General features: G+C 65.9%; 48 protein-coding genes and 1 pseudogene. 22 read left to right on the top strand and 27 right to left on the bottom strand.

The features are described from left to right. The 7 genes and pseudogenes from V2B31_RS14310 to V2B31_RS14280 form a co-directional block, all read right to left on the bottom strand. A pseudogene (locus V2B31_RS14310) lies at positions 1-368 on the bottom strand (tRNA (N6-isopentenyl adenosine(37)-C2)-methylthiotransferase MiaB); the annotation flags it as partial. Between the two features lie 9 nt (positions 369-377). After that, positions 378-1,136 (bottom strand): lysophospholipid acyltransferase family protein, encoded by a 759-nt coding sequence (locus V2B31_RS14305; protein ID WP_328279646.1) that lies wholly within the window; start codon positions 1,134-1,136, stop codon positions 378-380. Positions 1,137-1,143: 7 nt separating this feature from the next. After that, positions 1,144-1,566 carry a Fur family transcriptional regulator gene (locus V2B31_RS14300; protein ID WP_328279644.1) on the bottom strand — a complete coding sequence of 141 codons (423 nt, stop codon included), beginning with the start codon at positions 1,564-1,566 and terminating at the stop codon, positions 1,144-1,146. 115 nt (positions 1,567-1,681) lie between these two features. After that, a complete protein-coding gene (locus V2B31_RS14295; RefSeq protein ID WP_328279643.1) occupies positions 1,682-2,107 on the bottom strand; it encodes a MucR family transcriptional regulator in 426 nt (141 codons plus the stop codon). A 113-nt stretch (positions 2,108-2,220) separates the two neighbouring features. Next, positions 2,221-2,700, bottom strand: coding sequence for a GNAT family N-acetyltransferase (locus V2B31_RS14290; RefSeq protein WP_328279641.1), 480 nt, complete (start codon positions 2,698-2,700; stop codon positions 2,221-2,223). Then, positions 2,697-3,323, bottom strand: coding sequence for a tRNA (adenosine(37)-N6)-threonylcarbamoyltransferase complex dimerization subunit type 1 TsaB (tsaB, locus tag V2B31_RS14285; protein WP_328279639.1), 627 nt, complete (start codon positions 3,321-3,323; stop codon positions 2,697-2,699). Before tsaB ends, V2B31_RS14290 begins: the two co-directional genes overlap by 4 nt. A 203-nt stretch (positions 3,324-3,526) precedes the next feature. Further along, complete coding sequence (locus tag V2B31_RS14280; protein ID WP_328279653.1) at positions 3,527-4,102, bottom strand: NifU family protein; 576 nt, start codon at positions 4,100-4,102, stop codon at positions 3,527-3,529. Between the two features lie 96 nt (positions 4,103-4,198). Between V2B31_RS14280 and V2B31_RS14275 the strand changes: the two genes are divergently transcribed. The 4 genes from V2B31_RS14275 (at position 4,199) to V2B31_RS14260 (ending at position 10,098) form a co-directional block, all read left to right on the top strand. Further along, positions 4,199-4,669: a pyridoxamine 5'-phosphate oxidase family protein gene (locus V2B31_RS14275; protein WP_328279651.1), complete on the top strand. Its 471-nt coding sequence runs from the start codon at positions 4,199-4,201 to the stop codon at positions 4,667-4,669. 281 nt (positions 4,670-4,950) lie between these two features. Continuing rightward, the gene (locus V2B31_RS14270; RefSeq protein ID WP_328279635.1) at positions 4,951-6,333 is read left to right on the top strand and encodes a DEAD/DEAH box helicase; all 1,383 of its coding nucleotides are present in this window, start codon (positions 4,951-4,953) and stop codon (positions 6,331-6,333) included. 169 nt (positions 6,334-6,502) lie between these two features. Next, positions 6,503-7,075, top strand: a complete 573-nt coding sequence (locus V2B31_RS14265) for a hypothetical protein (RefSeq protein ID WP_328279633.1) — start codon at positions 6,503-6,505, stop codon at positions 7,073-7,075. A gap of 140 nt (positions 7,076-7,215) precedes the next feature. Then, positions 7,216-10,098 (top strand): M16 family metallopeptidase, encoded by a 2,883-nt coding sequence (locus tag V2B31_RS14260; RefSeq protein ID WP_328279631.1) that lies wholly within the window; start codon positions 7,216-7,218, stop codon positions 10,096-10,098. Between the two features lie 13 nt (positions 10,099-10,111). Here V2B31_RS14260 and V2B31_RS14255 read toward each other — a convergent pair whose 3' ends face one another. Further along, the gene (locus V2B31_RS14255; RefSeq protein WP_328279629.1) at positions 10,112-10,270 is read right to left on the bottom strand and encodes a hypothetical protein; all 159 of its coding nucleotides are present in this window, start codon (positions 10,268-10,270) and stop codon (positions 10,112-10,114) included. Between the two features lie 123 nt (positions 10,271-10,393). Beyond that, positions 10,394-10,978: a TetR/AcrR family transcriptional regulator gene (locus V2B31_RS14250; RefSeq protein ID WP_328279628.1), complete on the bottom strand. Its 585-nt coding sequence runs from the start codon at positions 10,976-10,978 to the stop codon at positions 10,394-10,396. A 118-nt stretch (positions 10,979-11,096) separates the two neighbouring features. Here V2B31_RS14250 and V2B31_RS14245 point away from each other — a divergent pair, with 118 nt between their 5' ends. The 5 genes from V2B31_RS14245 (at position 11,097) to V2B31_RS14225 (ending at position 19,333) form a co-directional block, all read left to right on the top strand. Then, positions 11,097-12,257 carry an efflux RND transporter periplasmic adaptor subunit gene (locus V2B31_RS14245; protein WP_328279626.1) on the top strand — a complete coding sequence of 387 codons (1,161 nt, stop codon included), beginning with the start codon at positions 11,097-11,099 and terminating at the stop codon, positions 12,255-12,257. Positions 12,258-12,260: 3 nt separating this feature from the next. Further along, entirely contained in the window at positions 12,261-15,434 is a 3,174-nt protein-coding gene (locus V2B31_RS14240; RefSeq protein WP_328279624.1) for an efflux RND transporter permease subunit, read from the top strand. 5 nt (positions 15,435-15,439) lie between these two features. Further along, a complete protein-coding gene (locus tag V2B31_RS14235; protein ID WP_328279622.1) occupies positions 15,440-16,852 on the top strand; it encodes an efflux transporter outer membrane subunit in 1,413 nt (470 codons plus the stop codon). Positions 16,853-16,964: 112 nt separating this feature from the next. Continuing rightward, a complete protein-coding gene (locus tag V2B31_RS14230; protein ID WP_328279649.1) occupies positions 16,965-18,272 on the top strand; it encodes an MFS transporter in 1,308 nt (435 codons plus the stop codon). A gap of 47 nt (positions 18,273-18,319) precedes the next feature. Then, positions 18,320-19,333, top strand: a complete 1,014-nt coding sequence (locus V2B31_RS14225) for a LacI family DNA-binding transcriptional regulator (protein ID WP_328279620.1) — start codon at positions 18,320-18,322, stop codon at positions 19,331-19,333. 81 nt (positions 19,334-19,414) lie between these two features. Here the strand turns inward: V2B31_RS14225 and V2B31_RS14220 are convergent, their stop codons facing one another. Next, a complete protein-coding gene (locus tag V2B31_RS14220; protein ID WP_328279618.1) occupies positions 19,415-21,925 on the bottom strand; it encodes a TonB-dependent receptor domain-containing protein in 2,511 nt (836 codons plus the stop codon). Between the two features lie 160 nt (positions 21,926-22,085). Here V2B31_RS14220 and V2B31_RS14215 point away from each other — a divergent pair, with 160 nt between their 5' ends. Next, on the top strand, positions 22,086-23,615 hold the full coding sequence (locus tag V2B31_RS14215) for a putative 2OG-Fe(II) oxygenase (RefSeq protein ID WP_328279616.1): 1,530 nt from the start codon (positions 22,086-22,088) through the stop codon (positions 23,613-23,615). Here V2B31_RS14215 and V2B31_RS14210 read toward each other — a convergent pair. The 3 genes from V2B31_RS14210 to V2B31_RS14200 are packed head-to-tail and all read right to left on the bottom strand — an operon-like array spanning position 23,609 to position 27,104. Beyond that, the gene (locus V2B31_RS14210) at positions 23,609-25,111 is read right to left on the bottom strand and encodes a tryptophan halogenase family protein (protein WP_328279614.1); all 1,503 of its coding nucleotides are present in this window, start codon (positions 25,109-25,111) and stop codon (positions 23,609-23,611) included. The genes V2B31_RS14215 and V2B31_RS14210 overlap by 7 nt on opposite strands. Then, positions 25,108-26,013, bottom strand: coding sequence for an ROK family protein (locus tag V2B31_RS14205; protein WP_328279612.1), 906 nt, complete (start codon positions 26,011-26,013; stop codon positions 25,108-25,110). Before V2B31_RS14205 ends, V2B31_RS14210 begins: the two co-directional genes overlap by 4 nt. Beyond that, positions 26,010-27,104 (bottom strand): glycoside hydrolase family 68 protein, encoded by a 1,095-nt coding sequence (locus V2B31_RS14200; RefSeq protein ID WP_328279610.1) that lies wholly within the window; start codon positions 27,102-27,104, stop codon positions 26,010-26,012. The genes V2B31_RS14205 and V2B31_RS14200 overlap by 4 nt, the downstream gene beginning before the upstream one ends. 226 nt (positions 27,105-27,330) lie before the next feature. Between V2B31_RS14200 and V2B31_RS14195 the strand changes: the two genes are divergently transcribed. Continuing rightward, complete coding sequence (locus tag V2B31_RS14195; RefSeq protein ID WP_328279608.1) at positions 27,331-27,651, top strand: DUF485 domain-containing protein; 321 nt, start codon at positions 27,331-27,333, stop codon at positions 27,649-27,651. After that, positions 27,648-29,345, top strand: coding sequence for a cation acetate symporter (locus V2B31_RS14190; RefSeq protein ID WP_328279606.1), 1,698 nt, complete (start codon positions 27,648-27,650; stop codon positions 29,343-29,345). Before V2B31_RS14195 ends, V2B31_RS14190 begins: the two co-directional genes overlap by 4 nt. Positions 29,346-29,351: 6 nt before the next feature. Here the strand turns inward: V2B31_RS14190 and V2B31_RS14185 are convergent, their stop codons facing one another. Genes V2B31_RS14185 through V2B31_RS14175 form a run of 3 tightly spaced genes read right to left on the bottom strand, consistent with a single transcriptional unit; the run spans position 29,352 to position 32,286 of the window. After that, a complete protein-coding gene (locus V2B31_RS14185) occupies positions 29,352-31,628 on the bottom strand; it encodes a putative bifunctional diguanylate cyclase/phosphodiesterase (RefSeq protein ID WP_328279604.1) in 2,277 nt (758 codons plus the stop codon). Between the two features lie 38 nt (positions 31,629-31,666). Beyond that, complete coding sequence (locus tag V2B31_RS14180; RefSeq protein ID WP_328279602.1) at positions 31,667-31,885, bottom strand: hypothetical protein; 219 nt, start codon at positions 31,883-31,885, stop codon at positions 31,667-31,669. After that, the gene (locus V2B31_RS14175) at positions 31,882-32,286 is read right to left on the bottom strand and encodes a hypothetical protein (protein WP_328279600.1); all 405 of its coding nucleotides are present in this window, start codon (positions 32,284-32,286) and stop codon (positions 31,882-31,884) included. Before V2B31_RS14175 ends, V2B31_RS14180 begins: the two co-directional genes overlap by 4 nt. 122 nt (positions 32,287-32,408) lie before the next feature. On the opposite strand from V2B31_RS14175, the gene V2B31_RS14170 reads away from it, so the two are divergent. The 5 genes from V2B31_RS14170 to V2B31_RS14150 all read left to right on the top strand — a co-directional run bounded on the left by V2B31_RS14170 (position 32,409) and on the right by V2B31_RS14150 (position 38,223). Continuing rightward, the gene (locus V2B31_RS14170) at positions 32,409-33,281 is read left to right on the top strand and encodes a DUF3034 family protein (protein WP_328279598.1); all 873 of its coding nucleotides are present in this window, start codon (positions 32,409-32,411) and stop codon (positions 33,279-33,281) included. Positions 33,282-33,302: 21 nt separating this feature from the next. Continuing rightward, positions 33,303-33,776 (top strand): group I truncated hemoglobin, encoded by a 474-nt coding sequence (locus tag V2B31_RS14165; RefSeq protein ID WP_328279596.1) that lies wholly within the window; start codon positions 33,303-33,305, stop codon positions 33,774-33,776. Positions 33,777-34,060: 284 nt separating this feature from the next. Continuing rightward, positions 34,061-36,154 (top strand): transketolase C-terminal domain-containing protein, encoded by a 2,094-nt coding sequence (locus V2B31_RS14160; RefSeq protein ID WP_328279594.1) that lies wholly within the window; start codon positions 34,061-34,063, stop codon positions 36,152-36,154. A gap of 3 nt (positions 36,155-36,157) precedes the next feature. Next, positions 36,158-37,375: a dihydrolipoamide acetyltransferase family protein gene (locus tag V2B31_RS14155; protein WP_328279592.1), complete on the top strand. Its 1,218-nt coding sequence runs from the start codon at positions 36,158-36,160 to the stop codon at positions 37,373-37,375. A 254-nt stretch (positions 37,376-37,629) separates the two neighbouring features. After that, the gene (locus V2B31_RS14150; protein WP_328279590.1) at positions 37,630-38,223 is read left to right on the top strand and encodes a TetR/AcrR family transcriptional regulator; all 594 of its coding nucleotides are present in this window, start codon (positions 37,630-37,632) and stop codon (positions 38,221-38,223) included. Here the strand turns inward: V2B31_RS14150 and V2B31_RS14145 are convergent. The 9 genes from V2B31_RS14145 to V2B31_RS14105 form a co-directional block, all read right to left on the bottom strand. Continuing rightward, a complete protein-coding gene (locus tag V2B31_RS14145; RefSeq protein ID WP_328279588.1) occupies positions 38,220-38,993 on the bottom strand; it encodes an enoyl-CoA hydratase-related protein in 774 nt (257 codons plus the stop codon). The two genes, V2B31_RS14150 and V2B31_RS14145, sit on opposite strands and share 4 nt — an antisense overlap. Then, positions 38,983-40,062, bottom strand: coding sequence for a 2Fe-2S iron-sulfur cluster-binding protein (locus tag V2B31_RS14140; protein WP_328279586.1), 1,080 nt, complete (start codon positions 40,060-40,062; stop codon positions 38,983-38,985). Before V2B31_RS14140 ends, V2B31_RS14145 begins: the two co-directional genes overlap by 11 nt. Positions 40,063-40,073: 11 nt before the next feature. Beyond that, positions 40,074-40,577, bottom strand: coding sequence for a 1,2-phenylacetyl-CoA epoxidase subunit PaaD (gene paaD / locus V2B31_RS14135; protein WP_328279584.1), 504 nt, complete (start codon positions 40,575-40,577; stop codon positions 40,074-40,076). Continuing rightward, entirely contained in the window at positions 40,574-41,419 is an 846-nt protein-coding gene (gene paaC / locus V2B31_RS14130) for a 1,2-phenylacetyl-CoA epoxidase subunit PaaC (RefSeq protein WP_328279582.1), read from the bottom strand. The genes paaD and paaC overlap by 4 nt, the downstream gene beginning before the upstream one ends. Beyond that, on the bottom strand, positions 41,419-41,703 hold the full coding sequence (gene paaB / locus V2B31_RS14125) for a 1,2-phenylacetyl-CoA epoxidase subunit PaaB (RefSeq protein WP_328279580.1): 285 nt from the start codon (positions 41,701-41,703) through the stop codon (positions 41,419-41,421). Before paaB ends, paaC begins: the two co-directional genes overlap by 1 nt. Before the next feature lie 35 nt (positions 41,704-41,738). Continuing rightward, on the bottom strand, positions 41,739-42,731 hold the full coding sequence (gene paaA / locus V2B31_RS14120) for a 1,2-phenylacetyl-CoA epoxidase subunit PaaA (RefSeq protein ID WP_328279578.1): 993 nt from the start codon (positions 42,729-42,731) through the stop codon (positions 41,739-41,741). A 71-nt stretch (positions 42,732-42,802) separates the two neighbouring features. Further along, complete coding sequence (gene pcaF, locus V2B31_RS14115) at positions 42,803-44,005, bottom strand: 3-oxoadipyl-CoA thiolase (RefSeq protein ID WP_328279576.1); 1,203 nt, start codon at positions 44,003-44,005, stop codon at positions 42,803-42,805. Next, on the bottom strand, positions 44,002-44,448 hold the full coding sequence (gene paaI / locus V2B31_RS14110; protein ID WP_328279574.1) for a hydroxyphenylacetyl-CoA thioesterase PaaI: 447 nt from the start codon (positions 44,446-44,448) through the stop codon (positions 44,002-44,004). Before paaI ends, pcaF begins: the two co-directional genes overlap by 4 nt. Next, positions 44,438-45,898, bottom strand: a complete 1,461-nt coding sequence (locus V2B31_RS14105; RefSeq protein WP_328279572.1) for a 3-hydroxyacyl-CoA dehydrogenase NAD-binding domain-containing protein — start codon at positions 45,896-45,898, stop codon at positions 44,438-44,440. Before V2B31_RS14105 ends, paaI begins: the two co-directional genes overlap by 11 nt. Positions 45,899-45,987: 89 nt before the next feature. Between V2B31_RS14105 and paaG the strand changes: the two genes are divergently transcribed. The 3 genes from paaG (at position 45,988) to V2B31_RS14090 (ending at position 50,606) form a co-directional block, all read left to right on the top strand. Then, positions 45,988-46,779 (top strand): 2-(1,2-epoxy-1,2-dihydrophenyl)acetyl-CoA isomerase PaaG, encoded by a 792-nt coding sequence (gene paaG / locus V2B31_RS14100; protein WP_328279570.1) that lies wholly within the window; start codon positions 45,988-45,990, stop codon positions 46,777-46,779. A 34-nt stretch (positions 46,780-46,813) separates the two neighbouring features. Continuing rightward, complete coding sequence (paaZ, locus tag V2B31_RS14095) at positions 46,814-48,841, top strand: phenylacetic acid degradation bifunctional protein PaaZ (protein WP_328279568.1); 2,028 nt, start codon at positions 46,814-46,816, stop codon at positions 48,839-48,841. A gap of 436 nt (positions 48,842-49,277) precedes the next feature. Continuing rightward, on the top strand, positions 49,278-50,606 hold the full coding sequence (locus tag V2B31_RS14090; RefSeq protein WP_328279566.1) for a tyrosine-type recombinase/integrase: 1,329 nt from the start codon (positions 49,278-49,280) through the stop codon (positions 50,604-50,606). Positions 50,607-50,631: 25 nt separating this feature from the next. Here the strand turns inward: V2B31_RS14090 and V2B31_RS14085 are convergent, their stop codons facing one another. Together V2B31_RS14085 and V2B31_RS14080 are read right to left on the bottom strand one after the other, a co-directional pair. Next, positions 50,632-50,880, bottom strand: coding sequence for a DUF5818 domain-containing protein (locus tag V2B31_RS14085; protein ID WP_328279564.1), 249 nt, complete (start codon positions 50,878-50,880; stop codon positions 50,632-50,634). Continuing rightward, a complete protein-coding gene (locus tag V2B31_RS14080; RefSeq protein ID WP_443022094.1) occupies positions 50,855-51,514 on the bottom strand; it encodes a lytic transglycosylase domain-containing protein in 660 nt (219 codons plus the stop codon). The genes V2B31_RS14085 and V2B31_RS14080 overlap by 26 nt, the downstream gene beginning before the upstream one ends. Positions 51,515-51,641: 127 nt before the next feature. Between V2B31_RS14080 and V2B31_RS14075 the strand changes: the two genes are divergently transcribed. Together V2B31_RS14075 and V2B31_RS14070 are read left to right on the top strand one after the other, a co-directional pair. Next, positions 51,642-52,538 (top strand): DUF7146 domain-containing protein, encoded by an 897-nt coding sequence (locus V2B31_RS14075; protein ID WP_328279562.1) that lies wholly within the window; start codon positions 51,642-51,644, stop codon positions 52,536-52,538. A 76-nt stretch (positions 52,539-52,614) separates the two neighbouring features. Next, entirely contained in the window at positions 52,615-54,828 is a 2,214-nt protein-coding gene (locus V2B31_RS14070) for a strawberry notch-like NTP hydrolase domain-containing protein (protein WP_328279560.1), read from the top strand. Positions 54,829-54,837 lie beyond the last annotated feature (9 nt).

The raw sequence follows: 54,837 nt of genomic DNA, 5'->3' as shown, positions 1-54,837 counted from the left end.
TCGGGCAGGCGGTGATAGGCCTGCGGGCCGACGACGATGTCGACATTGCGGGCGCGGCGCTGGATTTCGCCGCCTTCGGCCTGGGCGACGCAGCCGGCCACCGCGATCATCGGGCGGCTGCCGTCCTCGCGCGTCAGGCGGCCGATGTCGGAAAAGACCTTGTCCACCGCCTTTTCCCGGATGTGGCAGGTATTGAGGATTACGAGGTCGGCTTGCCCCCCGTCCGCCGCCGCCGTCATGCCCTGCGTGCCCAGCATTTCGGCCATGCGCTCGCCATCATAGACGTTCATCTGGCAGCCGAAGCTCTTGACGTGGAAGGTCGTAGGGCTGGTCTTGGCGGGAGTCCGGGAGGCGTCGTGACGATTCATATGGGTCCGCTATACAGAGGGCGGACGATCAGCGGAAGGGCGCTGATGCGCGGCGATGCTGGCGGCGATGCTTGTCCGCGCGAGAGCGGCGATCGCCTTGCGGTCGGGGCAGGTCGCCGGATCGAAGGGTTCTAGGAAGCGGATCGTGACGCGGAGCGGTCCCTTCCGCGAGAGCAGCCGCGCGGCGTTCGCCCCGGCGGCTTCCTCGCCTGCCCAGGCGATCTCGGCGGCGGCTTCGCCATAGTCGATATGGACGGGCTGGATCAGCACCGGGCGGGGCGGGGGCAGGAGGACGGCGAGCAAAGCGGGCTTGAAGGGGAGGAGCGTGCGGCCGTCGCCGGTGGTGCCTTCGGGGAAGAGCGCGACCGGTTGATGCCCGAGCATGGCGGCGCGCAATGCGTCTATCTGTCCCGATAGGGCGCCACGCCGCTCCCGCGAGACGAAGAGCGTGTTGTTCTGCGCCGCGAGCCAGCCGATCGCGGGCCAGGCGGCGACATCATCCTTCGACACGAAGGCCGCGCCGGTCGCGCCGCCGAGCGCCAATATGTCGATCCAGCTGACATGGTTGGCGAGGAGGAACATATCGCCGCTGGTCGGCCGGCCCTCGACCCGCACGCGCGCGCCGACCGATCGCGCCGCCATGGCGAGAAAGCGGCGGGGCCAGGGGGAGGGGCGGCGGGCGAGACGCCAGAGCAGATGGAGCGGCAGGCAGAGCACCAGGCTGGCGACCAGCGCGCCGATGCGCAGGATGCGACGCAGCGCGCCCAAGGCGGGATCAGTTCTTGCGGTCGAGCGCGACGCCGTACAATTCCATGCGGTGATCGACCAGGCGGAAGCCCAATTTTTCGGCAATCTGCTTTTGCAGCTGTTCGAGTTCGGGATCGACAAATTCGATGACGTTGCCGGTTTCGACGTCGATCAGATGGTCGTGATGCGCTTCGGGCGCGGCTTCGTAACGGGCGCGGCCGTCGCCGAAATCATGACGCTCCAGGATGCCCGCTTCCTCGAACAGGCGCACGGTGCGATAGACGGTGGCGATCGAGATGCCGGGATCGACCGCGGCGGAGCGGCGATGCAGTTCTTCCACATCCGGGTGATCGGTCGCGTCGCTCAAGACCTGCGCGATGACCCGGCGCTGCTCGGTGATGCGCAGCCCTTTTTCATGGCAGAGAGCTTCGACGTCGATTTTGCGGTTCATGCAGGCTCGCTTGCTGGCGGTGCGAAGGAAGGAGAAGCCTAGCGGCTTTTACGCATACAGGAAAGGGGCGCGTCGGCGACGCGCCCCTTGTCATGCTCGTCTGGCGCGGTAGCGCTTATTTTGCGCCGCGGGTGCGGCGGCGCTTGGTACCGAGGCCGATTTTCTTGGCGAGAGTGCGGCGCTGCTCGGCATAGTTGGGGGCGACCATCGGATAGTCGGCGGGCAGGCCCCACTTCGCGCGATAATCTTCCGGCGTCATCTGATAATGGGTCATCAAATGGCGCTTGAGCATCTTGAGCTTCTTGCCGTCTTCCAGGCAGATGATGTAGTCCGGCTTGATCGAGGAGCGGACCGAAACCGCCGGCTCCGGCTTCACTTCGGGCGCAGGCGCGGGCTGGCTGAGGCCCGACAGCGCCGCATGGACATTCTGGATCAGCGTGGACACGTCGCCAACAGCGACGCTGTTGTTCGAGACGTGAGCGGCGACGATGTCCGACGTCAAAGTAATGAGCAGTTCGCTCTGGGCTGATTCGTTTTCCATTTTCTGGTTTCCTGCGAAGGCTGTATGTAGTGCGACCCGCCCGAGGAAAATCATTTCAGGAGCGGTACGGGATCGCTAGACCCTCACAGCGCGATGTGCAAGGGCTTGCTGAGCTACATATGCATATCCTTGCGGAAGCTGAGCGCATCATGAAGTTGGCCATCATTACCGCGATAGTAACCGGGCCGGCGATGTACATATTCAAAACCGACTTTCTCGTATAAACCTATGGCGTTGTTCGTGGAACGTACTTCCAGGTTCATCGAAATTATGCCGCGTCGGCGGGCGGTGCGCAGACTGTCGCGCAGCAGCGTTTCGCCCACGCCCCGGCCGCGCCAGAGCGGATCGACCGCGAGCAGCAGAAGTTCGCATTCGTCGAGCACGGAGCGGACGAGCGCGAAGCCCAAGGGAGCGGCGTCGGTGCGCGCGATGGTGAGCCAGGTGCCGGGCATCAGCATGACGCCCGAGAGCTGCGGCAGCGTCCACGCCTCGCCATAAGCGGGGTCGAAGGCGCGGGCCATGACCGCCATCGCATCCGCCATGGCGTTGCGATCGGCCTCCTCATAGGTGTCGAGCGCGATGTCGGGCATCATGAGCCGGCACGCTCCGCCAGCGTCATCGCGTCGGCGCCCCGGCCGTAAATGGGGCTGGGGGGCAGAGGGGGAAGGCCGGCGATCAGCGCATAGTCGGCGGCGTCCGGATAAAGGGCGACCGCCGCGCCTGCGCCGCGCGCGGTGACGAGCGCTTCGGCCCCGGTGCCGTAGAAGCTGTCGGCCTCTATGTCCTGCGCCAGATCGGCAATCGGGGTGGAGGCGATGGCGGTGCGGGGGGTCAGCCCGTCGCTTTCAAAACATTGCCAGAAGAGTTCGCCATGGCCGCCGGTGATGGTGACGGCGATCGGGCCGCCGGGATGGTGCGCCGCCGCCGTCGCCGCGATCAGCGACGGGCTGCTATAGCCATGGACGGGGATCGCCCAGGCGAGAGCGAGGGCGCGCGCGGCGGCGATGCCGATGCGCACGCCGGTGAAGCTGCCGGGGCCGACATCGACCGCGATGCCGTCGGCGCGGCCGCCGTCGGGCAGGGCGGCGATGGCGGGCAGCAGCGCTTCGGCATGGCCGCGCCCGACAATCTTATGGAACCGGCCGATCGGCGCGCCATCCTCCAGCAGGGCAACGGACAATGCCTGGGTCGCGGTGTCGATCACCAGAAGGCGCAAGCGATACTCCCGTCAAGATTCGCCTTGCGGTTAATCGATCGGGCGGATTTTGCCAAATGGCTTGGGGGTGGCTCCATCTTCCCATGGAAGGGGAGGTGTCGCGCGCGAAGCGCGTGACGGCGGGTCGTCGCGCTATCGAGAGGCTGACACCCCCCCACCACACGCTTCGCGAGCGGTCCCCCTCCCCTTGCAGGGGAGGATGATTAAACGGCGCGGACTTCGGTTACTTCGGGGACATAATGTTTGAGCAGTTGCTCGATCCCGTTCTTGAGCGTCGCGGTGGAGGAGGGGCAGCCCGAGCAGGCGCCCTGCATCTTGAGGTACACGGTGCCCTTGTCGAAGCCGCGATAGATGATGTCGCCGCCGTCATTGGCGACGGCGGGGCGCACGCGGGTGTCGATGAGATCGCGGATCTGCTCCACGATCTCGGCGTCTTCCGGGTCGTCGGAAAAGGAGTCTTCGTCGGCCGGGACGCTGATGCCGGCGGCGGAGCCGGGCGCGAACAGCGGCATGTCGGCGGAAAAATGGTCGAGCAGGATGGCGAGGATGTCGGGCTTCACGTCCGACCATTGCGCCCCCGGCGCGATCGTGACCGAGATGAAGTCGCTGCCGAAGAAGACGCCGGTGACGTCGCCCAGGCCGAACAATGCGTCGGCGAGCGGCGAGGCTTCGGCTTCCTCGGGAGATGCGAAATCGCGCGTGCCCGACCCCATGACGATGCGGCCGGGGAGGAATTTGACGGTCGCCGGGTTCGGCGTGGCTTCGGTCTCGATCAGCATGATGCGCATGTGGCTACGAACGCGGTGAAGATCAAGCATAAGGGAACTTCGCGGGCGGCGGGCGATTGGGGGAAGGTGCAGCAAGGAGACAGGATGATGACCGACCAAGCCGAAATTCGCGATCGTTTCTGGAAGGAGCTGTCCGAAAGCCCGTTCCTGATGGTGGGGCTGATCGGCAGCACCGAGCATAGCCTGCCGATGACGGCGCAGCTCGACCCCGCCGCCAATCACTGCTTCTGGTTCTACACCTCCAAGGACAATCGGCTGGCCCCCGGCGGCCCCGCAATGGCGCAATTTTCGGCGAAGGATCACGACCTGTTCGCCTGCATCGAAGGGACGCTGACGCCGGAAACCGATCCGGCGGTGATTGACCGCTACTGGTCGAAGCAGGTCGAGGCCTGGTATCCCGGAGGGCGCAGCGATCCCAATCTGCTGATGCTCCGTTACGATCTGGGCACGGCGGAAATCTGGCTGGCGGACTTGTCCTTGAAGGGCGTGTTCAAGATGATGTTCGGCGGCGACGTGCGCGCGGAGATGAAGGGCAAGCATGCCGAAGTGGCGCTCTAATCTTCGCTGAATGACCGATGCGGCGGCCCGGCATGTCCGGGCCGCTTGCTTTTTGCCTGCCGCTGCGCCATATGCGCCGCAGCGCAGCGGATGGCCGTCATGGCCCCCTAGCGATTGGCAGCGTGATCGTCCGCACCTCCGAAGGGTGGCTGGACCGGCCAATGACAGTCTGCGCTAAGCTTTGAGGCTTCCCTTTTCACGCGGGTCGTTTCGTAACCCGCCTCGCGCCCTTGGCTGCCTTTCGCACCAGGCCGGCGCCCGGCCGACTTGTGAGCATATCCATGGAATTTACCGAACTTGGCCTTTCCGAGCCGATCCTGAAGGCGCTCGCCGCCAAGAATTACGCCACCCCCACCCCGATCCAGCAGAAGGCGATCCCTGTCCTGCTCGAAGGACGCGACCTGTGCGGCATCGCGCAGACCGGCACCGGCAAGACGGCGGCTTTCGCGCTGCCCAGCCTCGACTATTTCGCCTGCAACCCCAAGCCGACGCCCAAGCTCGGCTGCCGGATGCTGGTGCTGTCGCCCACCCGCGAACTCGCCGCGCAGATCGCGCAGAGCTTTCGCGACTATGGCCGCTTCCTGAAGCTGTCGGTGGAGACGGTGTTCGGCGGCGTGCCGATCAACAAGCAGATCCGTGCGCTCTCGCAAGGCGTCGACATCGTCGTCGCGACGCCCGGCCGCCTGCTCGACCTGATCGACCAGCGCTGCTTCACCATCAAGGACACGGAAATCTTCGTCCTCGACGAGGCCGACCAGATGATGGACATGGGCTTCATCCATCCGTTGAAGCGCGTCGCCAAGATGCTGCCGCAGGGCCGGCAGAATCTCTTCTTCTCGGCGACCATGCCCAAGGAGATCGAGGCGCTGGCCGCCCAGTTCCTGAACGATCCGGTCAAGGTCAGCGTAGCCCCGCAATCGACCACGGCGGAGCGGGTGCGCCAGCAGGCGACCTTCGTCAACCAGGCGGAGAAGCAGGCGCTGCTGCATATCGTGCTCAAGACCGAGGAGATCGACCGCGCGCTGATCTTCACCCGCACCAAGCATGGCGCGGACCGGGTCGTGCGTTTCCTCGAAGGCGCGGGCATCGACGCTTTCGCGATCCACGGCAACAAGAGCCAGGGCCAGCGCACCACTGCGCTCCAGGCGTTCCGCCAGGGCAAGGTGAAGCTGCTGGTCGCGACCGACATCGCCGCGCGCGGCATCGACGTGTCGGGCGTGAGCCACGTCATCAACTTCGAGATTCCCAACGTGCCGGAGCAATATGTCCACCGCATCGGCCGCACCGCGCGCGCCGGGGCGGAGGGCGTGGCGATCAGCTTCGTGGCGGACGACGAGCGGCCTTATCTCAAGGCCATCGAGAAGGCGACGCGGGTGAAGCTCGACATCGCGCCGCTGCCGGAGAATTTCATGGAGGCGGTGCGAAATCTGCCCAAGCCGGCCGCGCCGAAGAAGGGGCCAAGCCAGTCGCCCGCTCAGCAGGCGAAGAGGGCCGAGGGGCAGCGCCGCTATCAGGATGGGCAGAAGGCCGCGCGCGGTGCGCCCGGCAATGCGCGGCGGAGCGAAGGCGAGGGCGCTAACGGCGCGCCGCGTCGGCGTCGTCGCGGGGGCGGTGGTGTCGGCGCGCACAAGGGCGCGGTGCAGCGGACCGGCGCGCCACGCTGAGGCGGAGCGCATGGCGGCCGTGATTTTGGGAAGGCGGATGTGCGAGTGCATGTCCGCCTTTTCCTTTTATGGGTCGGCGTTCGACCATTTATGGACGCGGGGTCAGGGCCGAAAAGCGGCAAAGCCGACATTAACCGGTTGGCCGCATTTTGGATGATAGTATCGGGAAATGCTGACGCGCACGTCCATTATCTTACTGTGCCTAGCCTGTGCGGCCTGCGAGAGAAGTCCGGTGCCGGAGCAGGTGCAAAAAATGGCGAGCACTGAGTTCCCTGACGATAACCGGCTTCACGTCCAGCAACGGGGTAAGCTTGCAATCAAGCCATCAACGCAGTTTTGCAAGTTCCGTAAGAGTTGGGGTCTTGATGGAATCGTTCTTCGGAACGCACTCGAACATCACAGACAATTCGTATCGTCTCAGCGCACCAACGGCATTGCTGGCGAAACGCCGGGATGCGACCAACCGGACGTCATCATCATCTACGGCTATGAAGCCGCCAATCGGTATGGTCGCCCTTACAAACTGATCTTGGCCGCCTGGCAAGGCAACGCAGCATGGGTTGGCACCTTGTCGAGAAGTAAAGGCTCGCGCCCAGGTGTGACGGTCACGCCAGTTGGCGCGACGCCCGCGATGATATTTAGGGATTTCAATGGTGAACGTCTTCAGCAGGAATCCATTGAATTGGATTGGCAGGATTTGTCAGCAATCCTTCTGAAGAGCAGCGAGTGGAGAGGCAAATAGGTCACGGCGAAATTCACGCTTGCGGTTGGAACAGACAGCAGACCGTATGAAATCCACCCTCTTAGTCACACCTGGTCGCCACCCCCACCTGCCCCACTTGTCAGTGGTCATTCAGGAAAAGGGCGCTAGGCTTGCCGTCTATGCGCTTATCCCCACGCCGTTCGGCCGCTTCGCTCAGCATCATCGCTCTTCTGCTCTCCGGCGCGCCGCTGGTCGCCGCGCCAGCCGATGCTCCCCAGGCCGCGCAGGGCGCTTCTCAGGCGCAGGTTCGGCCGTGGCTTTATGAGAATAGCGATGTGCCGATCGATCCGGCGTGGCGGTTCGGCACCTTGTCCAACGGGTTGCGCTATGCGGTGCGGCGCAACGGGGTGCCGCCGGGGCAGGTGTCCGTGCGGCTGCGGATCGATGCCGGGTCGCTGATGGAGCGGCCGGACGAGCTTGGCTATGCCCATTATATCGAGCATCTCTCGATGCGCGGGTCGCGCCATGTGCCCGATGGCGAATCCAAGCGCATCTGGCAGCGGCTGGGGGTGACCTTCGGCAGCGACAGCAATGCGCAGACGACGCCGACCGGGACCACCTATGCGCTCGACCTGCCGCAGGCGACGCAGGCGAGCCTTGGCGAAAGCATGAAGATCTTGGCCGGGATGATGACCGACCCCAATATCGTCGACAGCGCGGTGGCGGCCGAGCGCGCGGTGGTGCTGGCGGAGAAGCGCGAGAGCGACGGGCCGCAATCGCGCCTGTCCGAAGCGAGCCGGCTGCATTTCTTTTCCGGCCAGCCGCTCGCCGACCATGCGCCGATCGGCACGGTCGCGACGCTGAACGCGGCGACGGCGGCGAAGGTCGAGGCGTTCCACAATCGTTGGTATCGTCCCGAAAACGCGGTGATCGCGATCGCGGGCGACATCGATCCGGCGCTGGCCGAGCAGGTCATCAAGGATAATTTTTCGAGCTGGCAGGGGGTCGGACCGGGCGCGGAACTGCCCGATTTCGGCGCGCCCGATGCCAAGCAGCCGGCGACGCGGATTTTCGTGGAGCCGGGCGTGCCGCTGGGCCTCACCATGGCGTGGCTGCGGCCCTGGAAGCCGCACGCCGACACCATCGTCTATAATCAGGACAAGCTGACCGACATGCTGGCGCTCCAGATCGTCAGCCGGCGGCTGGAGCGGGCGGCGCGGGCCGGCGGCAGCTTCCTGCAATCGAGCGTCGACCAGCAGGATGTCGCGCGGTCGGTGGACGGCACGTTCCTGACGATCGTGCCGACCGGCGACGATTGGGAAAAGGCGCTGCGCGACGTGCGCGGGATCATCGAGGATGCGAAGGCCGCGCCGCCGAGCCAGGCGGAGATCGACCGCGAATATGCGCAGCTCGACACCGCGCTCGCGATCGGTGTGGAGAATGCCGATACCGAGCCGGGCTCCAAGCAGGCGAGCGATCTGGTGAGCGCGGTCGACATTCGCGAGACGACGGTGAGCCCGCAGGCGGCGGTCGACATCTTCCGCGCCGGGCGGCCGGCGATGACGCCGCAGAAGATCCTGGATTCGACGCGCCGACTGTTCACCGCCGGCGTGTTCCGCGCTCTGCTGGTCAGCGGCAAGACGCTGCCGGGGGCCGAGGCGAAGCTCGCCGCTGCGGTCGCCGCGCCGGTCAAAGCGGCGGCCAATGTGCGCTTGGCCGACAAGGCGGTGACGATGGACGACCTGCCCAAATTCGGGCCGCCCGGAACCGTCGTGTCGCGCGCGCCGGTGGGCCTTCAGGGGATGGAGAGCATCACTTTCTCCAACGGGGTGAAGCTGACCCTGTTCGCCAATGATGTCGAGACCGAGAAGGTGCGCGTCAATGTCCGCTTCGGCCATGGGCAGCAGGCCTTTTCGCCGACCAAGCCGGTCCCCGGATGGGCGGCGGACTATGCGCTGATGGCGAGCGGGATCGGCACGCTGGGGCAAAGCGAGCTGGACGAGCTGACCAACGGCCGGCGGATCGGCATGGATTTCAACATCGACGATGACGCCTTCGAGCTGTCGGCGCTGACCCGGCCGGCCGACTATAAGGACCAGCTGCGGCTGTTCGCAGCGAAGCTGGCGGCGCCGGGTTGGGATCCGGCCCCGATCGGGCGGGTCAAGACCGGCGCGGCGGTCGCTTACGACGCGCTGTCGCGGTCGCCCGACGCGGTGATCGGGCGCGATCTCAACTGGCTGTTGCACGACAAGGATGTGCGCTTCCGCACGCCGACACGGGCGGAAATCGACGCGCTGACGCCGCAGGCGTTCCGGGCGACCTGGGAGCCGCTGCTGGCGTCGGGGCCGATCGAGGTGCAGATTTTCGGGCAGGTGAAGGCGGAAGAAGCGATCGCGACGGTCGCCGCGACCTTCGGCGCGCTGCCGGCACGGCCCAACGTGCCGGTGCCCGCCGCGAACCGGGCGATGCGCTTCCCCGCCCATGTCGAAACGCCGGTGGTGCTGCGGCACAAGGGCGACAAGGAGCAGGCAGCGGCCGTGCTGGCCTGGCCCACGGCGGGGGGCTTCACGCTCCAGAAGGGGGCGCGGCAGCTGGAGATATTGACCCAGATCTTCAACGATCGGCTGTTCGACAAGCTGCGGTCGACCGAAGGCGCGGCCTATTCGCCGAGCGTCCAGAATAACTGGCCCTTCTCGTTCGAGAGCGGCGGCTATATCCTCGTCACCAGCCAGGTGCGGCCCGACCGCGTCGCCTATTTCTACGATGTCGTGAAGCAGACCGCCGCCGACCTTGCCAAGACGCCGGTCAGCGACGACGAGTTGCAACGCGCGGTCGCGCCGATGCGGCAGTTGCTGCTGCGCGCGAGCACGGGCAACAGCTTCTGGATGAAGCAGATGGCGGGATCGACCCAGGATCCGCGCTATATCGACGCGATGAACACGATGTCGCAGGATATGCTGAGCGTCACCCCCGCGCAGTTGCAGGCGCTCGCCGCCAAATATCTGGTGCCGGGCAGAAGCTGGTCGGCGGTGGTGCTGCCCGAGGGCGTCGCGGCGCGCTGATGCGCCGGCGACGTCAGGCGGGAAGCACCTCGTCTATCAACTGCGCGTAGAGCCGGACATAATGGAGATGCAGCGCGCGGATGCGCGGGTTGGTCGCGCGGTCGGCGAGCGCGCGATTGCGCTCCATCCGCTCGGCGAAATAGCCCCGGTCGAAACGGCCGCTGTTCGTCATTCTGGGTGCCTCCCTTTGCTGTTTGGCGTCCCCAATGCCGGGCCGGCTTGGCGGGTTGCGGCGATAGCGTCGAAGATGTTCGCACCTGCGGCGAACCGACGGAAGCGCGGGGCAGGATGTGGATCAGCTGACGCGCAGCGCCGCCACGATCATCCGCGCGGATCGCTGCGCGGTCTGCGCGGTGCCGATCCGGGGCCGCGACAGGCCGCGGTGGTTGAGGCCGAACAGGCAGGCGAGCACGAGATCCTCGGCGGCGTCCAGCGCGTCGCCGGTCAGCCGTTCGTTTGCGGCGCAGGCGAAATAGCGGATAAACTCGCGAAACCGTGCGCACATGTCGCCGATCGTCTCGCCTACGGCGGGGTTGCGGAACGCCTCCGCCATGATGTCGAAAGCGAGCCCATCCTCTTCCTCATCGATGCCGTAGAGCAGCACTTCCTCGAATGTGCGCTCGACGCTCAACCCGCCCGCGTCCAGCCGCTGACGCAATTCGGCCATGTCGTTGCACCATTGGTCAGCATGATCCCGGACGAGCGCCGCGATAATCTCTTCCTTGCTTTTGAAGAGACGGTAGATCTGTCCCACCGACACGTCTGCTGCGCCTGCGAGGTCGACCATGGGCGTCTGGTGGAAGCCGTTGCTGCCAAACAAGCTGCGTGCGGCGGACAAGATCCGCTGCCGCCCGTCCTTCTCGTTGTGCGCTGCAACCAAAATTTCCCCCCGCCGCTTCAAGGCTCTTGAATTATCCCTGCCACGATCTATTTTCACCGACAAGTGGAATGAACATTCATTCCGCAATATCGATCCCGTCGAAAATGGAAATCAGACGATGCAAAAGGGGACATTCATCGGCCTGCTGGCGTGCGCGTCCGCGCTGGCGCTCAGCGCATGTGGCAAGCAGGAAGCGCCGCCGCCGCAGACCCCTACGGTCGGCGTCGTCACGCTGAAGGTCGAATCGGCCCCTCTCATCAACGAACTGCCGGGCAGGATCACTGCGCGCGAGACCGCCGAGGTGCGGCCGCAGATCAGCGGGGTGATCCGTCGCCGCACCTTCGAGGAGGGCGGCTACGTCAGCGCCGGGCAGCTGCTTTACGAGATCGAGGATGCGCCCTATCGCGCGGCGCTGGCGCAGGCGCAGGGGTCGCTCGCCAACGCGCAGGCGGCGATCCGGTCGACCAGCCTCCAGGCCCAGCGCTATCGCGAGCTGGTCGGCATCAACGCCGTGAGTCGCCAGGAATATGACAATGCCGAAGCGGCGGCGAGCCAAGCCCGCGCGACCGTCGCGGCGCAGCGCGGCGCGGTGCAGGCGGCGCAGGTCAATCAGAATTTCACCCGCATCCGCGCGCCCATTTCCGGGCGGATCGGCCGGTCGCTCTTCACCCCCGGCGCTCTGGTGCAGGCGGGGCAGGCGGATCCGCTGGCGACGATCCAGCGCACCGACAGCGTCTATGTCGACGTCACGCAATCGGCCGCGCAGATCATCGACCTGCGGCAGGCGATGAAGGCGGGCGGGGTCAGTGAGGCGGGCGGCGCGCGCATCCAGCTGCTGCTGCCCAACGGCAGCGCTTACCCGATCGAGGGGCGGCTGCAATTTTCCGAAGTGACGGTCGATCCGACATCCGGCGCGGTGACGCTGCGCGCCAGTTTCCCCAATCCCGACGGGTTGCTGCTGCCCGGCATGTATGTCCGCGCGCGTCTGGTGGAAGGGCAGCGGACCAACGCCATTCTCGCCCCGCAGCAGGGCATCAGCCGCGACGCGCGCGGCCGCGCGACCGCGCTGGTGGTGGGCCGCGACAACAAGGTCGAGATGCGCCAGGTCGAAGTGGATCGCGCGGTCGGCGACAAGTGGATCGTGACCAAGGGGCTGAAGGCCGGCGACCGGCTGATCGTCGAGGGGCTGGTCAATCTGCGCCCCGGCACGGTCGTCAAACCCGGCGCGCCGCAGCAGGTGACCGCCGGGCAGAATGGCGCCGCGGGCGGGGCGCGATAAGCCATGGCCCGCTACTTCATCGACCGGCCCATCTTCGCATGGGTCATCGCCATCGTCATCATGCTCGCCGGATTGCTCGCGATCCGGTCCTTGCCGGTGGCGCAGTTCCCCGAGATTGCGCCGCCGGCGGTGACGATCCAGACCACCTATCCGGGCGCGAACGCCCAGACGCTGGCGAGCACGACGACGCAGATCATCGAGCAGCAGCTCAAGGGCATCGACAATCTGCGCTACTTCTCGTCCACCAGCGACGGATCGGGCAATCTCAACATCACCCTGACCTTCGAGCAGGGGACAGACCCCGACATCGCGCAGGTGCAGGTGCAGAACAAGCTGGCGCAGGCGACGCCGTTGCTGCCGCAGGAAGTGCAGCAGCAGGGGCTGCGCGTCGCCAAGTCGGCGGCGAGCTTCCTCCTGATCCTGGCGGTCTATGCCGACGACGGCATCCATGACGGCCAGGATACGGCGGACTTCGTCGCGTCGTCGTTGCAGGATCCGATCAGCCGCGTCACCGGGGTGGGCGACACGGTGCTGTTCGGATCGCAATATGCGATGCGTATCTGGCTCGACCCCTTCAAGATGGCGACGCTCCAGGTAACGACCAGCGACGTCAAGAATGCGATCCGGGCGCAGAATGCGCAGGTGTCCGCCGGGCAGATCGGCGGCGTGCCGGCCCCGGCGGGGCAGGCGCTGAACGCCACGGTCACGGCGCAATCGCGGCTGCGCACGCCCGAGGAATTCCGCAACATCCGCCTGCGCAGCAATCCCGACGGTTCGGTGGTGCTGTTGTCGGACGTAGCGCGGGTCGAACTGGGCGCGGAAAATTATGGCTTCGGACCGAAGTTCAACGGGCATCCCGCCGCCGGTTTCGGCATCAGGCTGGCGCCGGGGGCCAATGCGCTCGAAACCGTCACGGCGGTCAAGGAGCGGGTCGATCAGCTGTCGAAGAATTTCCCGGTCTGGGTCAAATATGACTTCCCGGTCGACAATTCGACCTTCGTGCGGCTGTCGGTCGAGCAGGTGATCGAGACGCTGTTCGAGGCGGTGCTGCTGGTCTTCGTCGTCATGTTCATCTTCCTCCAGAACTGGCGGGCGACGCTGATCCCGACGATCGCGGTGCCGGTGGTGCTGCTGGGGTCGCTGGCGGTGCTGAGCGCGGCGGGCTTCACCATCAATACGCTCACCCTGTTCGGCATGGTGCTGGCGATCGGCCTGCTGGTCGACGACGCGATCGTGGTGGTGGAAAATGTCGAGCGCCTGATCCAGACCGAGGGCCTCAGCCCGCGCGAGGCGGCGCGCAAGTCGATGGACGAGATCAGCGGCGCGCTGATCGGCATCGGCCTGGTGCTGTCGGCGGTGTTCCTGCCGATGGCCTTCTTCGGCGGATCGACCGGCGTCATCTTCCGGCAATTTTCGATCACCATCGTGTCGTCGATGATCCTGTCGGTGCTGGTCGCGCTGATCCTGACGCCGGCATTGTGCGCCACGATCCTGCGCCCGGTGGAGCATGGGCATAGCTGGCACGGCCCGATCGGCTCGATCTTCGGCCGCTTCTTCGACTGGTTCAACCGCACCTTCGACAGGGGCGTGACCCGTTACGGCCAGGGCGTCCAGAAGGTCGAGCGGCGCTGGGGCCGGACCATGATCGTCTACGGGCTGATCGTTGTCGGCATGGCCTTCATCTTCCTGCGGCTGCCGGGCGGCTTCCTGCCCGAAGAGGACCAGGGCATCATCATCAACCAGGTGTCGCTGCCCGCCGGCAGCACGATCGAGGAAACCGAGCGCGCGCTGGCCCGTATGCGAAAGCATTATGTCACCGAAGAGAAGGGCAATGTGGCCGCCATCTTCACCATCGCCGGCTTCGGCTTTGTCGGCCAAGGGCAGAATGTCGGCATCCTCTTCGCGCGGATGAAGCCGTGGGAGGCGCGCCACGGCGAGAAGAACAGCGTTCCCGCGATCGCGCTGCGTGCCAATATGGCGTTCCAGAAGATCAAGGCGGGCATGGCCTTCGCCTTCGTGCCGCCGGCGGTGCAGGAACTGGGCAATGCGTCGGGGTTCGATTTCCAGCTGCTCGATCAGGCCAATCTGGGGCATGAGGCGCTGCTGGCCGCGCGCAACCAGCTGCTCGGCATGGCGATGGCCGACAAGAGGCTGGCGCAGGTGCGGCCCAACGGCCTGGAGGACACGCCGCAACTCAAGCTCAACGTCGATCAGGCGGCAGCGGGCGCTCTGGGCATCGCGCAGGCCGACGTCAACGACACGATCAGCACCAATCTGGGCGGCGCCTACGTCAACGACTTCATCGATCGCGACCGGGTGAAGCGGGTCTATGTTCAGGCCGATGCGCCGTTCCGCACCTCGCCCGATGCGGTGAGCGCCTATCATGTGCGCGGGAGCAGCGGGACCATGGCGCCGCTGTCTGCCTTTTCCACGACGGAATGGGTGCAGGGGCCGGCGCGACTGGAACGCTATAACGGCGTGCCGTCGATGAATATTCAGGGCAGCCCAGCGCCGGGCGTATCGACCGGCACCGCGATGCAGGCGATGGAGGAGATGGCGGCCAAGCTGCCGCCCGGCATCGGCTTTGCCTGGAACGGCATTTCCTATGAGGAAAAGACGTCCGGCGGGCAGGCGCCCTATGTCTATGCGCTCTCGATGCTGATCGTGTTCCTGTGCCTGGCCGCGCTATACGAAAGCTGGTCGGTGCCGATCGCGGTGATCCTGGTGGTGCCGCTCGGCGTGCTCGGCGCGGTGATCGCAGCGACGCTGGCGGGACTCGACAACGACATCTACTTGCAGGTCGGCCTCATCACGACGATCGGCGTGTCGGCGAAGAACGCGATCCTGATCGTCGAATTTGCCGAAGAGAAGATGCGCGAGGGCATGGCGCCGGCGCAGGCGGCGCTAGAGGCGGGCAAGCTGAGGCTGCGGCCGATCCTGATGACGAGCTTCGCCTTCATCTTCGGCGTGCTGCCGCTGGCTATGTCCACGGGCGCGGGCGCGGGCGGACAGAATGCGATCGGCTGGGCCGTAGTCGGCGGGATGCTGTCGGCGACGGTGCTGGCGATCTTCTTCGTGCCGGTCTTCTTCACCGTGGTGAAGCGGCTGTTCCGCGAACATAAGGACCATGAGGCGGCAGGCGACCGGGCGACCCCCGGCGCGCCGCGGGAGGCTTGAACAGCATGACGCGCAGCATCCATGCGCTGGGCGCGCTTACCGTTTCGCTGGCGCTTGCCGGCTGCGACCTGGCGCCCAAATATGTCCGGCCAGCGAGCCCGGTGCCGGTCGCATCGCCGCAGGGGCCGGCCTATGCCGCCGATGCGGGCGGCGCGATCGTGCCGGCGGACACGGCCTGGCGCGATTTCTTCACCGACGCCCGGCTGGCGCGGGTGATCGAGACCGCGCTCGCGAACAATCGCGATCTGCGGCTGGCGGTCGCCAATATCGCGCAGGCGCGGGCGCAATATCGGGTGCAGCGCGCCGACTTGCTGCCCACGGTCGGCGCGACCGGCAGCGCCACCTATAGCGAGCAGCCGCTGGTGCAGTTCGGCCAGTCGCAGCGGCTGAACAACGATGTCTATCAGGCGGAGATCGGCATTTCGTCCTGGGAGATCGACCTGTTCGGCCGGGTGCGGAACCTGAGCAAGGCGGCGCAGGAGCAATATTTCGCGGCGGTCGAGAACCGCAACGCCGCGCAAACCGCGCTGATCGCCGAAACCGCCAACGCCTGGCTGACCATGGCGGCGGATCAGGAGCGGCTGCGGATCGCGCGCGATCTGGAGCAGGCGTTCGGCAAGACGCTGGAACTGACCCGCGCCCGTTTCGCCAAGGGCATCGCGTCGGAACTGGAGGTGCGGCAGGCGCAGACCAGCTATGACCAGGCGCGGTCCGACATCGCGCAGGCGACGACGCTGGTGGCGCAGGACCAGAATGCGCTCAACCTGCTGGCCGGGACGACCGTGCCTGCAGGCGACCTGCCCGATGCGATGCCGCAGGGGAGCGCGACGCTGGAAAATCTGCCGGCCAATATCCCCTCGGACGTGCTGCTGCGCCGGCCCGACATCGCGGCGGCGGAGCATGATCTGCGCGGCGCGAACGCCAATATCGGCGCGGCGCGGGCGGCCTTCTTCCCCACCATTTCGCTGACGGCGGCGTTTGGATCGGTGAGCCAGGGCCTGTCCAACCTGTTCGGCAGCGGCAGCGATTTCTGGTCGGTCGCGCCGTCGGCGAACCTGTCGCTGTTCGATTTCGGACGGCGCAAGGGCAATCTCCAATATGCCCGAGCGACCTATGACGCGATGGTCGCCACCTATGAGAAAAGCGTGCAGACGGGCTTTCGCGAGGTCGCCGACGCGCTCGCCCGGCGGGGCACGATGGCACAGCAGGTCGAGGCGCAGACATCGCTGCGCGATTCGGCGCGGGTCGCCTATACGCTGTCGGAAGCGCGGTTTCGCGCGGGGGTCGACAATTTCCTCTCGACGCTGGATTCGCAGCGGGCGCTTTACAATGCCGAGCAGAGCCTGCTGGCGACGCGGCTGACGCGGTCGAGCAATATGGTCGAGCTGTATCGCGCGCTGGGGGGCGGGCTGAAATAGAGCGCGCACCGCGCAGCGGTTCGGCAAACGATTGCAATTGACACTGTCTCTGCTATACCCGGCTGCCGCGACCGGATAAACCGGACCGGGCAGGGAGAGGGACGTGCGCGCGATGGTGGACAAGCCGAGGATGCGCCTGTCGCGCATCATCGAGATGAATCTCGGATTTCTCGGGATTCAATTCTCCTTCGGTCTGCAACAGGCGAATATGGCCCCGATCTACCGCTATCTCGGCGCGGACGAGGCGCATTTGCCGTTGCTGTGGCTGGCGGGGCCGGTGACGGGGCTGCTGGTGCAGCCGATCGTCGGCGCGCTCAGTGACCGGACGGTGAGCCGCTGGGGGCGGCGGACGCCCTATTTCCTGATCGGGGCGGTGCTGTGCAGCATCGGGCTGCTGCTGATGCCGGGCAGTCCGACGCTCTGGTTCGCGGCCAGCCTGTTGTGGATATTGGACGCCGCCAACAATATCACGATGGAGCCCTATCGCGCTTATGTCAGCGATCGGCTGTCCGAGAGTCAGCGGGCTTTGGGCTTCCTCACGCAAAGCGCTTTCACCGGGCTCGCCCAGACGCTCGCCTATCTCGCGCCGTCGCTGCTCGTCTGGTGGGGGATCAGCGCCGATCTGGTCGATGCCAACGGCATTCCCGATGTCACCCGGATCGCCTTTACCGCTGGCGCTGTGATTTCGCTGTCCACTATCCTGTGGTCGGTGTGGCGCGTGCCCGAACTGCCGCTGCCGCCGCAGGAGATTGCGCGGATGAAGGCGGAGCGGATGTCGGCCGGCACGGCGCTGCGCGACTTCGTGGCGGCGGTGCGGGAGATGCCGCCGACCATGCGGGCGCTTGGCCCCTCGATGCTGCTGCAATGGTTCGCGATGTTCGCCTATTGGCAGTTTATCGGGCTGGCGCTGGCGCGGTCGATCTTCGACACCGCCGATCCGGCGAGCAGCGGCTTTCGCCAGGCGGTGCTGCTGACGGGGGAGGCAGGCGCTTTCTACAACGCCATCGCCTGCGTCGCCGCCTTCGCCATGGTGCCGATCAGCCGGCGGCTGGGCGCGGGCCAAGTCCATGCGGCCGCGGTCGCGCTGTCGGGCCTTGCGATGCTCGCTATTCCCGCAGCGCAGGACCGGGCGCATCTCTTCCCGCTGATGATCGGCATCGGCATCGGCTGGGCGAGCATGATGGGCAATCCCTATGTGATGCTGGCAAACGCCATCCCGCCCGAGCGCACCGGGGTCTATATGGGCATTTTCAACATGTTCATCGTGGTGCCGATGCTGCTGGAGACGCTGATCGTGCCGATCATCTATCGCCCGCTGCTGGGGGGCGATCCGCGCAACATCCTGCTGCTGTCGGGCGCGATGATGGTCGCGGCCGGGGTGGCGACGCTGCTGGCCGGGCGGGTGCGCCCGGCCGCATGACGCCACGACGGATTGCCTGCCCATGTCAACCTGCCTAGAGGTGACGGATGGCACAAAAAGATCCCGGAACGGTCCGCAGCATTACGGACCTGGCGCGCATCGCCGGGGTGTCGGTGTCGACCGTGTCGCGGGCGCTGACATCCAAGGGCGCGCTCAACAAGGAGACTCGCCGCCGCATTCAGGAACTGGCGGCGGCGCACGGCTTTCAGCTCAACGTCGCGGCGCAGAATCTGCGGCTGGGGCGCACCGGCGCGATCGCCGTGCTGCTGCCGCTGGGGCATGAGCGCGGGCAGCATCTGTCCGATCCCTTCTTCATGGCGATGCTGGGTTTCCTGGCGGACGAGCTGACCGAGCGCGGTTACGACCTGCTGCTCTCGCGCGTGCTGCCGCAGGGGGACGACTGGCTGGACCTGTTCATCCGGGCGGGCCGGGTGGACGGCATCATCATCATCGGCCAGTCCAACCAGAGCGCGGTGCTGGACAAGGTGGCGCGCCATTACGGCCCGATGGTGATCTGGGGCGCGCATTCGGCGCGCAACGCCTATCTGACCGTAGGCACCGACAATGTCGCGGGCGGGGCGATGGCGGCGCGGCACCTGCTGGAGCGGGGGCGGCGCAGCCTCGCCTTCTTCGGCAATGTGGGCGTGCCCGAATTCGCGGCGCGTTATCAGGGTTTCCTGAGCGGCCTGCCGGAAGACATGCGGGCGCAGGTGACGCTGGTCCACGCGCATGTGACGCCCGAGGCGAGCTATCGCGCGGCGGCGGACTATTTTGCGGGCGGAGGCCGGCCCGACGGGGTGTTCGCCGCGTCGGATGTGACCGCGATGAGCGTGATGGCGGCGGCGGCCGAGCATGGTCTGGCGACGCCGGAGCAGATGTCGGTCGTGGGGTTCGATGACGTTCCGCTGGCGCAGCTCACAAATCCGCCGCTGACGACCATCCGGCAGGATATCCGCGCGGGCGCGCGCCTGCTGGTGGACCTGCTGTTCCGCCGCCTGGGCAGCCAGCCGTGCGAGTCGATCGAGATCGCCCCCGAACTGGTGCTGCGCGAATCCAGCTGAAGAAAATGGCCCGGTTCCGCATGGGAACCGGGCCAATCGTCACGCGGCCGAACGGGGAAGGTTCGGCCGCGCTGCCCCCCTCTAGAAGCTGTAGCGGATGGACGCCGTGATCGTGCGGCCATAGACCGCGCTGTTCTGAAAGATGCCGCTGGTGCCGTTGATCGGCAGCAGCGTGCCGCCGGCGCGATAGCCGAGCGTATCGAAGAGATTGTTGGCGTTGAGGCCGACCTCCAGATTGTCCACCGGCCGCACCTTTACGAAGCCGTTGAAGAAGGTGGTGCCGCGCAACGTGTAAGTGTTGAAATCGTCGATCGGCGCGCTGCTCTGGCCGCTCGCCGAGATGCCGACGGCGAACAGGCCCATGTCGTAGGAGGGCGAGATCAGATAGGTGAGCTTCGGGATGCCGCCCGGCCGGTTGCCGGCCAGCGTCGCCGTCGCGCTGTCCTTGATCTTGGGATTGACCCAGGTGAGATCGGCGGCGAGGTGGAAATCGCCGACATTCAGCCGTCCGGTGAACTCGATACCCCAGGCGCGGTAGCTGTTCGAGATGTTGGGATCATTGTTGGGCGGCGGGTTGTTGATGCGGGTGAAGTCATAGTTATTTTCGGTCAGGGTCGAACGGAAGCCGGTGATTTCGACCGAATAATTGCCGGCAGCGCCGATGAAGCCGCGCTGCTTCACGCCGATTTCCTGCTGGTTGAGGAAATTGACCGCTGTGCTCGCGCCCTGGGCGTTGAGCGAGCCGTCGGCGTTGAAATTGCCGCCGAGCGTCCGCCGGTCGGCGTTGAAGCGGCCGCCCCGGCTGGCACGGGCGAAGATGCTGGTACTGTTGGAGAAGGCGTAGAGCGCGCCGATCGACCAGCTGGTGTAGCTGCGCTTATAGTTGATCCGCTCGATCGGGCCGCCGGGGATCAGCGAGGGCAGGGTGGCCGATCCGACCTCGTCCGTGACCGTATAGTTGGGACCGGCGACGCCGCCCTGCGCCGTGCCTTCGCCCCGGATGCGGTCGAAGCGGACGCTGGCGTCGAGGTCCAGCCCGCCGCCCGAATAATTGGCCGACAGGAAGGGCGCGTCGTCGGTGTAGGTGAGATCGACCGCGCGCGAGCAGCAGCTGCCCCAATTGTCGTTGAAGCCGGCCTGGCCCGCCGCCGTCAGCTGCGCGCCGGTGGTGGAGAAGAGGTTGAGCGGGGCAGGATTTTCGCCGTCCAGCGCGCTATATTGACGGTTCACATGCCACACCTGCGCGATGTTCTGGCTCATGTGGAACCAGCCCGCCTGCACCGTGACTCTGCCGCCGCCGAGGTCGAACTTGCCGGTCAGCCCCAGATTGTTGGCGATGCTGCCCATGTCCGTCATCTGCGTGTTGATGTTTGGATTATTGTTGAGATAGGCGCCGGTATAGACCTGCCCCTTCTGCGGGCCGGCGGCGTAGCGGATCGACCCAACGGTCGCGCCATTGACGGTCGAGCCCAGCACGCTTGCCGTCGTCGCCACGTTCAGGAACTGGGTGACGAAGCTGCCGCTCATGTCGGTGTAGCGGAAATTATTGTCCACCGTCAGCATGTCGCTGAGTTCATAGTGGAATTGCCCGCCGACCGACGTGACCTTTGGGTGGATGCCGTTCATTTTGGCCGTGTCGAGCTGGCCGTTGCGGCTCACATATTGAAACTCGCGATTGTAGATCGAATAGGTCGATCCGTCGCGCGCGTCGAAAGTCGGCAGCGGTTTGAAACCGGTGATCTTGTCGCCCTTGATCGTCACCAGCGAGGGCATGGTGGTGTTGGTCGGCGCATGTTCGTCCAGCCGCTTGAAGAAGAGGCGGATATAGCCCTTTTCGCCCAGATCCTTGGTGAGGTTGGCCTTCACCTGATAGCCGCGCAGAACGTTGTAATCCTCGTTGGTCGGGCCGCCGCCTTCGCGGGCATAGCCCCCGACATGGAAGCGCAGCGTGTCGGTGATCGGGCCGCCATAGTCGAAATCGACCCGCGATTCGCGGAAGCCCAGCCCCTTGGACAAGGCGATCGCGCCGCCCTCCTTGTCGCCGGTCTTGCTGATATAGTTGACGACCGCGCCGGGCGCCTGGCTGGCGAAGGTGGAGGCGGAGCCGCCGCGCACGGCCTCGACCCGCTCGACATTCTGGTCGAAGCGCAGCCAATAGTCGTTGTTGCCGAACTGGATGTCGCCGAACAGAGTGACGGGCAGGCCGTCCTCCTGAAGCGCGACATATTCCGAGCCGCCGGTCGATACCGGGATGCCGCGCACGCCGATATTGGCGTTGCCGCCGGGGCCGGCGGTGTCGGACGGCTGAAGGCCGGGGATGGAGCGCAGCACTTCCGCTTCGGATCGGGGCGTGAAATTCTGGATCGATTCCTGGCTGACCTGCGACACCGAGATGGAGGAGCGGAAGCGGCTTTTGTCGCCCGCCGCGGCGGTGACGACGATATCCTCGCCAGCGATCGGCGCGCGATCATCCTGCGCGGCGGGCGTTCCGTCGGCCGGCTGCTCCTGCGCCAACGCAGGCGCGGTCCAGCAGCAGGCGGCGGCCAGCGCCAGGCTTGAAATTGCATAAGGTTGCGAAAGGCGCATCTTCATCCCCTCCCTGAAAAATCCGTCCGCCACATCTTTCCGGTGGTCGGTACATTTGGAATAGACCGCTCCGCAAACCTTTGCAACAGGCTTTCTGCAAAGGTTTGCAAAAATCCTGTTCGCGCGCGACAAGCCGCGTTACAAGGCGGTGGGCGGAGGAGCGAACATGGCGGCGGATGTCGCATCAGTGGTGGACCGGATCACTTACCAAGCGGCGCTGATGCCGGGCGATGTAGCGGCGGTCGGGTCGGCTGTGTTCGACGCTTTGCGCGCCGGGCGGGCCGCTGCCGCCATCGCGCCGATGGAGCAATTATGCGCCATGGCTCCCGACCAGTCGCGCTGCCTCTGGCTGCTGGCGATGCTGCGATGGCAGGGGCAGCGGCATGAGCCCGCGCTGGCGGCGATCGAAGCGGCGGCGCGGCTTGCCCCCGGTGACGCCGACATCGCCATGCTCCGCGCGCAGATCCATTATGAGACCGGGCGCCCCGCCGCCGCTCTGTTCCGCGCGGCGCGCGACGCGCCACCGGATGACCCGCAAGCGGCGCGTAGTCATGCCGGCGCGCTGGCGGCGGAGGGGCGCGGCGCTGACGCAGAGGCGCTGATGCTGGCCGCGCTGGCGGCGCGGCCGGGCTGGGTCGAGGGGCAGACCTATCTGGCGACGCTGCGCCGGTTGGCGGGGGGGCCGGCGCGAGACGACCGTGGCTTTGCCGAGGCGGTGGCGGTCGAGCCCGGCAATCCGGCGCTGCGGCTCGGATGGTTTCACTGGCTTGCCAAATGTCGCGACTGGGCGGCGGCGGCGGAGGTACTGGCGCAGGCGCGGCAAGCGTTTGGCGACCTGCCGGCGCTCGCCGCCGCTGCGCTATATCTCGCGAGCGAGTCGAGCGATGCTTATGATCCGGCGCTGTTTGATGCTGTCGAGGACAAGGGCGATCCGGGCCTGGACCTGGCGCGGGTGCGCCATGCGCTGCGGGGCGGAGCGGCGGAGCGTGCGGCGGGAATCGCCCAGCGGCATCTGGGGGGACAGGCGGCGCGGCTGTTCTGGCCCTATATGGCGGTCGCCTGGCGGCTGACGGGCGATCCGCGCGCAGCGTGGCTGGACCGTCCCGACACCTTCATCCGGGCGATGGACATCGGTCTCGATCGATCGGAACTCGCCGAGTTGGCCGATCTGCTGCGGACGCTGCACGGGGCGGCCGCGCCCTATCCCGACCAGTCGGTGCGCGGCGGCACCCAGACCGACCGGCCGCTGCTGTTCCGCCATGAGCCGATCGTGCAGCGCACGCGCGAGGCCATCGAGGCAGCGGTGCGGTCCTATGTCGCGCAATTGCCGCCGGCGGAGGAGGGCCATCCGCTGCTGGGGACGCCGCGCGCGGAATTGCGCTTCGCCGGCAGCTGGTCGGTGCGGCTGCGCGCGCAGGGCTATCATGCCTGCCATAGCCATCCGGCGGGCTGGATCAGCTCGGCGCTCTATATATCGCTGCCGGCTGCCGAGACGATGGGCGCGCCGCCCGCCGGCTGGCTGCGCTTCGGCACGCCGCCGCCGGAGCTTGGGCTGGACCTGGCGCCCTATGGCGAGGTCGAGCCGGCGGTGGGGAGGCTGGTCCTGTTCCCGTCGACCCTGTGGCATGGGACCATACCCTTCGCCGATGGCGAGCGCCTCTCCATCGCGTTCGACATCGCGCCGCCGCGCTATTGAAGCAGGCGGGCGAGGTGCGCGTCATGGGGCGGCATCGTCTCAGCCGCGCGCGCGATGGCGGCCGCGAGTTTATCGACAAAGGCGCGGCTGACATCCGGGTTGGCGAGATAGTCCGCCAACGGATCGCGCCCCTGCGGCAGGTTGAACTGGCCGATATGCACCGCTGTCCAGCTCGCCGCGCCGAACAGGTCGAGATCGCGGGTGACGAGCCGGCCATCGCGGCGGAAATGGGCGATGCGCTCGGCCAGCGAGTCCGGGATCGGCATCGCGGCGCAATAGCGCCACAGCTCGCTGTCCTGCCGCCGCGTCAGCTTATAATGGAGGATGATGAAGTCGCGGATACGCTCAAATTCGCCGATCGCGATGCGGTTATATTCGTCGCGCACCAGCGGATCGAGGCTGCGGGTGGGGAACAGGGCCAGCAGCTTGGCGATGCCCGCCTGGATGAGGTGGATGCTGGTCGACTCGAGCGGCTCCATGAAGCCGCTCGACAGGCCGATGGCGATGACGTTGCGGTTCCAGAACAGGTTGCGCCGGCCGGTGACGAAGCGGAGCTGGCGCGGATCGGCTAGCGCTTCCCCGTCGAGGTTCGCCATCAGCGTGGCGGCGGCTTCATCGTCGGAGAGGAAGCGGCTGCAATAGACATAGCCGTTGCCGGTGCGATGCTGGAGCGGGATGCGCCATTGCCAGCCGGCTTCGCGCGCGGTGGATCGGGTGTAGGGCGTGGTCGCCGCGATGCGCGCGCAGGGCGCCGCGACCGCTCGGTCGCAGGGCAGCCAGTGGGTCCAGTCCTGATAGCCGGTCGTCAGCGCGCCTTCGATCAGCAGCCCGCGAAAGCCCGAACAGTCGATGAAGAGGTCCGCTTCCACCCGTCGCCCGTCGGCCAGCATGACTGATGCGACATCGCCGCTTTCGCCGTCCCGCGCGACGTCGCTCACCTTGCCTTCCACGCGCGCGACGCCGCGCGTTTCGGCATAGCGGCGCAGATAGGCGGCGTAGAGGCCGGCGTCGAAATGATAGGCATAATCGAAGGTCGAGCCGATGCTGCGCGGATCGGCCTGTGGCGGCGCGAAGCCGCCCCGCTTGGCGGCGCCCCATGCCATCGACAGGTCATCGAGCGGCACGTTTGATCCTGCCGCGCGCGCGGCCAGCCAATGCTGGTGCACCGGCAGCATGTCGAACGGCTTGCCATAGGTGCCGAAGGGGTGGAAATAGCGATGGCCAAGATCACCCCAGCCGACAAATTCGATGCCGAGCTTGAAGCTGCCCTTGGTCGCGCGCAGGAAGTCGGCTTCGTCGATGCCGAGCGTCTCGTTGAACAGGCGGATGGGCGGGATGGTCGCTTCGCCGACGCCGACGGTGCCGATCTCTTCGGATTCGATGAGGGTGATGGCGCAGCCGCGTGGCAGCGCATGGGCGAGCGCGGCGGCGGTCATCCAGCCGGCGGTGCCGCCGCCGACGATCAGGATGGAGCGGATCGCGCGATCGCCGGTCATGCCTGTTCGAGCGCGCGCAGCGCCAGCGCGACCGCGCCCAATGGCCCGGCCTGGTCGCCGAGCGCGGGCGGGCGGACGATCTGCGCGACGGTCTGCGGGGTGACGAAGGAGAGATAGCCCGCCAGCTGATCGACCAGCAGGGCATGGACCTTTGGCAGCAGCTGTGGGCGGCCCATGCCGATACCGCCGCCGATCAGCACCTGCCGCGCGGCGGTGGTGAGCAGGATGGTGCCGATGAGCTGCGCCAGATCATGCGCGACATCGTCCCAGCGCGGATCTTCGTTCGGGATAAGGTCGCCGGCCATGCCGAAGCGGGCGGCGAGCGACGGGCCGGCGATCAGCCCCTCGATACAGTCGCGATGGAAGGGGCAAGCGCCCGCAAAGGTATCGCCCGGCGCGCGGCGGACGAGGATATGGCCGAGTTCGGGGTGCATCGCGCCGTGCAGCGGCTGGCCGTGCATGACGAAGCCGCCGCCAAGGCCGGTGCCGATGGTGATGTAGCACAGGCAGTCGCTCGTCCCCGCCGCGCCCGCGCCCCAGCGCCATTCCGCGAGCGCCGCGCCGTTGACGTCGGTGTCCAGCGCGACCGGGCAGTCCATGTCACGCGAGAGCGCGCCGGCGACATCCGCGCCGGTCCAGCCGGGCTTGGGGGTGGGGAGCATCAGGCCGAAGTCGGGCGCGGCGGGATCGACCCGGATCGGGCCGAAGGAGGCGATGCCGAGCGCCGCGAAGCGCTGATCTCGCTGCCAGTCGGCAAGCAGGGCAGCGGCGGCGGCGAGCGTTTCGTCCGGGCCGGTGGTGGGCAGCGCCACGCGATCGAGAATATTGCGGCCGCGCGCGCGCAGGACGAACACCTTGGTCCCGCCCAGTTCGACTCCAGCCAGAAGGGGTTCGTCGGTCATGATGCGATAATGCCCGCTGTGTCGCCCTTCAGCCAGAGCTGGATGAAGGGCGCGAAGGTGCCGCCGAAGCGACGATCGGCGCCGCCGCCCCAATCGTCGATGAAGCTGGTCACGCGAAGGTCGGGCAGGACCATCCAGCTATAGGCCTGCGCGAGCGCTTCCACCGGATTGGCGAAGACGAGGCCGCTGCCGTTAAGCGGCCGCCAGCCGGCGCGCAGATGGCTCGACACCATGCCATAGAGGCCGGTCGGACCGGTCGGGCCGGCGGGATCGAACACATGGCGCTGGGTCGACCAGAAGAGATAGTAAAGCCCGGCATGATGGACGACATGCGGCCGTTCCAGTTCATTGTTGAGCCCGTCCGCCACGATCAGCGGCGGGAAGAGGGTCCAGTCGTCGGGCTGGTCCGGCGGGGCATAAGCGAAGCCGACGACACCGTTGAAGGCGGACGAGGAACCGGCGAGCGATCCGGCGAAGAAGAGATAATGGCTGCCATCGGCGGGATCGCGGAAATAAGCGGGGTCGCGGAACGCCTTGATCGTGCCGATGCCGCCGCCGGCCCCGCTGGTCGGCATATAATGGGCCGGGTCGGGCTGGACGATTTCGGCGAGATCGCGCCACTGATCCAGCCGCGCGTCGCCGGTGAGCGTCGCGCGGGCCGAGAAGAGGCGCTGCTCGAAGCTGAGCGCCGCCTCGCCCCGGCGGCCGGCGGCGGTGAAGTAGAGGGTGACGGTGCGGCTTTCGGGGTCGAAGATCGCCGAGCCCGACCATTCGCGGCTGCCCGGCGAAAACCCGTCCGGCATGGCGGGGCCGAGCGCGCGCCATGCGCCGGCCTGATGGCGGAACAGGTGGATGCGGGCATGGCCGTGCCGCTCGTCGGGGTCGGGAAATTGCGGCGCGGCAAGCGCCATCCAGAGCTGCGATCCGTCATCGAGGGCAAGGGGCGTTCCGTCGCGCAACTGGATAGGCCAGGCGTCCCATATGTCGAGGTCGGGCGCGATCCGGCTGACATGGGCGGCGAGGATCAGGGGCGCGCGGGTTGCGCCGGCGTCGGCGGCGCGGATATGGTCCGCTGTCCAGCGCGCGCTCATCACCGATAATCCTCCCCCAGGGTAGAAGGGAAGGGCCATGGTGCGTGCAGTCACCATGACGCCTTCCCTCGACAGTGCGACAGCAGCGTGGCTTTTCACCAGATATTCGCTGCCCGCTTCATCCTTTATTCGGTTAGGCAATCGTTTGCAAGAGACTTTCTCCGACGCCGTTGCAAAGCATTTGTCGGGCTATATCATACGGGGAAGCAACGCGAAGGGAGACGGGATGGCGGACGGGCGGGATGCGGCGATGATCGCGGCGGTGGCGGCCGATCCACGTTACCGGGCGCTGGTGGCGCGGCGGGCGCGGCTCGGCTGGTGGCTGTCGGCGCTGATATTCGTCATCTATACCGGTTATCTGCTGCTGATCGCGTTCGACAAGGCGCTGCTCGGCGCGCCGATCGGCGACGGGGTGACATCGGTCGGCATCCCGGTCGGGATCGGCGTGATCCTGATCGGCATCCTGCTCACCGGCCTTTATGTCGCCCATGCCAACCGCCATTATGACAAGGCGATGGCCGATATCCTTGCGGACCATCGCGCGTGAGAGCGGCGTTTGTCGCGCTCGCCCTGCTGTTCGCGCCGACGCCGGCGCTGGCTGCCGCGCTGGAAGGCGAGGCGCAGCGGCAGCCGGTCAACTGGGTCGCCATCGCCCTGTTCGTCGGCTTCGTCGCGCTGACCCTCTGGATCACCAAGGTCGCGGCGAAAAGCACGCGGACCGCGTCGGACTTCTATACGGCGGGCGGGGGCATCACCGGCTTCCAGAACGGGCTGGCGATGGCGGGCGACTATATGTCGGCGGCCTCCTTTCTTGGGATTTCGGCGCAAATCTTCAACGATGGCTATGACGGTCTCATCTATTCCACCGGCTTTCTGGTGGGCTGGCCGATCCTCTTGTTCCTGATGGCGGAGCGGCTGCGCAACCTGGGCCGGTTCACCTTCGCCGATGTCGCCTCCTACCGCTTTGCCCAGCCGCCTGTGCGCAGCTTCGCGGCGGCGAGCACCTTGCTGGTCGTGTCCTTCTACCTGATCGCGCAGATGGTGGGGGCGGGGCAGCTCATCAAATTGCTGTTCGGCCTGCCCTATGCGGTGGCGGTGCTGGTCGTAGGCGCGCTGATGATGCTCTATGTCCTGTTCGGGGGAATGCGCGCGACGACATGGGTGCAGATCATCAAGGCGGTGATGCTGCTGGGCGGCGCGAGCTTCATGGCGGTGATGGTGCTGGCGCAGACGGGATTCTCGCTGGAGGCGCTGTTCGCGCGGGCCGTGGAGGTCAAGACGCAGGCGGCGATCGCGGGCGGGGCGGATGCGGCCACCGCCGCCGAGCGGGGCCGGTCGATCATGATGCCGGGCAATTTCATCAAGGATCCGGTGTCGGCTTTGTCTTTCGGCCTGGCGCTGATGCTGGGGACGGCGGGATTGCCGCATATCCTCATGCGTTTCTTCACCGTTCCCGATGCGAAGGAAGCGCGCAAGTCGGTGTTCTGGGCGACCGGGTGGATCGGCTATTTCTATATCCTGACGTTCATCATCGGCTTCGGCGCGATCGTGCTGGTGGGGACGCAGAGCCGCTATCTTGACGGCGAGGGTGCGTTGCTGGGCGGCGGCAATATGGCGGCGATCCACCTGGCCCATGCGGTAGGCGGCGACGCCTTTCTGGGCTTCATCTCCGCCGTCGCCTTCGCGACCATATTGGCGGTGGTTGCCGGGCTGACGCTGTCGGCTGCGTCGGCGGTCAGCCATGATCTTTATGCGACCGTGATCCGGCAGGGACAGAGCGATTCGCGCGCGGAGCTGCGGGTGTCGCGGGTGACGGTGCTGGTGCTGGGGGTGCTTGCCGTGCTGCTCGGCCTGCTCTTCGAGAAGCAGAATGTCGCCTTCATGGTCAGCCTGGCCTTCGCGCTGGCGGCGTCGGGCAATTTCCCGGTGCTCGTCATGTCGCTGCTCTGGTCCGGCTGCACGACGCGCGGCGCGACCTGGGGCGGCCTCGTGGGGTTGACCACGGCCTTCGTGCTGACGCTGTTTTCGCCGGCGGTGTGGACCAACAGTTTCGGCCTGGGGCCAGCGCCTTTTCCCTATAGCTCGCCCGCGATCTTTTCGGTGCCGATGGGGTTCCTCAGCATCTGGCTGATTTCGTTGTCAGACAGGTCGCCGCGGGCGGCGATCGACAAGGCGGGCTATGCGCAGCAGCGAGTCCGGGCGGAAACCGGGATCGGCGCGTTCGGGGCGAGCGACCATTGATGCCGGTCAGGCGGCGAGCTGATCCCGGTCGAGCTTTTCCAGCAGATCGCCGACATCCCGCGCCGGGATCGGTTTGCTGAAGAAATAGCCCTGGATCTGGCCGCAGCCTTCCGCGCGCAATATTTCCAGCTGGTCGCTGTTCTCGACACCCTCGGCCGTTGTTTCGATGCCGAGCGCGTCGGCCAGCGTGGTGATCGCGCGGATGATCGCGGTCGCGCCCTCATGCGCCAGCAGATCGACGATGAAGCTGCGGTCGATCTTGAGCTTATCGAAGGGGAAGCTGCGCAAATAGGAGAGCGAGGAATAGCCCGTCCCGAAATCATCGAGCGCCACCCGCACGCCCAGCGCGCGCAGCGAATGGAGCGAAGCGAGCGTCGCCTCGACATTGTCGATGAAGAGGCTCTCGGTGATCTCCAGCTCAAGCCGCTGGGGCGCGAGGCCGGAGCGGGCGAGCGCCTGGAGCACGATGCCGTTCAAGGTGCTGCTGCGGAACTGGACGGGGGAGACGTTTACGGCGACGCGGATATGGTCGGGCCAGGTCGATGCGACGCGGCAGGCTTCGTGGATGACCCATTCGCCGATCGGGATGATGAGCCCGGTTTCCTCCGCCAACGGAATGAACTGGATCGGCGACACCATGCCGCGCGTCGGGTGCTGCCAGCGCAGCAGCGCCTCAAATGCCGTCACCCGGTTCTGCGAGAGGCCGAACAGCGGTTGGAAATGCAGCTCCAGCTCGCCGTTGCGCAGCGCGTCGTGGAGATCGACCTCCATCGCCCGGCGCGCCTGCGCCTCGGCATCCATCGCCTCCTCGAAGAAGCGGTGCGCGTTCTTGCCGTCCTGCTTGGCGCGGTAGAGGGCAAGGTCGGCATTTTTGAGCAGGCTGGTGGCGTCGTCGCCATCCTGCGGGGCAAGCGCGATGCCGACGCTCGCGCCGGTGACGATGCGGTGGCCGTTGACCTGAAAGGGCCGGGAAAGCGCGTTGACGATCGCGCGGCCGGTCTGGTCGGCCTGGCTCGCGCCGTCCGCAGAGATGACCGCGAACTCGTCGCCGCCCAGCCGCGCGACGAAGCCGCCGCGGCAGGTTTCGGTGAGCCGCGCGGCGACTTCGCACAGCAGCGCGTCGCCGGTCGGGTGGCCCAGCGTGTCGTTGACCGATTTGAAATTGTCGAGATCGAGGCAGAAGAGGGCGAGCCCGTCGCCCCGCTGAAGCGCAAGCGCGATCTGCTCGCGCAGCAGGCTGCGGTTGGCAAGGCCGGTCAAGCCATCATGGAAGGCCATATGCGCAATCTGTCGCTCGCGCGCCTCGACCGCGTTCACCATCAGGTTGAAGCTGCGGGCCAGCCGGCCGACTTCGTCGCGGGTTTCGACCTTCACTTCGGCATGTTCGCCCGAACTCACGCGCCGCGCCGCCCTTTCCAGCGCGACGATCGGCCGGGCGAGGCTGCGCGACATGATGAACGCGCCCCACAGCGCCAGCAGCGTGCCGATCACGCCGAACAGCAGCAGCGCGGTCAGGATCGGCGAATAGGCTGCCATGGCGCGGGTGAGGCTATATTCCAGCACCAGCATCTGCGGCGCGGAGGGCACGAGATTTTCGACCGGGCGCGCCTGCACCAGCATATGATGGCCCGCGCGCGTCACCTCATCGGTCGCGATCGTCGCGCCCTTGGTAGCGCGCAGGCCGGCGGGCAGGGCAGCGACCGGCAGCAGCCGGGGGTGCAGGTCGGCGGCGGAAAGGCGCGCCATCTGCCGCAGGTCGCCCGGCCGCATATTCTTGGCGAAGACGACCCAGCCGGTCAGCATCGGCGCGCGCACTGGCGCGGCGGCGACCATGTGGCTGTGGCTGCCCCAGCGCACGATGCCCTGTTCGCGCCCGGCGTCCAGCGCGTCGTAAAGCTGCGTCATTTCGGTGGCGGCAAGTTGGCGCGTATCGCCGGCCATCGACCCGTCCACCCCGACGAACAGCGCATGGTCGATGCCGAAGCGCCGCTTGAGGCTGTTCAGCGCCGAGCCGATGGTGGGCGCGTCGCCCGTGCCCACCGCCTCCCGAAAGCCGAAATCGCTGGCGAGCACCGTGCCGGCCTGCGCCAGCTGACGGAATTGCAGCGCCGTCATCCGATCGAACAGGGCGCTGCCCGCCGTCATCTCCTTGCGGATCGCGCCATCGGCATAGCGTTCGATCGCGCTGCGCGTGGCGTAGAGCGACACGCCCATGACCGCGACGAACATCGCGCCGTAGAGCAGGGTCATCTTGACCGTCAGGGCCGAACGCAGGCGCAGCACCGCCCGCCGATATCGCCGCCGAAGGACGGGGAGCCGCATCAGCGGCCCGCGCGCAGCGCTACGGTAGCGCTTTTGGCGACCGATCCGCTGCCGGGGACGGACACCAGGATCAGCTGCTCATTATCCTTCGCCTTCATCTGCGGGTGCCAGATCGTGACCTGCGCCGTCCCGGCGGCAAGGCCAGCGACCCGCACCTGCCCAGCGGCATTGCTCTTGGCGGCAAAGGGCGTGTCGACCACCTTGATGAAGCCGCTCATCTGATCATGGATATTGCAGCCCAAAGCGACCGCGCCCGCGCTCTTGAAGGTGTAGCTGCCGTCTCGTCCTTGCCGAACAGCTTGATTTCGAACTTCGCCGGCTTCGAGAAGGAATAGACGTGGTGGCGCACCTTGTCGTGATTGGGGAAACGCACGGTCGCCCCCACCGGCACGATCAGCACATGCGGCGCGAAGGCGATGTTTTCCTGCACCATCGTCGTGCCCCAGGGGAAACGGATCGGCCCGGCGGGCACGCCGCCGGCGGGGCGCACGGTGACGACGGCATCGCTGACCGGCCGGCCAGCGGCATCGACGATCTTGAGGTCCAGGTCGCCGGCGCGCGCGGCGGGAATACCGATCGCCAGGGTCGCGACAGGCAGAAGGGACAGAAGGATACGCATGAGCGCTGCTAATAAAGATGAACCTTAAATAAATGATTAGTGCACTTTGGGGCAGTTTCTATCGAAGCCGAAGAAAGACGCGCATAACCGGGTGTTAACCTTGATGCGCTAGGCCGCGCCTCATGAAGATCGCAGCTTTGGCACTTGCCACGACATTCGCGTTCACCCTTTTCGCGCCAGCCGATGCGTTGGCGAGACCGCTCCGTAATGGGGGGAAATTGCTGCTGACCAACGGCATTTCCTCGCTGGAAGGGGCGAGCGGCGGAGGGTTGACGCCCTGGGCGGTGATCGCGGGCAACGAGACCAGCGACGGTATCGGCCTGTCGGGCCATGGCACGTTGGTCGAGGTCGAGGATTATGACTATCAGAGCGCGGGCGTGGCGATCGGCATTCGCGACCGGCTGGAGATCAGCTACGCGCACCAGAATTTCAACACCAACGACATCGGCGTCGCGCTGGGCCTGGGCAAGGATTATGCCTTTTCGCAGGATGTGATCGGCGCGAAAGTAAGGCTGGCGGGCGATCTGGTCTATGACCGGATGCCGGCGGTAGCGGTCGGGGTGCAATATAAGAAGAACAATAATGGTGCGATCGTCCGGGCGGTGGGCGCGAAGGATGACGAGGGTGTCGACTATTATGCCTCGGTCAGCCGGCTGTTCCTGTCGCGCTCCATCCTGCTGTCGGGCACGGTAAGGCTGACCAAGGCGAACCAGCTTGGCATATTGGGCTTCGGCGGCGACAAGAAGGACGCTTATGGCGTCCAGTTCGAGGGATCGGCCGCCTGGCAATTGTCGCGACGCTTCGCTGTGGGCGGCGAATTTCGCTCCAAGCCCGATAATCTTGGCATCGCGCGGGAGGATGACTGGTTCGATGCCTTCGCCGCCTATGCGCTCAACCGCCATTTGACCGCCACTATCGCCTATGCCGATCTGGGCTCCATCGCCACGGTGAAGGGGCAGCGCGGGCTGTTCCTCCAGCTTCAGGCCGCCTTCTGACTCGTTCCGGGGATTTCCGCCATGTCGATATTTCTCTCCCTGCTGCTGCTCCAGGCTGCCCCCCACGCGATGCCAGGGGAGGAGGCGGTCGATCCCTATACGGTCGATGATCGCAACGCGGGGGCGACGCCCTTTACGGGCACGGGCATGGCGGACGCCTTTCACGGGCAGGAGGGCATCCGCCGGATCGTGGCGCATTTCGTCGAGGGCAATTTCGCCGATCCGGTGATCGGCGAAATCTTCGCCAATCAGGACAAGGTGCGGCTGAAGCGGGTGCTGTTCGAGCAATTCTGCTACATATTGAACGCGGGGTGCAGCTATACCGGCCGCGACATGGCGAGCGCGCACAAGGATATGGGCATCCAGAAGGCCGACATGAACCGGCTGGTCGAGCGGTTGCAGGCGGCGATGGCGGCCGAGGGCGTCGACTTCCAGGCGCAGAACCGCTTCCTATCCAAGCTCGCGCCGATGCGGCGGGACGTGCTGCAGAAATAATCGCAGGGCGCTGCCTTCGCGGCCCGATCGAACTGCGCGATCCCTGTCTGCGTGCCTGCTTGACGGGCGAGAGCATGACGCCGTTTTCGAGGATCAGAGCAATCGGAGCCGTCCGATGGCCTTGTTCGCGCATCCATCGCTGGACTGCGCTATGGGCGCCTGTTTTTCCAAACGGGCCACTAAGTTCGCACCCCGTTTCGTCCCGCCGTGCGCCGGCATGACCCGCCATGGCTTTCGCTTGCAATCGCCACCGAAAATGAATAGTCCGACCGGACAGTCAATCAATGAGGTGGGACGTGCTTCAAGAGCCTTTAGCAGCGCAGCGCGGTCGGAACTCACCGGATTCCACGCGCGATTGGCGGCGAATCGCGTATCTTGTCCATCTCTCCCGCGCGCTCGACGCGATGGAAGAGGAGCGCCTGGTCCCTGAGAAGAAGGTCCTCTATCAATTTTCCGCGCGCGGGCATGACATGGCGCAAATTCTGTTGGGCGAGCGGCTGACCGATCCGCGCGACGCGACGTGCGGCTATTATCGCTCGCGCCCCTTGCTTCTCTCGCTCGGCGTCGATGTCGCCGATGCGCTGGGGTCGTCGATGGGCCGGGCCGGCGGCTATTCGGACGGGCGCGATATCGGCGTCGTCTTCAACTATCCCAATCTGGCCGGCGCATCGGCGCTTCCGATGTGCGGCGGCGTCGGCGCGCAATATACGCCGACGGCCGGCTGGGCGCAGGCCATCGAATATTACCGCACCGTGCTGGGTGCCGAAGGTCATGACGATGCCATCGCCGTCGTTCTGGGCGGGGAGGCGTCGGTCGCGACGAACGGCTTCTGGGCGGCGCTGACGATCGCGACCACCCAGAAACTGCCGATGCTCTTCTATATCGAGGACAATGGTCTGGGGATTTCCGTGCCATCATCCTTCCAGACTCCGGGCGGCGACATTGCGGCAAATCTCGGGAGCTTTGGGGGGCTGAAGATCCTGTCGGGCGATGGCACCGAACCCGCCGAGGCGGCGCGGATGATCGACGAGGCGGTCGCCCATGTGCGTGGACGCAATGGCCCCTGCCTGTTGCGGCTGACCGTTCCCCGCCTTCAAGGGCACAGCTTCCAGGATACGCAGAGCTACAAATCGGAAGAGGTGGTCGCGGCCGAGTGGGCGCGCGATCCGCTCCCCAAGCTGCGCGACTATCTCGCGCCGATCGTCGACAGCGAGACGGAGTGGGACGAGATCGAGCAGCAAGCGCGCGCCGATGCCGAAGCGGCCCGCGAGCGCGCGGAAGCGCGGGGGGTGGCTGATCCCGAAACCGTCACCCGCCACGTGTTCTTCGACGGCGAAATCCAGACGATGGGCGGGCAATATAGCCTGGGCTATGCCTCGCCGGTCTGCACCGATCAGCCGCAGCCCGAAGGCCAGCGCATCAATATGGTGACGGCGATCCGCCGGACGCTGGATCATGAGATGTCGCTCAACGACCGCGTCGTCATCTTCGGCGAGGATGTCGGACCCAAGGGCGGCGTGCATGCGGTGACGCTCGGCCTTCAACAAAAATATGGCGTTTCGCGCGTGTTCGACACCAGCCTTTCCGAAGAAGGCATCGTCGGGCGCGCCGTCGGCATGGCGCTGGCGGGGCTCGTGCCCGTGCCGGAGATCCAGTTCCGCAAATATGCCGAACCCGCGACCGAGCAGATCAACGACTGCGGATCGATGCGCTGGCGCACCAACAACCGCTTTGCCGCGCCGATGGTGCTGCGCGTGCCCGGCGGATTCTTCAAATGCGGCGATCCCTGGCATAGCCAGACCAATGAGGTCGCCTTCGTCCACACCCCCGGCTGGATGGTCGCGGTGCCGTCAAACGCGGAGGATGCGGTCGGGCTGCTGCGCACCGCGCTGCGCGGCAATGATCCGGTCATCTTCTTCGAACATCGCGCGATGCTCGATCATGCCTGGGCGCGGCGGCCCTATCCGGGGGACGATTTTGCGCTTCCGTTCGGCAAGGCGCGACTGACGCGAACGGGCAGCGACATCACGATCGTCACCTGGGGCGCGATGGTCCCGCGCTGCGAAGAGGCGGCCGAAGGACGCTCGGCCGATGTGATCGACCTGCGCACGCTGATGCCCTGGGACCGGGAGGCGGTGCTTGCCTCGGTGCGACGGACCCGGCGCTGCCTGATCGTCCATGAGGATTTGCAGACCGCTGGCTTCGGCGCGGAGATTGCGGCGGTTGTCGCGGACGAGGCGTTCATGGACCTCGACGCGCCGGTGGCGCGCCTGACCATGCCCGACATACCCAGCCCCCATAATCCGGTGCTGCTCGACTGGGCGGTGCCGTCCGTGGATCGTATTCGCGCCAAGATCGATGAATTGGTGGGGTTCTGATCGATGACCGATATTCTTGTCCCGTTTGAGCAAGAGGGCACGAAGGCCATTGTCCGTTCCTGGCTGAAGAAGATCGGCGACGTGGTCGCGGTCAATGATCCTCTGGTCGAACTCGAGACCGACAAGGTCACGCAAGAAGTGCCCGCGCCCGCCGCCGGCGTGCTGACGGCAATCTTGCTGGACACCGACGACGAAGCGACGCCGGGCGCGATCCTGGGCAGGTTGGGCGATGCGGCGACGGACGGCGCTGCCGTCGCGCCGGCCCCGTCCGCTTCCCATACGGCGGTCGATCGCGGTCGGCGCGAAGAAGCGGCTGGCCCAGGCGCGGCGCGGGCTGCTGCGGTTGCCGGCCATTCGCCGGCCGTGCGCCGGGCCTTGAAACAGACCGGCATCGACCCGAGCGCGCTGACCGGGACCGGTCGCGGCGGGCGGCTGACCCGCGCCGATGTCGATCGCGCGGTCGCCGCGCAAGCGCAAGTCGCTCCGGCCGCCCCTCCTCCCCAGCCAACAAGCGAAGGGGGTGTTCGATCCGTTCCCCACGACCGGATGCGCCTCGCGATTGCGCAGAATATGCTCCAGTCGGTGACGATCGCGCCGCATGTGACCGCGGTGTTCGAATGCGACTTCGGCGCGATCATGGCCCACCGCGCCCGGCACAAGAGCGACTATCAGAAGTCCGGCGCAAACCTCACCTTCACGGCCTATGTCGTGGCGGCGTGCGCCGAGGCGATGAAGGTCGCGCCCGCGATCAACAGCCGCTGGTATGATGACCGGCTCGATATCTTCGACGACATAAACATCGGTGTCGGCACGGCGCTCGGCGACAAGGGTCTTGTCGTTCCGGTGGTGGGTCAGGTGCAGAACCTGTCGCTGCTCGGCATTGCGAAACGGCTGAGCGATCTTACCGGCCGCGCCCGCACCGGCAAGCTGACGCCCCAGGACATGCGCGGCGGCACCTTCACCATTTCCAATCATGGCGTGTCAGGCTCCTTGTTCGCCTCGCCGATCATCATCGCGCAGCCGCAGTCGGCGATCCTTGGCGTGGGCAAGCTCGAAAAGCGCGTCGTCGTCCGCGACGTCGGCGGCGCTGACACGATCCAGATCCGGCCGCTCTGTTATGTGTCGCTGACCATCGATCACCGCGTCGTCGATGGTCATCAGACCAATGGCTGGCTGTCGCGCTTCGTTGAGGTCATCGAGAACTGGCCGATCGATGGATGATGCTCCCGTCGCTCCGGGCAGCATGGCCGTGAGGGCGACATCCGAACATCGAAAGCCGATGCGATGATTGCGGGTCGTCCCGATCCCGCGCTGTGACCCTTTTTCCCCTGGAAAAGAGGATGATCCGCGCTGGAGTGGCCGGCGCGGGCCAGAAAGAAGAATGGCGCGCGCATGATTGACCTTGGCAAGGGTCCGCGTCACATCCGTTCGACAAGTCGTCCGATCCAGACGCGAACGAGGGAGTGATCGCAAGCATGGCGCGTACGCAGGCCGCCGATTATGAGCAAAGGCGCGAGGCGATCGTCGAAAAGGCTGCGCAGCTTTTTGCGCGCGCTGGTTTTCGCGGAACGTCGGTTCAGGATCTCGCAACCGCCTGCGCGACGTCAAAGTCGCTCTTCTATCACTATTATCCGTCCAAGGAAGATGTGCTCTATGCGGTCATGGCGTCGCATATCGACCAGCTCGTCCTCGATGTGGAAGAGGTGATGGCTGGCGGCGGCGAGCCGGCGGAGCTTCTATCGAAGATGATCCATGCGTTCATGCGCCACTATGTCGGAGCCGCCGACCGGCAGAATGTCCTATTGAACGAACTGGGCAATCTCCCGGAGGACCGGCGCAGGATCATTGTCGAAAAGCAGCGGGGCGTGGTCGATGCCGTGCAGTCCCTGCTGGTCCGCATTCATCCGTCGCTCGCGGCCGACCCCGTGCGGGCGAGGGTCCAGACGATGCTGTTGTTCGGCATGATAAACTGGACCAAGACCTGGTTCCGTCCCGAAGGTCCGATCGATGCGGAGGAACTGGCGGACATCGTGGTCGCCAACGCGCTTCGCGCGGAAGCGAGCCCCTAACGCCACAGGGGCGGGCGCTTGTCACGAAAGGCCGCAATGCCTTCGCGCATCTCGTCGCCGCCCAGCAGGGAAATGAAGCGCTGACGCTCGTCCCGAATATGCGCCGACAAGGGCGTGTCCAGCGCGGCTCTTACGCTTGCCTTTGCCTGCGCCAGCGCCTTGGGCGCGCGCGACGCGATCTTGGCGGCGAGTTCGAGCGCTTCGGCGATGGCGCTGCCGGGTTCCGTCACGCGCGCCACGAGGCCAAGGTTGTAGGCGCGCTGGGCCGAAATCGGTTCGCCCGTCAATACCATGTCCATGGCGACCGCCGGCCCGACGAGGCGGGGGAGGAGGGCTGTGCCTCCGGCTCCGGGAATGATCCCCAAATTGGTCTCGGGCTGTCCGATCCGGGCGTCTTTGGCGGCGACGACGATGTCGCAGCACATCATCAGTTCGGCGCCGGCGCCAAGGCACCAGCCTTCGACGGCGGCCAGCAGCGGCTTGGGAAATGCCCGGATAGCCTGCCAGGCGAGATAGCGCGGGCTTTCGACCGGATCGTCGCTGGTGGAGGCTTCCAGTTCGCCAATGTCCGCGCCGGCGGCGAAAATCCTGTCCCCGCCGGTCATCACCACCGCGCCAACAGCGTCGTCGTCGGCGGCGTCGCGAAGCGCTTCCGCCACGGCGAGCAGGACCGGGGTGGCCAGAGCATTGCGCTTCTCCGGCCGGTTCAGCTGTAGCAGCAGCACGCCACCCCGCCGATCGACGAGGATTGCGGAAGGATCAGGCGTCATAGTCGAGCGCTACGCCTTCTCCGAGTGGGATCGCCTGGCAGGTCAGGACATAACCTTGCGCCACTTCGTCGGCACTGAGGCCATAGTTCGCCTTCATCCGCACCTCGCCTGAAACGAGCTTTGCGCGGCATGTCGCGCAGACGCCGGCCTTGCACGCGAAGGGCGCTGGCAGACCTGCGACGCGCGCGCTTTCGAGGATGCTGCCCTTGTCGGCGTGGAATTCCACCACGCGACGGCGACCGTCGATGGTGATCTGCATCCGCGATCCTTCGGCCTGCCGCGCCACTGCCTGTTCGGCCTGGATTTCAGCGGCGCTGGCGGGACGGTTCACCGTGAACCGCTCGACAAGAACCTGGTCGGCGGGGACGCCGGCGTCGATCATGGCCTTTTCCGCCGTGTCCATCATCGGGCCGGGGCCGCAAATGAACGCGACATCGACCGATTTGGGATCGACCAGGTGGGAAAGAATCTCGGCGATGCGCGCCTCATCCAGCCGGCCGTTGAACAGTTCGACATCGTCCATTTCGTCGTCAAGAAAGTGGTAGACCTCCAGCCGGCCGAGATAGCGATCCTTGAGCTGCGCGATCTCCTCCAGGAACATGATCGTGTTCGACGCGCGATTGCCATAGAGCAGGGTGAAATGGCTGGCCGGCTCCAGCGCCAAGCCCGTCTTTATCAGCGAGAGGATGGGCGTGATGCCCGAACCTCCGGCAAAAGCCAGATAGTTGCGGCGCTCGGCCGAGGCGAAATTCCAGGTGAAGTGACCGCGCGGCGTCATCGCCTCGATCGTGTCGCCGGCCTTCAGCGTGTCTGTCGCCCAGGTCGAGAAGATGCCGTTATGGATCTTCTTGATGCCGACCTTGAGCGGGCCGGCGCCGGGGGCCACGCAGATCGAATAGTTGCGCCGGATGTCCTCGCCGCCGATATCCGCGCGGAAGATGAGGTGCTGGCCGGGCAGGAAGCCGAAGGCGTCCTTGAGATCGGCCGGCGGCTCGAGCGTGAGAGAGACCGCGTCGTCGGTCTCGCGTTTGACCTCGACTATCTTGAGGGGATGAAAGCCGGTGGACACCTGTATTTTCCTCAATGGCATTTGAAACGGTCGAACGGCTCGCGACAGTCGGTGCAGCGCCAGAGCGCCTTGCAGGGCGTGGAGCCGAAGCGACTGACCTCGACGGTCTCGAACGATCCGCAACGCGGACATGCGACCGGACCGCCGCCGCCCGATCGGAGCGCCGCTGCGTCGTCGGGCGGCGGTGCGATTCCGTAGGCGCGCAGCCGCTCACGCCCGCGGTCGGTGATCCAGCCGGTCGACCATGGTGGGGAGAGGACCGTTCTGATGCCGATGTCTCCGAACCCCGCGCTGTCGAGCGCCAAACGGATGGACGCTTCGATCGCCAGCGTCGCCGGGCAGCCGGTATAGGTCGGCGTGACGAGGACGCTCGCCGGATCGCCGCTCAGGCCTCGCACTATGCCGAGATCCGTGACCGATACGACCGGAATCTCGGGGTCCATCACCTCGTCCAGAACCGCCATGATCCGGTGGATCCGGTCTGTATCGAGCGTCTCGGCGGCCACAGTCTTCACCAGACCGCGTCCGGGTAGGTGCGCGGCAGGAACTGCATGGTCGCCAGAAGATGCCCGAGATGCTCGCTATGATGGCCGGTGCGACCACCGCGGATCGCGCGGGGATATTCGGGCAGGGGCAGGGTGGCTTCGCGCAGCACCTGCTGCACCCGGATATCGAAGCCGCAGCGCAACTGGGTCCGGTCGACAGCGATGCCGGCGGCGACCAGATCCGCTTCCAGCTCGTCCATTTCGAACATCTCGTCGACAAAGCGCCAGAACCAGTCGAGCCCGTCGATCATGCGCTGGCGGCTCTCGTCCGTCCCGTCGCCCAGGCGGATCACCCATTCGGCCGACAGTTCGGCATGATAACGCACTTCCTTGACCGCCTTCGCAGCGATCTCCGCGATGCGCGGCTCGTTCGACCCGACCAGACCCTGGAACAGCGCGAGCTGGCATGTCGAGAACAGGAATTGGCGCGCGATGGTCTGCGCGAAATCGCCATTAGGCTGCTCGACGAGCAGGCAATTGCGAAAGGCCAGCACATCGCGATGAAAGGCCAGCTTGTCACCGTCACGGCCCGCATTCTCGACCTCACCGGCGAGATTGAGGAAGAAGGTCGCCTGACCGATCAGGTCGAGACCGATATTCGCGAGGCTGAGATCGATTTCCAGTGCCGGCGCATGGCCGCACCATTCGGTCAGCCTTTGCCCCAGGATCAGACTGTCGTCGCCAAGGCGCAGCAGATAGTCGAACAGGGCAGGGTGCCACTCGACGGCTTCGGGCGCATGATAGCTGCCGCCTTGGACGCGATCGGCCTTGGCCTCGTCCTCGGGCTGGATGATGGGGAGCGAAGGCGACATCAGATATGCTTCACAATGTCGGGGATGTCGTAGAAGGTCGGGTGGCGATAGACCTTGCTTTCGGCCGGCTCGAACATCGGGCCAGCTTGTTCAGGATCGGACGCTACGATATCGCTCGAGCGAACGACCCAGATGCTGACCCCTTCCAGCCGGCGCGTGTAGACGTCGCGCGCATGGCGCACTGCGAGTTCGCTGTCCGGGGCATGCACCGAGCCCACATGCTTGTGGCCCAGGCCGCCGCGCGAGCGGATGAACACCTCCCATAGGGGCCAATCATGGCTCATCGACTTGTTTCCTTGCTCTCGAAAATTGGCGAACGTCAGGCTGCGGCGCGCGCCTGACGCTTGGCCTCATAGGCATCCGCCGCCTCGCGAACCCAGGCGCCCTGGTTCCAGGCGTCGCGGCGCGCCTTCATACGCTCCTTGGCGGTGGGGCCTTCGCCCCGGACCACTGCGTAGAATTCCTCCCAATCGACCTCGCCGAAATCATAGCCGCCTTTCGCCTCATTCCATGCGAGGGCGGGATCGGGCACCGTGAGCCCCAGATATTCAGCCTGCGGCACCGTGATATCGACGAACTTCTGGCGCAGATCGTCATTGCTGTCGCGCTTGATCCGCCAGCGGAAGCTCTGCGCCGAATTGGGCGAGTTGGCGTCGGGCGGGCCGAACATCATGAGCGAAGGCCACCACCAGCGATTGAGCGCGTCCTGCGCCATCGCCTTTTGCTCGGCCGTGCCATTGGCCATGGCCATCATGATCTCATAGCCCTGCCGTTGGTGGAAGCTCTCTTCCTTGCAGACGCGCACCATGGCGCGGGCATAGGGGCCATAGGATGTGCGCTGGAGCGGCACCTGGTTCATGATCGCCGCGCCGTCCACGAGCCAGCCGATCGCTCCGATGTCCGCCCAGGTCAGGGTCGGATAGTTGAAGATCGTGCTATACTTTGCCTTGCCGGAATGCAGCGCCTCGACCATTTCCTCGCGGCTCGTGCCAAGTGTCTCGGCGGCGCAGTATAGATACAAGCCATGGCCGCCTTCATCCTGCACCTTGGCGAGCAGAACCGCCTTGCGGCGGAGCGACGGCGCGCGTGTCAGCCAATTGCCCTCCGGCAACATGCCGACAAACTCGCTATGCGCATGTTGCGAAATCTGGCGCACCAGCGTCTTGCGATAGGCTTCCGGCATCCAGTCCTTGGGCTCGATGAACTCGTCCGCCGCCACACGCACCTCAAATGCCTCGAGAAGGGCAGGGTCTTCCTGAATGATGGACACCGGTGCCGACGGATCGGCCTTGCCAAGCTCGGTCGTGTACATGCGCGCGCTCCAATCTAAGACTCACTATGGAAGGCATATAAAAGACCGACCGGGCGGTCAATTAATTTCTGTCAGATGCGTTCGATTGCCACGGCGATGCCTTGTCCGACCCCGATGCACATGGTGCAGAGGGCACGCCGGGCCGAACGCCGATGCAGTTCCTCCGTTGCGGTGAGGACAAGCCGCGCCCCGGACATGCCAAGCGGATGCCCCAGCGCAATCGCGCCGCCATTGGGGTTCACATGCTCGGCATCGTCGGCCAGGCCAAGGCGGCGAAGGACGGCGAGGCCTTGCGAGGCGAACGCCTCGTTAAGCTCGACGACGTCGAAGTCGGTCACGCCGAGCGAAAGCCGCTGCATCAGCCTTTCCGACGCGGGCGCGGGGCCGATGCCCATGATGCGGGGCGGAACGCCCGCGACTGCGCCGCCGAGGACACGCGCGCGCGGCGTCAGTCCATGGCGCTTCACGGCCGCTTCGCTCGCGACGATGATCGCGGCGGCGCCGTCATTGACGCCGGATGCGTTGCCGGCTGTGATCGTGCCGTTCGCGCGGACGATCGGGTTCAGCTTGGCGAGCGCCTCTACGCTGGTTTCGCGCGGATGCTCATCCTTGTCGATCAGGACCGGATCGCCTTTCTTCTGGGGGATCGACAGCGGCACGATTTCGGCCGCGAGGCGGCCCGAGGATTGCGCGGCGGCGGCGCGGCGCTGGCTCTCCGCGGCGAACCTGTCCTGGTCGGCCCGGCTGATGCCGAAATCGTCCGCGACATTTTCGGCGGTTTCCGGCATCGAATCGATCCCGAATGCGTCCTTCAGCTTCTTGTTCACGAAGCGCCAGCCGATGGTGGTGTCATAGATGGCCGCGCTCCGCGAGAACGCCGTTTCGGCCTTGGGCATCACGAACGGCGCGCGCGACATGCTTTCGGCGCCGCCAGCGACGATCAAGTCGGCTTCGCCCGCTTTGATGGCGCGCGCGGCATAAATGACGGCGTCCATGCCGGAGCCGCAAAGCCGGTTGATGGTGGTGCCGGGCGCGTCGGTCCCTATCCCCGCGAGGAGGGCCGCCATGCGCGCGACGTTGCGATTATCCTCGCCGGCCTGGTTGGCATTGCCGAGAATGATGTCGTCGAGCGCGGACCAGTCGAGGCCGGGATTGCGTTCGCGCAGCGCCCGGAGCGGCACCGCGGCGAGATCGTCGGCGCGCACCGCCGCGAGCGCCCCGCCGTAGCGGCCGATCGGCGTCCGGACAGCATCGCAGATGAAGGCTTCGCTCATGACTTACTCTCCTCAATGGGAATGACGACCCCGCCGGTCGTGCGGGACAGCCCCTGAAATTCGGCGATCGCCACACCCTGTTGATTGCGGACGCTGACATGATAGGCCCCGGCGCGTCCGACCAGCGCCTGCTCTTGCGCCTCCGCGACGAGGACATCGCCCTCTCGCGCGGGCGCCAGGAAAAGGATCGACGCCTGCTGGGCGACGGTGACGTCGTTACGGCTGTTGCAGGCATAGGCGAAGGCTGAATCCGCGAGCGCGAAGATCATCCCGCCGTGCGCGGTGCGGTGGCCGTTCAGCATGTCGGCGCGTATCGTCATGCTGATCCGCGCATAACCCTCGCGAGCCTCGTCCAGCCGCACATCCCATACAGGCGCAGTGCCTTCCGCGGCGATCAGCCGCTCGGCCACGGCGCGCGCGCGCGTGTCGGCGTCAGTCATCATGGGCGAAGAAGGACGACGGACGATAGCTGTCGTCCCCACTGTCCGCCGCAAGATTGTCGAGAATCGCGCCCACGCGGCCAAGGCCGACGCGCCGCGCCCAGGCGAGCGGCCCTTCGGGATGGTTCGCGCCGAACCGCAGCGCATCGTCGATGCCTTGCGCGGACGCTACATCGTCGATGACGGCATCGGCCGCCGCATTGGCGAGCTGCGCCAAGGTTCTAAGGACGAGTTGGCCGGGTCGATCGGGAAGCGCGAGCACGTTCCGGCCGATCGCCTGGAGGAAACCGGCGACGGGAGCGGCAGCGCCGGCGTTGGCGGCGGTGATCGCCAACGTCTTTGCGGTGTCGAAATCGCGGGTGAAATCGAGGAGGCCATCGACGCCCGGCCGATGCGCAAGCCGTCGCCCGTCGCCCAGCGCAAGGATGACGCCATCGACCGACAGCGTCTCGCGCGGGAGCGCCGCATCCTGCCTGACCGGGATGTTCGCGGAACGGGCTGCATCGACCAGCGGGGCGATCAGGCCGGGCTTCGACGCAGCGATCCATGCCGGCGGAGCATAGGCCTCCAGATGAGGGGGCGGCGGCAGCGGCGATCCATAGTCATAGACGCCGCGCCCGGATTTGCGTCCGAGATGCCCGGCGTCGAACAAGGCGCGCTGGCTCTCCTGCGGCCGGAACCGCGTCTGCCGATCATAGGCCTCATAGACCGAGCAGGCGACGGCATAGTTGACGTCATGGCCGATCATGTCGGCGAGTTCCAGCGGTCCCATGCGGAACCCGCCCGCTTCGGTGAGCGCCGTGTCGATGGTCCTGGGAGGGACGTCGTCGCCGAGCGCGGCGAAGCCTTCCGCATAATAGGGCCGCGCCACCCGGTTGACGATGAAGCCGGGGACGTCGCGGACCGCGACCGGCGTCTTGCCCCAGGCCCGCATCAAGCTGGTCGCCGCCTCCGCCACGGTGGCGGAAGATGTGCTCGCCGAAATCGTCTCGACGAGCGGCATGGCCGGCACGGGATTGAAATAGTGCAGGCCGATGAACCGCTCCGGCCGGTCGAGGGTGGCCGCGATCGCGCCGATACTGAGGGACGAGGTGTTGCTTGCCAGGATGGTGTCGGCTGCCACGATCGATTCGAGTTCCCGGAACAGCGCGACCTTGGCATCGAGCCGCTCGATAATCGCTTCAATCACGAGCGCCGCCGGCGCAGCCGCCGTCCGGTCCGTGGTCCATTGCATCCGGGCTTCGATCGCGCTGGCCTCCGCCGCGTCGATTTTCCCTCGTTTGACCGCTCCCGCCAGAGATTTGGCGACGGTCTCCTGCCCTCGCGCCAGGGCATCGGCGCTCGTGTCGAGGATGACCACAGAGTGACCGGCGGCTGCGGCGACCTGGGCAATCCCGGCGCCCATCGTGCCGGCGCCGACTATGGCGATGAGGGCGTTGCGGCGAATCTCCATGGTCCCATGCCTAACGACGAAAAAGACGCTTGCCAATAATTGTCTGACTGGGCAGTCTATTTATTGAGAAAGTTCGAGTGGGGAGTGCCATGGCGTTCGAGACGATATTGCTGGATGTGGACGCCGGCATCGCCCGGCTGACCCTGAACCGGCCCGACCGGCTCAACAGCTTCACCGTGCAGATGCACATGGACGTAGCAGCGGCGCTGGACCGAATCGAGGCGGACGACGCGGTCCGGGTGGTCGTGCTCACCGGCGCGGGCAGGGGCTTTTGCGCCGGTCAGGATCTGTCCGACCGTGCGGTTGCGCCGGGCGGGGACGCCGTCGATCTCGGCAGCTCGGTAGAGCGTTACTACGCGCCGCTCATCCGACGCATCACTGCGCTGCCGAAGCCGGTGATCGGCGCGGTCAACGGGGTCGCTGCGGGAGCGGGGGCCAATATCGCGCTGGCCTGCGACATCGTGATCGCCGCGCGGCAGGCCAAGTTTATCCAATCCTTCGCCAATATCGGGCTGATCCCCGATTCCGGCGGCACCTGGGTTCTGCCCCGGCTGGTCGGCCAGGCGCGGGCGCTCGGCCTTGCCCTGACCGGCGAGCCTCTCTCCGCCGAGACGGCCGAAAGCTGGGGCATGATCTGGAAGTGCGTCGATGACGATGCGCTGGCAGGCGAGGTCGATGCGTTGGCCGCGCGGTTCGCGGCTGGCCCCACGCGCGGCCTTGCCGCCACCAAGGCGCTGATCCGCCAGTCGTCCCTGCAGACGCTCGATCGCGAACTGGAGCTGGAGCGCGATGCGATGCGCGAGCTTGGCTTCAGCCACGACTATCAGGAAGGGGTCGCCGCCTTCATGGCCAAGCGCAAACCCCACTTCACCGGCCGCTGAGGCCCGCCCATCCGAATGTTCAAGAGGTAAGACGATGACCATCACCCTACTCAACTATGCGGCCGACACCTGGGTCGAAGGGGAGGGCAAGCTGGACGATGTCCGATCGGCGGTGACCGGCGAGGTGGTGGCGCGCACCGGCAGCGGCGGGATCGATTTCAAGGCGATGCTCGACCATGCGCGTACCGTGGGCGGCCCTGCGCTGCGGGCCATGACCTTTCACGAACGCGCCCGGACGATCAAGGCGCTCGCCACCGCGATCATGGACCGGAAGGAAGAGCTTTACGCCCTGTCCTGGTCGACCGGTGCGACGCGGATGGACAGCTGGATCGATATCGAGGGCGGCGCGGGCACGCTCTTCACCACCTCGTCCAAGGGCCGGCGGGAACTGCCCGACGATGTTGTACTGATCGACGGCGCGATGGAGCCGATCGGCAAGCGCGGGACATTCGTCGGGCAGCATGTCTATACCTCGCTCCAAGGCGCGGCGGTTCATATCAATGCGTTCAACTTCCCCGTCTGGGGTATGCTGGAAAAACTGGGGCCGACGCTCCTCGCCGGCGTGCCGGCGATCGTGAAGCCGGCCTCGTCGACCGGGCATGTCGCGGAGGCGGCGTTTCGGATCATGATCGAGGCCGGCGTTCTGCCCGCCGGCGCGCTCCAGCTGATTATGGGCGCGACGGGCGATCTGTTCGACCATCTCACCTGCCAGGACGTCGTCTCCTTCACCGGATCGGCCCATACGTCGCAGAAGCTCCAGTCGCATCCGGTCATCGCGCGCGAAAGCGTGCGCTTCGTGGCCGAGCGGGATTCGCTCAACGCCTCGATCCTGGCGCCCGATGCGGTGCCCGGCACGCCCGAGTTCGATCTCTTCATCAAGGAGGTCGTGCGCGAAATGACGGTGAAGGCGGGGCAGAAATGCACCGCGATCCGCCGCGCCTTTGTGCCCGCTTCCGTTCTCGACGCCGCCGAGGCAGCGCTCAAGGACAGGCTGTCGAAGGTCGTCGTCGGCGATCCGCAGGTCGAAGGCGTGACGATGGGGGCGCTGGCGAGCCTGCGCCAGCTGGACGATGTCCGGGCGCGGGCGCGTGAGCTTCAGAAGGAAGCGACGCTCGCCTTCGGCGATATCGATACCGTCGCGCTGACCGGCGCCAGGGACGGGGAGGGCGCTTTCATCTCGCCGTTGCTGTTCCGCGCGGACGATCCATGGGCTTCCGATCTGGTGCATGATGTCGAGGCATTCGGGCCGGTGTCGACGCTGATGCCGTACAAGGATCTTGATGACGCCGTGGCGCTGGCCAATCGGGGGAAGGGCAGTCTCGTCGTCTCCTTCTTCACCTATGATCCGCAGATCGCGCGCCAGTTCGTGCTGGGGGCGGGCGCCTATCACGGCCGCATCGTCATGATCGACCGCGACAGCGCGAAGGAGTCGACCGGACATGGTTCGCCGCTGCCCATGCTCATCCACGGCGGCCCCGGTCGTGCCGGCGGCGGCGAGGAAATGGGCGGGGTGCGCGGCGTCAAACATTATATGCAGCGCTCGGCGTTGCAGGGGAACCCGCGCACAGTGTCCGCCATCGTCGGACAATGGCTCCCGGGCGCGCCGCAGCCCGAAGGCGAGACGCACCCGTTCCGCATGACCCTAAGCGAGCTGCCGATCGGCTATACCCTCCGCACCAAGCCACGGGTCGTCACGCTTGAGGATATCGAGCATTTCGCCGAGTTCACGGGCGACACCTTCTACGCCCATATGGACGAGGAAGCCGCCGCCCGCAGCCCGATCTTCGGTGGGCGCGTGGCGCACGGCTATCTGATCCTGTCCTTCGCCGCCGGCCTGTTCGTCGATCCCGCCGAAGGGCCGGTTCTCGCCAATTACGGCCTCGAGGGGCTTCGCTTCATCAAGCCGGTGAAGCCCGGCGATACGATTGAAGTGGTGCTGACCGTCAAGACCAAGACCCAGCGTTCGCCCGAGCAGGGCGAGGTCCGCTGGTCGGTCGCGGTCATCAACCAGGACGCCGAACTGGTCGCGACCTATGAGCTGCTCACCATGAATGCGGCTTGAGGCAGGAGCTGGGCGCGGAGCCCAGTTCCCATTTACCATCGGTTACACAGGTCACGGGGGTGTGGCTGCGGGCCTGCGCACGGTGCGTTCTTTTGGATGGAGCCGCAGCAAGCAAGAATAGTGTGCGGCTGCGTGGCGCAACGCATCCATCGCCCGCCAGAAGCGACTGGCTAAGGCGCGTGCGGAAGGTAGGAAGTTCCCTCCTTAACCGAAGCTCGGGCGACCGCCGAAATGCTGGTGACCCCTACGGGAATCGAACCCGTGTTTCAGCCGTGAGAGAGTGACAAAAACGGACTTTTTTGACTCTCTATCCGTCCGCGTGCTTCCGAAAACATCCATATTTATCATTCACTTGCATTTGGTGGCGTCCGCATTTATCCTCTAGGCCACGCACAGGCTTATTTGACGTATATTTGACGGTTTTGCGGAATCCACCATGTCGCGAACGATCAACGATGCACCATTGACCACCCGCGAAGCGCGCCGCCGCTTGGACATTGGGCTCCATTGGCGCAGCCTCGATGCCGACATTCATGTAGGCTACCGAAAAGGCAAGCGTGGTGGTGTCTGGCTCGTTCGCTGGCGGAACGGTCAGGGATATCGTCAGTCTTCGATCGGAACTGCCGACGACGCGATCGATATCGGCACGCTGGATTATCGATCGGCAGTCAGAGCAGCTCTTGCGCATGTCGAGGAAGCCCGGACCGAGGCTAAGGCTGCGGCTGATGGGCCTCCTCTCACCGTTCGCTCTGCTGTTGAGACCTACATTGAGGCACGCGATGCGCGCGAGAAGCGTCGGACTGGTCGAGACATTCGATCGGATGCATCGCGTCGACTGGAGAAGTTCGTTATCGGGCGCCCGGCCCGCGGCAAGCGGGCGGGGGTGGATGCGGCCGAATTGGCTGAGATTCCGCTTCACAAGCTGACTGAAGACGATCTCCGGTCGTGGCGATCGAACTTGCCATCCGGCTTCAAACCGGCGGGGATCCAGCGACTGGTCAACGACCTCAAAGCGGCCCTTAACAGCTGCGCGGAGCGTTACTTCTCACGCCTACCGCCGGGGCTCTTGAGCACGATCAAACGGGGATTGCGTGCGGTCGGACATGAACATGACGATGATGACGATGTTGCCGTAGCGCGCGAGAACCAGATCCTTTCAGACGACCAGGTCGCCAGCTTGATAGCTGCAACGCTCGAAGTCGATCGAGAACAAGGCTGGGAAGGTGACCTATACCGCCTCGTTCTGGTCATGGCAGCGACAGGCGCTCGCTTTTCACAGGTCACACGCCTGAGAGTCATGGACGTGCAGACGGTTGCCGGTCGTCTAATGATGCCACCCAGCCGGAAAGGGCGAGGAGGTAAGGTGAGCCTTATCTCCGTGCCGGTTGGCCGCGACGTTCTCGATGTTTTGACGCCGATCGTGCTCGGCCGGGGCAAAGGCGCACCCCTGTTCGAGCGCTGGCGTTACACGCAACAGCCGGGCACTATTCGATGGGAAAGGTCGTCCAGAGCGCCGTGGCAGACACCGAGCGAGATCGTTCGACCATGGGGTGATATCCGCGCAAAGGCCGGTCTACCCGATGTGATTCCGTATGCGCTTCGGCATTCGTCCATCGTCAGGGGTATCCGTGCGAACCTTCCGACACGCTTGGTGGCCGCGATCCATGACACGAGCATCGCGATGATCGAACGTCACTATGCGAGATACATAGCCGACGGTTTGGACACCCTTGCGGCGCAGGCGATTATTCCACTCGCCGCTTAATCGGACTTCACTTATCAGAAGTTGATCAAGTGCCAGTGCTGGAAACGCCGATCCAGTCGGCCTTGAGCCTATCAAGTCCGACTACCGTCCCGTCGACGATGACATCCGTACCTACCAAACCGTCTACTGGCTCCTCGCTATCGATGATCCAGACCCCATCATCGTTTGTGGTCAGTATCATTCCGCGCCTGCCGCGACTGAGCGTTCCTGACACGCGTATTCGACCGGAACTCACAATTACCCCCTGCTTAGAAGCGCCAATGACGCAGCACATCGCGCACGTAGGCCGGTGTCTCGCCATTGCGTGGAATGCCGCCAGCTCGTTCAACGGCGCCAGGGCCTGCATTGTAGGCAGCGAGGGCCAGATGCACTACCCTGAACTTGTCGAGCATCTGGCGGAGATACCGCGCCGCGCCGAAGATGTTGGCCATTGGATCGAAGCGATTTGAAACTCCAAGGTCACGGGCGGTCCCCGGCATCAACTGGCCCAAGCCAGCAGCACCAGCTTTGCTGATCGCCAAAGGATTATATCGGGATTCCGTCCATACCAGGGCGTCGAGAAGACCACTCGGCAGCGCATATTGAGCCTCGGCAGCATAAACATAGGGAAGGTAGCTTGCTCGTCGAAAGCCTGAGGGCTCGCCAGCTTCGGGCTTTGCATAACGATAGGGAAGGTAGGTCCGGCCCGCTTCGAGGCCCGGAGCTCCGGCCGAAGCGGCTAGTGGCTGGCGCCAGATCCCATGCTCGACCAGCTGGAAACCGTTCGCCCCCTCGGCGACGCGGAAGCCGTCGGGTCGCGTCTCAGGTGCAGCAGCAGCTTCAGCAGCCATTTCCTCCTGCGCCTGAGCCGGGACGATGAACGCCAATCCCGCCACCGCCGCTGTGATCGTTGCCCAACTCAGTCTCATATCTCGATTCCTTCTATGGCCGAATCGAGTGGGAACATATATAGAACATAGCATGTAGGAAAACGCATTGGCAGCAGCGCAGAGCGGAGGCTGCGCGGGTGGAGGCATGTCATGATGGAGATGCCCCATGTCCCATGTTCAAGGTCGCGAAACGCTCGAAGCCCGCGCTCGTAAGATTGTCGAGGCGCTGAGCGGGACCTGGTCGCGTTCGCGCGGTATGTGTTGTTGCCCGGCCCACGCTGATCGTACTCCCTCGCTCAGCATCACACTCGGCAAGCGCGCGATCCTGGTCCATTGCTTCGCCGGCTGCACCAACGAGGCAGTCATGCAGAGCATGGCCAAGCATGGGGTGCGGATCTCGGACCTGTTCGACGGGACGGACGGCCCGGTAAATTCCAAACCGCGTCCCGAAATCGCTGACCGCAACGCGCTGAGGCTGTGGCGCGAGGCCTCGCTCCTCGCAGGCAGCCCGGCCGCCCGTTACCTCTCGGCAAGAGGCATTACGATCTCATCTTCCGATCTGCGCTTTCATCCGCGCATGCCGCTGGGGCCGAAGGGCGCGGTGCGGTTCTTGCCGGCGTTGGTGGCAGCGGTGCGCAACGACGCCGGTATCCTGGCACTGAACCGGACGTTCCTCGATCCCGACAGTGACCGCCTCGCCGCATTTGAGCAGCCCAAGCGCTCACTCGGCAGTCCGGGATCGGGCGCCGTGCGTCTCGCGTACCCGCGTGGTGGCCGACTTGGGCTCGCCGAAGGCAACGAATCCGCGCTTTCGGCGATGCAGATGTTCGACATTCCCTGCTGGGCGACGCTGGGCAACGAGCGGTTCGGCCTGGTCACGATCCCGGAATCGGTGCGCGAGCTGCATCTCTTCGTTGACAACGACGCCGGTGGACTCCTCGCCGAGGAGCGCGCGCGTGAAGCCTATGCCTGCGAGGGGCGCCGGATCGTCACCCGGCGGCCCGAGCGACCCGGCGACGACTGGAACGACGTGCTGATGCGCCGGATTCGCGCGGCGGCTTGAGCCAAGCAGAGAGGAGAGTGGGCTTGGGGCCTTTTGAGGCCCCCAGACGGACTTGGGCCTCGTCAGGAGGTTTCCAATGTCCCATGCTTCTCCCGCTCTCGCCTTTCCCATCCGCTCCGAACCGCAGGTGCTGGCCGCGGCAAGGTCGCTTGTGGCCCGGATCAGTGCCGATCAGGCAATCTCCCGCACCGTCCTGAACGCCACGATGCGCGAGCATTTCGGCGGCAGCGATGCCGAAGGCCGCTGGTCGGTACGAGATGCCCATGCCGCGCTCGAATTGGCCCAGGTGCTATTCTTGGCTGACGAGTCCGAGCTCGTCACCACTGTGTCGCCTGAATTGGCCGATCGGACCTTTTCTCGCTTGGAAGCGCTGGTGCCGACCCAGACCACTCGCAGCGACGAGCAGATCGAATGGCAGCAGTTCGCAACGCCGCCCCGCATCGCCTGGCTCGCCGCCCGGGCCTGCGCGATCTTTGCGGGCGAACTCGTGCTCGAACCCTCGGCCGGGACTGGGATGCTGGGCATTTGGGCGGCTAAGGCAGGCGCGCGCCTCGCGCTCAACGAGATCTCACCGCTCCGTCGTGAATGCCTTGGAGCACTGTTCCCCGAAGCCACGGTGACGGGATACGATGGCGAGCTGATCGACGAGCTGCTCTCGCCTAATATCGCGCCGGGCGTGGTGTTGATGAACCCTCCCTATTCCCACGGGATTGGGCGCGGCCACGATGGACGCACCGGTGCGCGGCACCTGCGTTCGGCCTGGAAGCGGCTGCTCCCCGGTGGTCGCCTCGTCGCGGTGATGCCCGAATGGTTCGACCTGCCGCGCTTCCTTGCTGGGATCACCGGCCCGGTGGCGCTGCGGCTCAACGCCGCGATTGAGCGCGGTTTCATCAAGCAGGGAACCTCGATCACCACCCGGCTCTTGGTGCTCGACAAGGTCGATGGCGGCGATAGTCCGGCCATCGCCAAGCCCGTGAACTTTGCCGAGCTCTGCTTCCTGGTCGACCTTTTGCCCGATCGCACGGGGCAGGTCGCTGAGCCGATCATCGCCCAAAGACCGGCGCTCCCGCTGCGGCTCGTCGCACGGCCGAGCAAACCGGTCCCGCTCGCGGTTCGGCCCATCGCGGCCGCGCCGTCGATCCAGCCGCTGGCTTACCAACCACTCGATGCGCCCGCGCCGATCGCCGAGCAGGTCGGGCATTATCTGCCCTACCGGCCGAGCCGCATCGCGATTACGGGCGCAGTCGAACATCCGACGCCACTGGTGGAATCGGTCGCGATGGGATCGATCACCGCGCCGGTGCCCGAAGCGGTGCCGCAGCTGCCTTCCGATCTTATCGCCAAAGGCGTTCTCTCCGCCGCGCAGACCGAGACCCTGATCTATGCCGCGAACGCCCATTCCCGCGATCTCTCGGGAAAGTTCGAGCCCGACGACAAGGGCTGCGTGCTGAAGGCGAGCGCCGAGGGCCAGACCTACCGGATGGGCTACTTCCTTGGCGACGGGACCGGTGCAGGCAAAGGCCGGCAGGTTGCCTCGGTCATCCTCGATCGCTGGGTGAGGGGCGAGCGCCGCCATATCTGGATTTCAAAGAACGAAGCGCTGCTCGAAGACGCGCGCCGCGACTGGAGCGCACTTGGGGGCCTGCCGATCGACGTCCAGCCGCTCGGGCAATGGAAGCTCGGGGTCCCGGTCGGGATGCGCGAGGGCATCCTCTTCGTCACCTATCCGACCCTTCGCTCAGGCCGCAGCGATGCGACCCGGCTCGAGCAGATCCTCGAATGGGCGGGTGACGACTTCGACGGGGTGATCGTCTTCGACGAAGCCCACGCCATGGCCAACGCTGCGGGCGGCGAAGGCTCACGCGGTAAGGTCAAGGGATCGGAGCAAGGCGTTGCCGGAGTGCGGCTTCAGAACCTGCTGCCGCGCGCCCGCGTGCTCTATGCCTCGGCAACCGGGGCGTCAGACGTCAACAATCTCGCCTATGCGACCCGGCTTGGCCTCTGGGGACCGGAAACCGCCTTCGCCAACCGCGAGGCCTTCGTCGCCGACATTCGCGATGGCGGCATTGCCGCAATGGAACTGGTCGCCCGCGATCTCAAATCGCTAGGGCTCTACACCGCGCGAGCGCTGTCGTTCGCTGGGGTCGAATACGAGATACTCGAACATTGCCTCTCCGTCGACCAGATCGCGGTCTACGACGCCTATGCCGAAGCCTGGGCGATCTTATGCGCAGCTAAGCATAAGATCGCTTATCGCGAGGAAGCGGTAATGCGAAGGAACGCGGCGTAGTCGCGGGTT

It is taken from the genome of Sphingobium sp., from assembly GCF_036170395.1.
GTDB lineage: Bacteria > Pseudomonadota > Alphaproteobacteria > Sphingomonadales > Sphingomonadaceae > Sphingobium.
The sequence above is the reverse complement of the archived record's forward strand: the minus strand, read 5'-3'. Positions and strand labels throughout refer to the sequence as shown.

Coding starts and splice junctions, on each gene's coding strand:
- V2B31_RS14300 (WP_328279644.1), bottom strand. CDS start 1,566: ATGAACCGCAAAATCGACGTCGAAGCTCTCTGCCATGAAAAAGGGCTG.
- V2B31_RS14295 (WP_328279643.1), bottom strand. CDS start 2,107: ATGGAAAACGAATCAGCCCAGAGCGAACTGCTCATTACTTTGACGTCG.
- V2B31_RS14290 (WP_328279641.1), bottom strand. CDS start 2,700: ATGATGCCCGACATCGCGCTCGACACCTATGAGGAGGCCGATCGCAAC.
- V2B31_RS14280 (WP_328279653.1), bottom strand. CDS start 4,102: ATGCTGATCGAGACCGAAGCCACGCCGAACCCGGCGACCGTCAAATTC.
- V2B31_RS14275 (WP_328279651.1), top strand. CDS start 4,199: ATGACCGACCAAGCCGAAATTCGCGATCGTTTCTGGAAGGAGCTGTCC.
- V2B31_RS14270 (WP_328279635.1), top strand. CDS start 4,951: ATGGAATTTACCGAACTTGGCCTTTCCGAGCCGATCCTGAAGGCGCTC.
- V2B31_RS14265 (WP_328279633.1), top strand. CDS start 6,503: ATGCTGACGCGCACGTCCATTATCTTACTGTGCCTAGCCTGTGCGGCC.
- V2B31_RS14260 (WP_328279631.1), top strand. CDS start 7,216: ATGCGCTTATCCCCACGCCGTTCGGCCGCTTCGCTCAGCATCATCGCT.
- V2B31_RS14255 (WP_328279629.1), bottom strand. CDS start 10,270: ATGACGAACAGCGGCCGTTTCGACCGGGGCTATTTCGCCGAGCGGATG.
- V2B31_RS14245 (WP_328279626.1), top strand. CDS start 11,097: ATGCAAAAGGGGACATTCATCGGCCTGCTGGCGTGCGCGTCCGCGCTG.
- V2B31_RS14240 (WP_328279624.1), top strand. CDS start 12,261: ATGGCCCGCTACTTCATCGACCGGCCCATCTTCGCATGGGTCATCGCC.
- V2B31_RS14235 (WP_328279622.1), top strand. CDS start 15,440: ATGACGCGCAGCATCCATGCGCTGGGCGCGCTTACCGTTTCGCTGGCG.
- V2B31_RS14230 (WP_328279649.1), top strand. CDS start 16,965: ATGGTGGACAAGCCGAGGATGCGCCTGTCGCGCATCATCGAGATGAAT.
- V2B31_RS14225 (WP_328279620.1), top strand. CDS start 18,320: ATGGCACAAAAAGATCCCGGAACGGTCCGCAGCATTACGGACCTGGCG.
- V2B31_RS14220 (WP_328279618.1), bottom strand. CDS start 21,925: ATGAAGATGCGCCTTTCGCAACCTTATGCAATTTCAAGCCTGGCGCTG.
- V2B31_RS14215 (WP_328279616.1), top strand. CDS start 22,086: ATGGCGGCGGATGTCGCATCAGTGGTGGACCGGATCACTTACCAAGCG.
- V2B31_RS14210 (WP_328279614.1), bottom strand. CDS start 25,111: ATGACCGGCGATCGCGCGATCCGCTCCATCCTGATCGTCGGCGGCGGC.
- V2B31_RS14205 (WP_328279612.1), bottom strand. CDS start 26,013: ATGACCGACGAACCCCTTCTGGCTGGAGTCGAACTGGGCGGGACCAAG.
- V2B31_RS14200 (WP_328279610.1), bottom strand. CDS start 27,104: ATGAGCGCGCGCTGGACAGCGGACCATATCCGCGCCGCCGACGCCGGC.
- V2B31_RS14195 (WP_328279608.1), top strand. CDS start 27,331: ATGGCGGACGGGCGGGATGCGGCGATGATCGCGGCGGTGGCGGCCGAT.
- V2B31_RS14180 (WP_328279602.1), bottom strand. CDS start 31,885: ATGAGCGGCTTCATCAAGGTGGTCGACACGCCCTTTGCCGCCAAGAGC.
- V2B31_RS14175 (WP_328279600.1), bottom strand. CDS start 32,286: ATGCGTATCCTTCTGTCCCTTCTGCCTGTCGCGACCCTGGCGATCGGT.
- V2B31_RS14170 (WP_328279598.1), top strand. CDS start 32,409: ATGAAGATCGCAGCTTTGGCACTTGCCACGACATTCGCGTTCACCCTT.
- V2B31_RS14165 (WP_328279596.1), top strand. CDS start 33,303: ATGTCGATATTTCTCTCCCTGCTGCTGCTCCAGGCTGCCCCCCACGCG.
- V2B31_RS14160 (WP_328279594.1), top strand. CDS start 34,061: ATGAGGTGGGACGTGCTTCAAGAGCCTTTAGCAGCGCAGCGCGGTCGG.
- V2B31_RS14155 (WP_328279592.1), top strand. CDS start 36,158: ATGACCGATATTCTTGTCCCGTTTGAGCAAGAGGGCACGAAGGCCATT.
- V2B31_RS14150 (WP_328279590.1), top strand. CDS start 37,630: ATGGCGCGTACGCAGGCCGCCGATTATGAGCAAAGGCGCGAGGCGATC.
- V2B31_RS14145 (WP_328279588.1), bottom strand. CDS start 38,993: ATGACGCCTGATCCTTCCGCAATCCTCGTCGATCGGCGGGGTGGCGTG.
- paaC (WP_328279582.1), bottom strand. CDS start 41,419: ATGTCGCCTTCGCTCCCCATCATCCAGCCCGAGGACGAGGCCAAGGCC.
- paaB (WP_328279580.1), bottom strand. CDS start 41,703: ATGAGCCATGATTGGCCCCTATGGGAGGTGTTCATCCGCTCGCGCGGC.
- paaA (WP_328279578.1), bottom strand. CDS start 42,731: ATGTACACGACCGAGCTTGGCAAGGCCGATCCGTCGGCACCGGTGTCC.
- pcaF (WP_328279576.1), bottom strand. CDS start 44,005: ATGAGCGAAGCCTTCATCTGCGATGCTGTCCGGACGCCGATCGGCCGC.
- paaI (WP_328279574.1), bottom strand. CDS start 44,448: ATGATGACTGACGCCGACACGCGCGCGCGCGCCGTGGCCGAGCGGCTG.
- V2B31_RS14105 (WP_328279572.1), bottom strand. CDS start 45,898: ATGGAGATTCGCCGCAACGCCCTCATCGCCATAGTCGGCGCCGGCACG.
- paaG (WP_328279570.1), top strand. CDS start 45,988: ATGGCGTTCGAGACGATATTGCTGGATGTGGACGCCGGCATCGCCCGG.
- paaZ (WP_328279568.1), top strand. CDS start 46,814: ATGACCATCACCCTACTCAACTATGCGGCCGACACCTGGGTCGAAGGG.
- V2B31_RS14090 (WP_328279566.1), top strand. CDS start 49,278: ATGTCGCGAACGATCAACGATGCACCATTGACCACCCGCGAAGCGCGC.
- V2B31_RS14085 (WP_328279564.1), bottom strand. CDS start 50,880: ATGTGCTGCGTCATTGGCGCTTCTAAGCAGGGGGTAATTGTGAGTTCC.
- V2B31_RS14080 (WP_443022094.1), bottom strand. CDS start 51,514: ATGAGACTGAGTTGGGCAACGATCACAGCGGCGGTGGCGGGATTGGCG.
- V2B31_RS14075 (WP_328279562.1), top strand. CDS start 51,642: ATGTCCCATGTTCAAGGTCGCGAAACGCTCGAAGCCCGCGCTCGTAAG.
- V2B31_RS14070 (WP_328279560.1), top strand. CDS start 52,615: ATGTCCCATGCTTCTCCCGCTCTCGCCTTTCCCATCCGCTCCGAACCG.